The following is a 54,307-nucleotide window of genomic DNA, read 5'->3' as shown; positions in this document are numbered from 1 at the left end:
GCAGTCAAGGCCTGCGGGCGTTTCCACGACGCACGCCCCTTCTGGACCGGGCGTAAGTCACGTCAGAAACGGTCGTAGATCGCATTTTGTTCTCACGCCCCAAATGAGAACATCTTGTGAACCAGAACAAACCATGCACATAGTCCGTTTCACAGAGGGAGCGGGTCCTGGCGGGTCTCTCCCAAAGCCCAGAATGGAATCATGGCAAGGGAGAGAAAACCAATGGCACAGGCGGCATTGAAGCTCGTGGGTAAAGAAGACGGCGAAAAGCAACGCGCTCTGGAGGCGGCGATCGCGCAAATCGATCGCGCTTTCGGCAAGGGCTCGGTGATGAAGCTCGGCAAGGCCGGGCAGGTGAACGAAATCGAGAGCGTCTCGACCGGTTCGCTCGGACTGGACATGGCGCTCGGCATCGGCGGTCTGCCGGTCGGGCGGGTCATCGAGGTGTTCGGCCCTGAATCCTCGGGCAAGACCACCCTGGCCCTGCACACCGTGGCCGAGGTCCAGAAGAAGGGCGGCGTGGCCGCCTTCGTCGACGCCGAGCACGCGCTCGATCCGGTCTACGCCCAGAAGCTGGGCGTCAACCTCGACGACCTGCTGGTGTCGCAGCCCGACGCCGGCGAACAGGCGCTGGAGATCGTCGACACCCTGGTGCGCTCGGGCGCCGTGGACATCGTGGTGGTCGACTCCGTCGCCGCCCTGACGCCCCGCGCTGAAATCGAAGGCGAGATGGGCGACAGCCTGCCCGGCCTGCAGGCCCGTCTGATGTCGCAAGCCCTGCGCAAGCTGACGGCCTCGATCTCCAAGTCGAAGTGCATCGTCCTCTTCATCAACCAGATCCGCCACAAGATCGGCGTCATGTACGGCTCGCCGGAAACGACGACGGGCGGCAATGCGCTGAAATTCTACGCCTCGGTCCGCCTCGACATCCGCCGCACCGGCGCGATCAAGAACCGCGACGAGGTCGTCGGCAACACCACCCGCGTCAAGGTGGTCAAGAACAAGGTCGCCCCGCCGTTCCGCGAGGTCATCTTCGACATCATGTACGGCGAAGGCATCTCCAAGATCGGCGAGATCATCGATCTGGGGGTCAAGGCCAATGTGATCGAGAAGGCGGGGTCCTGGTTCTCCTACGACTCCACCCGCATCGGTCAGGGCCGCGAGAACGCCAAGGAGTTCCTCAAGAACAATCCCGACATGGCCCTCGCCATCGAGAAGGCCGTGCGCCAGTCCACGTCCAAGATCGCCGACGACATGCTGGGCGCGCCCGAGCCCGACGAAGGTCAGGATATGGAGGGCTGATCCCCCTCTTCTAGAGCTTCCGTCCGTCGACCCGCGACCCGCCTACCGACCCCGCGGGTCGGTCGGACGGAGACCGGCCCGCCCGAGCATCTCGGGCGGGCCTCTTTTTTGTCTGAAGCCAGGACTTCGGAGAAGCCCTACAGCGGTCCGCCGACCCGGCACTCATGGCTTATCTGGGCATCATAGTAGGGTGTCTGGTGCTGGAAGGTCTGCACCCACACGCGGCCTTCAAACTCCCAGCAAATATCACTGGAATAGCCTGCAACCGTCGTTTTCGACGCGTCGGTATAGTAGGTATAGGCATAGACATAGAGCGGCGCCTTGAGCGCCATCGCCGGCGACGCCGCCAGGGTGACCAGAAGGCTCGCAGCCGCAAGTTTGACTATTTTACGCATGCCAGATCTCCTCGAGATATCACGCCTGAAGGGCCCCCCAGGCCCACTTACATAACGACGATTCTTGAGTCTCCACCCGCTCTTTTACACCCCTGAGTTGCGTCAAACGGACCCACCCCCATGACCACCGCCACCGCCGATCTCTGCGACGCCCATCCCGAAAAGGTGAAGGTCTGCCAGATCCCATTCCGCAGCTTCGGTCGGGTCGCAGCCTTCCACGGCCCCATCCGCACCCTCAGCGTGCTGGACGACAACGCCCTGGTCCGTCAGGCGCTGGAGCGGCCGGGTCACGGCGCGGTGCTGGTGGTCAATGGCGGGGGCTCGCTCAAGCGCGCCCTGGTCGGCGACAATCTGGCGACGCTGGCGATCGACAACGGCTGGGCCGGGATCGTGGTCCACGGCGCGATCCGCGACAGCGGAGTCATCAACGCCATGCCGGTGGGCATAAAGGCCGTCGGGACCATCCCCCTGCGCGCCGACCGCGACGCCGTCGGCGAGATCGACATCCCCACCGCCTTCGGCGGCGTCATCTTCACCCCCGGCGACTGGCTCTACGCCGACGAGGACGGCGTCATCGTCGCGCCGCACCGCCTGCACGATTAGAGCCCGCCCGGCCGGAAAAGCACGCCCCGGCGCGCACGATCACGCGCGAGTGATGCGTTCGGCGCAAAATCCCTATATGACGCCCGTTCCGATATTCTCCCCGCGCGCCCGAATTCCTTAGAGCGATACGCCATGACCAGCCTGAAACAGATCCGCTCCACCTTCCTCGACTACTTCGCGGCCGACGGCCACGAGAAGGTGCAGTCGGCTCCGCTGGTGCCGCAGAACGACCCGACCCTGCTGTTCGTCAACGCGGGCATGGTGCCGTTCAAGGACTATTTCACGGGCGCCGCGACCCCGCCCTACAAGCGCGCCACCAGCTCGCAGAAGTGCGTCCGCGCCGGCGGCAAGCACAACGACCTGGACAACGTCGGCTACACCGCGCGTCACCACACCTTCTTTGAAATGCTGGGCAACTTCTCGTTCGGCGACTACTTCAAGGATCACGCCATCGAGAGCGCCTGGGGGCTGCTGACCAAGGAGTTCGGCCTTGATCCCGCCCGCCTGCTGGTCACCGTCTATCACACCGACGACGAAGCCTTCGACATCTGGAAGAAGGTCACCGGCTTCGCCGACGAGAAGATCATCCGCATCCCCACCGCCGACAACTTCTGGGCCATGGGCGACAGCGGTCCGTGCGGCCCCTGCACCGAGATCTTCTACGACCACGGCGACCACATCTTCGGCGGCCCTCCCGGCTCGCCGGACGAGGACGGCGACCGCTTCGTGGAGATCTGGAACAACGTCTTCATGCAGTACGAGAAGGAGAACGATCAGATCGTTCGCGACCTTCCCAAGCCCAGCGTCGACACCGGCATGGGTCTGGAGCGCATCGCCGCCGTCCTGCAGGGCGTCCATTCCAACTACGAAGTCGACCTGTTCAAGAGCCTGATCAACGCCTCCGAAGAACTGACCTCGACCAAGGCGGAGGGCGAACGCGCCCCGTCGCACCGCGTCATCGCCGACCACCTCCGCTCGACCGCCTTCCTGATCGCCGACGGCGTGACCCCCTCGAACGAAGGCCGCGGCTATGTCCTGCGCCGCATCATGCGCCGCGCCATGCGTCACGCCCACCTGCTGGGCGCCGCCGACCCGCTGATGCACCGCCTGGTGCCGACCCTGGTCCAGGAGATGGGCGAGGCCTATCCCGAGCTGGGCCGCGCCCAGGCCTTTATCGAGGACACGCTGAAGCAGGAAGAGATCCGCTTCCGCACCACGCTCGGCCGCGGCATGAACCTGTTCGATCAGGCCACGACCGGCTTCAAGGCCGGCGACATGCTGGACGGCCAGACGGCCTTCACCCTCTATGACACCTACGGCTTCCCGTTGGACCTGACGCAGGACGAGGCTCGCCGTCGCGGCTTTTCGGTCAACGTCGACGGCTTCGAAAGCGCCATGGAAGAGCAACGCGCCCGCTCGCGCGAGCACTGGACCGGCTCGGGCCAGACGGCCTCGGCCGGCGCCTGGCTGGCCCTTCGCGACCAGCACGGCGTGACCGAATTCACCGGCTATGACAGCGAGACCGGCGAAGGCCAGGTCGTCGCCATCCTCAAGGACGGCGCGGCTGTCGACGCCGCCGAGGCCGGCGACGTGGTCGAGGTGGTGCTGAACCAGACCCCCTTCTACGGCGAAGGCGGCGGTCAGGCCGGCGACAAGGGCGCCTTCGTCTGGGCCAATGGCGAAGGCCGCGTTCTGGACACCAAGAAGCACGCCGACCTCTTCGTTCACACGGTCCAGGTGGCCCAGGGCGCGGCCCTGACGGTCGGCGCGACGGTGACGGCCACGGTCGAGCCGGGCTCGCGTCCGACGACCCGCGCCAACCACTCGGCCGCCCACCTGCTGCACGCCGCGCTGAAGAACGTGCTCGGCCCGCACGTCGCCCAGAAGGGCCAGTTGGTCGACGCGGAGCGCATGCGCTTCGACTTCAGCCACAACGCCCCGCTGACCGACGAGGAGATCGCCCGCCTCGAGGACGAGGTGAACGCGGTCATCCGTCAGAACCTGCCGACCACCACCGAACTGATGCACCCCGAGGCCGCCATCGAGGCCGGCGCGGTCGCCCTGTTCGGCGAGAAGTACGGCGACGAGGTCCGCGTCCTGACCCTGGGCCACGCCCTGTCGGGCGACGGCGCCTATTCGGTCGAGCTGTGCGGCGGCACTCACGTCCACCGCACCGGCGACATCGCCCTGTTCAAGATCGTGTCGGAAGGCGGCGTCGCCGCCGGCGTCCGCCGCATCGAGGCCCTGACCGGCGACGCGGCCCGCCGCTTCCTGCTGGACCAGGCCAATGTCGCCCGCTCGCTGGCCCAGACCTTCAAGATCCAGACCGCCGACGTCCCGGCGCGGGTCGAGGCCCTGAGCGCGGAACGCAAGGCGCTGGAGAAGCAGGTCGCCGACCTGAAGAAGCAACTGGCCCTGGGCGGCGGCGCGGGCGCCAATGCAGCCCCGGAAGAGATCAACGGCGTCAAGCTGATCGCGCGCGTCCTGGACGGCGTGGACGGCAAGGGCCTGCGCGGCGTGGCCGAGGACTTCAAGAAGCAGATCGGCTCGGGCGTCGTCGCCCTGGTCGGCGTCACCGACGGCAAGGCGGCCATCACGGTCGCCGCCACCCCGGACATGGCCGGCAAGGTCAATGCGGCCGACCTGGCCCGCGACGCCGTCATCGCCATGGGCGGCAAGGGCGCGGGCGGCAAGCCCGACTTCGCCCAGGGCGGCGCCCCTGACGGGTCGAAGGCCGAGGCCGGTCTGGAGGCCATCCGAGCCGCGCTGAAGGGCTAAACCCCGGACCTGCCCCCATGCACTCAAAAGGCCCGCTTCCTCACGAAGCGGGCCTTTTTTTTATTCCACAATATGGAACAACGATACGTAACGCTCGACTGACAAGGGAGGGGCATCTCAGGAATGTACGATCTAGAAACCGGCCCGAGCCACGCCTGCGAGTTCTCGTTCGATCCGGCGCACCTCGCCGTCTTTGAGAGTTGCCTTGAGGCGATTGGCGGCCGAGCCGCCCCGTCTGACTGGACCGGGCCATCCTCGCCTCGCGCCTGGGCCACAAGCGTGATGGGATCGGTAAGGAACACGCTCCATCACACCCCCCAGACGCGGGATGCCGTCTTTTCCGTTTTGGCAGATCTGGACGACGAGGATGCCTGGCTCACGATCATGGCCTGGGGCGGCCAGCGTAGAAACTCCGGTCGCACATCCTGGAATGATCGCAGCCGCTGGCTCCCTATCGTCCGCGACCTGAGAATGGGCGACATCGACGCTTTGGAGGCCTACCGCCGGTTCTCCAAGGAGAACATAAAGGGGACCGGCCCTGCCTATTTCACGAAAGCAATCTTCTTCCTGCAACAACCGAACACAGGTCAAGTCGGTTACATCATGGATCAGTGGACCGCGAAGTCCATGGAGCTGCTTCAGGCACGCGCCGACTTTGTGCCAAGCGTCCATTGGGATGGATGCACCCGAAAAATCCGACGCGACGGCACCGTCAATTGGCAAGCTACTGTGTCAAGGCGCAATGGAGTAGATATCTACGAGCGATATTGCCTCTTCGTCGACGGCCTCGCCAAGTACACTCAGCGTTCATCTGAGGACACTGAAGAAGCCTTGTTCGCAGGGCAAAAGGCGGACTGGCGTAAACACATCATGCACCACTGGCGCCCCACCGCTTGAATAACATGCAGAACTCTATCCCGACTTGGACCGGGATAGTTCCCCAATGTCATTCTGGCCTGCTCAGATCGATCCCCGCCAGCTTCCAGCCGAACAGGTTGCGGCGCTTCATCAGCAGGGAGACCTGCTCGTCCGGCTGGTCGTCGCGGGTCAGGGTAACGGCGAAGGTGTCGAGATCGCTGTACCCCCAGGACTGGCGCACCTTCTTGCTCTCCGGCTTCGGGCCGACCTCCGGCTCGACCTTGGCCAGATCAGGCTTGGGCGCCTGGCCCTCCTGCACCATCATGGAAATGGCCTGCGGCGTGACGAAGGCATCCACGGCGCCGCCGACCAGGGTCGGGGCCAGCATCATGCCGAGGCCCGACAGGCCGCCCAGACGATCATCCTTGCGCATTTCGGCGACCATGCGGGCGCTCAGCTCGTCCTTCAGGCTGGCGCGGAAGGCGGGAAAGTCGACCTGGCGTTCCAGGGCCTTCTCATCGCCGCTCTTGGCCGCCTGCACCAGAGCGCGCGCCGCCAGCAAAGGCGATGCGGCATAGGCCAGGACGAAGGCCGCCACGGCGGCGCCCCCCAGTCGAATGATCAGTTTCTGGTTCATCGGCCCTCCCCTGCCTTACGAACGCGACGGGTAAGCGACATGTGCAACGACCTCGAAAACCCCCAACGACATTAAGGGCATGGTTCGAAGGGGGGCTCAAGGGCGTCATTAACCCTTGGCGGAATTCCCGGGTGCGCCCAGCAAAAAGCCCGCCGGATTTCTCCAGCGGGCCTTCATTCTTGGTGCGCTATCGCTCGCCGCGCGGCGGCTCACTGCTTGAGCGCGCTCAAGCAGCGCGAAGCGCGGTAGCGCCACTAACCAATGTGCGGCAGGGCGGCGCGCAGGTTGTCGGAGACCTTGTCGAGGAAGCCCTCGGTGGTCAGCCACGACTGCTGGTCGCCGACCAGCAGGGCCAGGTCCTTGGTCATGAAGCCCGACTCGACGGTTTCAACCACGACCCGCTCCAGGGTGGCGGCGAACTCGGCCAGCTCGGCGTTGTCGTCCAGCTTGGCGCGGTGGGCGAAACCACGCGTCCAGGCGTAGATCGAGGCGATCGAGTTGGTCGAGGTGGCCTCGCCCTTCTGATGCTGACGGTAGTGACGGGTCACGGTGCCGTGGGCGGCTTCCGATTCCAGCACCTTGCCGTCCGGCGTCATCAGCACCGAGGTCATCAGGCCCAGCGAGCCGAAGCCCTGAGCCACGATGTCCGACTGCACGTCGCCGTCGTAGTTCTTGCACGCCCAGACGAAGCCGCCCGACCACTTGATGGCCGCGGCCACCATGTCGTCGATCAGGCGGTGCTCATAGGTCAGGCCCTTGGCGTCGAACTGCGCCTTGAACTCTTCGTCGAACACCTTCTGGAAGATGTCCTTGAAGCGGCCGTCGTAGGCTTTCAGGATGGTGTTCTTGGTCGACAGATAGACCGGATAGTTGCGCTGCAGGCCGAACGAGAAGCTGGCGCGCGCGAACTCGGTGATCGAGTCGTCCAGGTTGTACATGCCCATGGCGACGCCCGACGACGGGAAGTCGAACACTTCGTGCTCGATGACCTGGCCGTCTTCGCCCTGGAACTTGATCGTCAGCTTGCCCGGACCGGGGACCAGGAAGTCCGTGGCCTTGTACTGGTCGCCGAAGGCGTGACGGCCGACGACGATCGGCTGGGTCCAGCCCGGCACCAGACGCGGCACGTTCGAGCAGATGATCGGCTCGCGGAAGACGACGCCGCCCAGGATGTTGCGGATGGTGCCGTTCGGCGACTTCCACATCTTCTTCAGGCCGAATTCCTGAACGCGGGCTTCATCCGGCGTGATGGTGGCGCACTTGACGCCGACGCCGTGCTTCTGGATGGCCTTGGCCGCGTCGATCGTCACCTGGTCGTCGGTGGCGTCGCGGTTTTCCATGCCGAGGTCGTAGTAGTCGAGGTCCAGGTCCAGATAGGGGAAGACCAGCTTGTCCTTGATCATCTGCCAGATGATCCGGGTCATTTCGTCGCCGTCGATGTCCACGATGGGGTTGGCGACCTTGATCTTGGCCATGCTCTGCCTCTGTCTCTAACTCAGGGAAGGAATATCGTGGGGGCGGTATAGCGAGACGCGCGCGCGGGTGCAAAGGCGCACGACGTCCCACGCGTCACTCCCGCGAACCCGGGGGTTGAACCGAAGCCGCATTCCGACGCTCATGGTCCTCGCCGCCTTGTCAGGACCGCTTCCAGGACCGCCCCATGACGCCTCGCCGCCTGCTGCTTCTGCCCGCCCTTCTCCTCGCCGCCTGTCAGCCCGACGAGCGGGCCGCGACGTCGCCCGCTGCGCCGGATGCGCCCGCCGGATCGGCCTCCGCAGCGGCCACGACATCGTCCAGGGCCACTATCAGGCCCGAGACCCGCAAGTTCCGCGACTGGCTGGCCGTCTGCGACAACGCCAACACCTGCGTCGCCTTCGGCCCGGCGGTCGACGGGAACGGCGGCTGGATCCGGGTGGCGCTGGACGCCGGGCCCGCCGCCCGAGCCCAGATCACCGCGGGCCTGGTCGACCGGGCGGCGGGTCCCGACGGGCTGGCCCTGAGCGTCGACGGACGCCGCTTTGCCCTCGCCGACCTGCCGATCGAAGGGTCAGAGGCCAGCCAGGGCGTCATTCGCGACGCTGGGCCCGAGGTCATCGACGCCCTCGCCAAGGGGCGTCGCCTGACGCTCGGCGACGATGTGGCCCTGTCGCCCTCGGGCGCGGCGGCCGCCTTGTTGTGGATCGACGAGCGTCAGGGCCGCCTGAACACGACCACGGCCCTGATGCGGCGTGGCGCGAAACCCGCCTCGACCGTCCCTGCGGCGCCTCCCCTGCCGGTCGTCGCGCCCGCCCCCGCCGTCGCCCAGACCAGCCTGCCCCGACCGGCCCTGCCCGCGGCCTTCGAGGCTCGTGCCGACGTCCGCCAATGCCGCGCCGACACGACCTTCAACCCTGACCTGCAGCGCGAAATCACGGTGGACCGCCTGTCCCCCGCTCAGGAACTGTGGGGCGTGCCCTGCTTCGTCGGGGCCTATAATTTCGGGCTGCGCTACTTCGTGACCGGACCGAACGGCGCCGATCCCCGTCCGGTGCGCTTCCCCACCTCGCGCGAGCCGACCGACGAAGTCGTCAACGGCGCCTATGAACCGGCCAGCCGCACCCTGAGCGCCTTCAACAAGGGGCGCGGTGTCGGCGACTGCGGCGTCGAAACCCTCTGGACCTGGACCGGACGAGACTTCGCCCTGACGTCCGAGACCGAGATGCGCGAGTGCTGGGGCGTGCCGTCGGCGCTGTGGTCGACCACCTGGCGCAGCCGCTGATATGGAAACGGCCCGGATGCGAACATCCGGGCCGAACTTCATTTGCGACAGGCGGGATCAGCCGCGCATCTGGGCTTCCAGCACCGCCAGCGGCAGCGAGCCGTTCATCAGCACCTTGTCGTGGAAGGCGCGCAGGTCGAATCCGGGGCGGCTTTCCGCCTCGGCTCGCAGCCGGGCAATGACGGTGTGGCCGACCTTGTAGGCGCAGGCCTGCCCCGGCCAGACGGTGTAGCGGTTGATCTCGCTGTTCGAGGCGTCCAGCGGCTTGGCGCCCGAAGCCGCCATATAGTCGACCGCCTGTTCACGGCTCCAGCGCTCGGAGTGCAGGCCGGTGTCGACCACCAGGCGCACGGCCCGGAACAGGTAGGACATCAGGAAGCCGACGCGGCCCAGCGGATTGTCGGCATAGACGTTCAGATCATTGGCCGCGACCGCCTCGGCGTAGAGGGCCCAGCCTTCGTTGTAGGCCGAGAAGCCGCCCGCCCGGCGCCACTGCGGCAGCTCGCCCGACTCGCGCTGCAGGGCGACCTGCAGATGGTGGCCCGGCGAGGCCTCGTGATAGGTCAGGGTCGGCAGGGCGAACTTCGGCCAGTTCCCGCTGTCGCGCAGGTTGATGTAGTAGGCGCCCGGACGCGAGCCATCCAGCGGCGGCCCCTGATAGTAACCGCCCGGCGCGCCCGACTGGATCGACACCGGCACGCGACGGATCTCGACGTGGGATTTCGGCAGACGACCGAAGACGGACGGCAGTTTCGGCTCCAGTTCGGCGACCAGCTGGTTCAGCCAGACCAGCAGTTCTTCCTTGCCCGCGTCGGTGTTGGGGAAGAGTTGCGCCGGGTCCTTGTTCAGAGCCTGAATGCGCTCGCCGACGGTGCCTTGCGTATAGCCCTGGGATTTCAGGATGAGATCGATCTCGGCGCTGATCTCGGCCACCTGTTCCTTGCCCATCCTGTGGATTTCGGCGGCGCTGAGGGTGGTGGTCGTGTTGGACTTCAGGCCATTGGCGTAGAAGGCCTCGCCGTCAGGCAGACGCCAGACGCCGGCGTCATGCGACGCCTGCGGACGGATGGCTTCCAGGGCCGCGATCTGGCGAGCCAGGGCAGGCTTGACCTTCTGGTCGACGATGGCGGCGGCGCGGGCGTCATAGCCTGACAGGTTCAGGGCGGTGGTCTTCCTCACCAACGACTTGACCATGGCCAGGTCGGCGGCGGGCGTGTCGCGCAGGGTGCGGACCTGGGGCAGCATGCGGTCGATGATGAAGTCCGGCGGGATGACGCCCAGGCCGGCGTCCTCGCGCACCTTGTCCGTCTCGCCGTCCAGCACCCCGGCGAAGGCCTCCAGCCGCGACAGGAAGGCCTCGGCCCCCGCCGCGTCCTCGACCCGGTGCTGGTTGTCCATGAAGTCCGGCGTCTCGAAATAGGCGCCCGACAGCTGGGTGACGATATAGGGCGACGGACGGCCCGGCCCCGAGCCATAGGCGAAGGCCGAGGTCTCGGCCGAAGTCTCGCGGCCGAAGGCGGCGATGGCGTAGTTCAGGGCGCCGGCTTCGCTGAGCCCCGTCTGGTCAAAGGCTCGCAGCACAGCCCAACGGCTGATGGCCTTGTCGCGGTCGTGGCGGATGGCGTCCGGGCTGATCGCCGTCAGCCTGGACGACAGGCCGGAGCGCGCGCCGCGATCCAGGCCGAGGTTGGTGGCGTATTCGGGATTGTCGTCCACGTCGGCCTCGAACCAGCCGTCCAGCAGGGCGTTCAGCCGCGCATCGGCGTCATTGCTTGCGGCGTGGGCCAGCGAGGGGGCGACCGCGGCCGTGGCGGCGGCGGTCAGCAGAAGGCGGCGGCGGTCAATCATGGTCTAAACTCCCCAGAGAGCCGGACGCGACGCCGCGCGCCCCCTCATCTACGCATACTGTCTTCGAGCCGGCGCGCCCGTGCTTCAAAAAAATCAGGCCGGCGTCCAGGCGTTCATGGTCCGCTCCAGCACGGTCAGGGGCACCCCGCCCAGGTTCAGGCCGGTGTCGTGGAAGCCCTTGATGTCGAAGCGGGCGCCCAGACGGCGCTTGGCGTCTTCGCGCAGGCGAACCCAGGTGGTGTGACCGACCTTGTAGCTGGAGGCCTGGCCTGGCCAGACGCAATAGCGCTCGACCTCGGTGGCGATGCTGGTTTCCTGATCGCCCAGGGTGTCGACCATGTAGCGGATGCCCTGCTCGCGGCTCCAACGCTTGTGGTGCAGACCCGAGTCGACGACCAGACGCGCGGCGCGGAACATCAGCGACTGCAGGTAGCCGATCTTGCCGAAGGGATCGTTCTCATAGGCCCCGATCTCGTCGGCCAGCTGTTCCGAATACAGGCCCCAGCCCTCGGAATAGGCCGAGAAGCCCATGACCTTCATCAGCAGCGGCGTGTCCGGCTGCTCCTGCTGCAGGGCGATCTGGAAGTGATGGCCCGGCACCGCCTCGTGATAGGTCAGGGTCGGCAGGGTCCACTTGGGCCATTCCGCCGTGTCGCGCAGGTTGATGTAGTAGGCGCCCGGACGGGAACCATCCAGGGCCGGCGACTGGTAATAGCCGCCCGGCGCCCCGGCCTCGATGGCCTTGGGCACGCGGCGGATGTCGCAGGGCGACTTGGGCAGGCGGCCGAAGTATTCCGGCATGCGCGCCTGCATGGCGACCATCTGGACGTTGAGTTCCTTGATCAGCTCTTCCTTGGCTTCGTCCGTGTTCGGATAGACGAAGCGCGGATCCTTGCCGAGCGCGGCGATGCGCTCGCCGACCGTGCCTTGCGTCAGGCCTTGCGCCTTCAGCAGGGCGTCGGCGCGACTTGAAATGTCGGCGACCTGCTCCAGCCCCATCTGATGCACCTCGTCCGGCGTCATCGAGGAGGTGGTGTAGTACTGCAGGCCGAAGCGGTAGTAGGCCTCGCCGTCCGGCAGACGCCAGACGCCGCCGTCGTGGGTGGCGCCGGGTCGTACGGCCTTCAGGGCGTCGGCCTGACGCTGGATGGCCGGATAGACCTCATTGGTCAGGATGGCCTCGGCCTTCGCGGCCCAGTCGCCGGGGAGGTTCTTCTCGGCCGCGCGGCGCGCCAGGGAGGTGGTCATGACCGAGTCGGCTGCGGCCGTGCCGGTGATGGCGCCCATCTGCGTCAGGGTGCGGTCGATGACGAAGTCCGGCGGCACGGCGCCAGCCGAGAACTCGGCCTGCATCCGCGTCCGCTCGTCGTCCAGCCCCTTGGCGAAGTCGGACAGGCGCGACAGATAGGCGTCGGCGTCGTCCGCCGCCTCGATGCGGTGCTGGCTGTCGAGGAAGTCGGGGATCTGCTGATAGGCGCCGCCCAGCTGGCTGACGGTGTAGGGCGAAGGCGAGAAGCCGCCGCCGTAGGGGAAGCGATCGCCCATCATCAGGGTATCGCCGAAGAACTCCAGCGAGTCGTAATAGGTCTGCTCGGTAGTCGTCAGTTGACGCTTGTCGATGGCCTTCACCGCCGACATGGCCTCCTTGAACTTGACCTTGTCGGCGTCGATCTTGGCCTGCGAGCGGTCGCTCAGCTTGAAGCGGGCCTGGGCCATCGGCCCCCGGTCCATGCCCAGCATGGTCAGGGTCTCGGGATCGGACAGGATCATCTCCTGGGCGATCTTGTCCAGCAGGGCCAGGAACTGGGCCGAGGCGGGCCCCACCGCCTGATTGGCGGCAGGGGCGTCGGCGGTCTGCGCAAGGGCGCGGGCGGCGCCCGAGGCCGCGAACGCGCCCCCCAGGGCGGCGGTCATCAACAGGCGGCGGCGATCCATCATCGAGGCTTCCTCCCAAAAGCAATGGGAGGGGACACTATCGAAGCGACGCCGCCCCGCAAGGCGTCACCGTTCCGATGCGGATGAAGTTTCGTCCATCCGCCGCCTGAGGATCAGATCAGCGCGGCTGGACGTGGGCCTTGAGACAGTCGCGGACGGCCTTCTTCAGGTCGCCCGGCGCATTGGGTTCGTCCACGCCCTCGGCGGCCAGCACCGCCTTCATCGCCGCGTCCAGACCCTTGGGCATGGCCGCGATGACCTTCTTCTGACCCTTGTCATGCAGGCAGAAGCCAACCTCGCTGCACAGGGCGGCGAACATCGCGTCGAAGTCCACGTGGGCGAAGTCGGGGGCGGCGTCAGTCATAGTCTCAGGCTTTCAGGCGGGTCGCATGGAAGGCCACGTGGTCGTCCACGAAGCTGGCCATGAAGAAGTAGGAGTGATCATAGCCCGGCTGCATCCGAAGGGTAAGCCGCTGTCCCGCCGCCTTCGCCGCTGCGACCAGCAGTTCCGGCTTCAGCTGATCGGTCAGGAAGGGGTCGGCTTCGCCCTGATCCACCAGAATGTCGTCGAACACGCCAGCCGCCGCGCCGCTTTCGATCAGGCGAGCGGCGTCGTGGCGATCCCACTGGCCGCGATCCTCGCCCAGATAGGCCGAGAACGCCTTCTCGCCCCAGGCGCAGCGGGTCGGCGACGAGATCGGCGCGAAAGCCGAGACCGACCTGAACAGCTCGGGATGGCGCAGGGCCAGGGTCATGGCCCCGTGGCCGCCCATGGAGTGACCGAAGATGGAGCGCGTCTTCGTCGTCGGAAACTCGGCGTCGATCAGGGCGATCAGTTCGTCCGTGACATAGCTCTCCATGCGGAAATGCGGCGCCCACGGCGCTTGTGTGGCGTCGACGTAGAATCCCGCCCCCTGGCCCAGATCATAGGCGGCGTCGTCCGCAACGCCCTGACCGCGCGGCGAGGTATCGGGCGCGACGATGATGACGCCGTGGTCGGCGGCGGCCTTGTAGGCCCCGGCCTTGGTGGTGAAGTTGTCCTCGGTGCAGGTCAGGCCCGACAGCCAGATCAGGACCGGGAACGGCCCCTCTCCTGCCGGGACAAAAACCGACAGGGTCATGGGCGTGCCCGTGGTCGCACTGTCGTGCTTCAGATAGCGCAGGGTCCCGCCGTGGACGGCGTGGGTCTTGGTGGTTTCCATCACTCGAACTCCAGAAATCAGTCGGGCCAGACGCGGGCCATGAAGGCGTCGTCCAGTCGGCCGCCGTCCTTCGAGAAATGTGCGTACCAGTCACGCGGGATCGGCGGGCTGGCCCCGGCGGGCGGCGCGCCGCCGCCCCAGGCCTCGAAACCGACCCCGACCAGGATCGGTCCCTCGCGCACCGCAGGCGCGGGCACGGCCTCAACCGCCTTGACCACCGCCGCGATAGTGTCGGCGTTGGGGGCCGGTTCGCCGGTGACGACCCAGGCCTTCGCCCGTCCGCCCGGCTTGACCATCAGCAGCAACATGCCCGAGGCGCCGGGCTGGACCGGGGCGGCGCGCACCGCGCCTTCGGCCGCGATCGTCGCCGCGTTGACGTAGGGCGACAGGGCCGACACCTCGACCCGCGCCTTCATGACCGGATCGGGCAGATAGAGGACCACGTCCTTGCCGACCCAGGCCTCGGCGGGCGCCTCGGCCGTCACGGGCGCGGGCTCGCGATTGCAGGCGGCGAGGCCCATGACGGCCAGAACGACCATGATCGACGCAGTCGCCGCCTTCTTCATCGCCTCAGTCCTCAGCCCGGCCGGTGAACGGCGCAGATCTTGTTGCCCGACGGATCGCGCAGATAGGCCAGGTGCATGACGCCGAAGGGCGTGCTGCGCGGACCTGCCGGGTCTTCAATCGCCGTGCCGCCCGCCGCCACGCCGGCCTCGGCGAAGGCGACGACCGCTTCGGGGCTGGCTGCCGCAAAGCCGATGGTGCCGCCGTTGGCGTGGCAGGCCGCCTCGCCGTCGCGCGGCGTGACCACGCCCAGCATGCCGCGCGGCGTCATGTACCAGACGCCGGGTCGGGGCTGATCGCTAAAGGTCCCCGGCTGATGGCCCAGAGCGCCAAGCACCGCGTCATAGAATTTGTGCGACGCCTGGACGTCGTTGGCGCCGACGGTGACGTGAGTGAACATGGTCTTCCTCCCGATGATGCGCCCGACCGGTTCGCCGGGCGCCGCAAGCTAGGCTAATATAGTTTCTTTTGGCAACGGACTATCGACGACCCGCTAGCCCGGCTTGGCGCCGTCGCGCGCATAGCCTTCCATAAGGCCCGCATAGTCCTCGACCGGCGGGAACGCGGGATAACCCACACGGGCGCCGGACTGGACCCCCGGCAGGTGATCGGCGACGCCCGTGTCCGCATAGGGCACGACCCAGGCCGCATCCTCCAGCAGGCTGGGCCGCAGGTTGACGAAGGCCCCGCCGGCGATGCCGCGCGTGAACAGCCAGTTCTTGCACGAGGGGCAGAAGTGATGCTCCGGCACAGGATTGTGCAGGCCGCCGATCTCGGTCTCGCCCTCCACCTCCAGTCCGGAGGCCGGCAGCATCAGACTGAGCGAATAGGCCCCGCCTGTAAGCTTCTGGCAGGCCCGGCAGTGACAGGCCGAGGCGAAGACCGGCGCCTCGGTGACTCGAACGCTTACCTGGCCGCACAGGCAGGCGCCCGTCCACGGCAGCTTCCAGTCACTCATGGGCCAGTCCCTTTTTGTTAGAAGACGATCACCGAGCGGATGCTCTTGCCTTCATGCATCAGGTCAAACGCCTCGTTGATGCGTTCCAGCGGCAGGGTGTGGGTGATCATCGGGTCGATCTCGATCTTGCCGTCCATGTACCAGTCGACGATCTTCGGCGTGTCAGTACGGCCGCGCGCGCCGCCAAAGGCCGAGCCCTTCCAGACGCGACCGGTTACCAGCTGGAACGGACGGGTGGCGATCTCCTTGCCCGCTTCGGCCACGCCGATGACGATGCTCTCGCCCCAGCCGCGGTGGCAGGCTTCCAGCGCCTGACGCATGACCACGGTGTTGCCGGTGCAGTCGAAGGTGTAGTCGGCGCCGCCGCCGGTCAGCTCGACCAGATGGCCCACCACGTCCGAAACGTCCTTCGGATTGACGAAGTGGGTCATGCCGAAGCGACGGCCCCACTCTTCCTTGTCGCCGTTGATGTCGACGCCGACGATCATGTCGGCCCCGACCAGCTTCAGCCCCTGGATCACGTTCAGGCCGATGCCGCCCAGGCCGAAGACCACGGCGTTGGCGCCCGGCTCGACCTTGGCCGTGTTGACCACGGCGCCCACGCCCGTCGTCACGCCGCAGCCGATGTAGCAGGCCTTGTCGAAGGGGGCGTCCTTGCGGATCTTGGCCACCGCAATCTCGGGCAGGACCGTGTAGTTCGAGAAGGTCGAACAGCCCATGTAGTGGGCGATGGCTTGACCCTTGTAGGAAAAGCGCGAGGTGCCGTCCGGCATCAGGCCCTTGCCCTGGGTGCCGCGGATCGAGGTGCACAGGTTGGTCTTGCGGCTCAGGCACGACTTACACTGGCGGCATTCCGGCGTGTAGAGCGGGATGACGTGGTCGCCGACGGCGAGGCTGGTCACGCCCGGCCCGACCTCGACCACCACGCCCGCGCCTTCATGGCCGAGAATGCTCGGGAAGATGCCCTCGCTGTCCAGTCCATCCAGCGTATAGGCGTCGGTGTGGCAGACGCCGGTCGCCTTGATCTCGATCAGCACCTCGCCGGCGCGCGGACCTTCCAGATCGACCTCGACGATCTCGAGCGGGCGTTTGGCTTCGAACGCGACGGCGGCGCGGGTTTTCATGATCTTAGATCCTCCGGAGGCCCCTATCGCTCGCCGCGCGGCGGCTCGCTGCTTGAGGGGATTTGCGCCCCTTGTACGCCGCGCCGCGCCTGGCCGAAACGGCGACAACCGCAAAACATTATTGTCCTGCTGCAACAATCATGATCGAACGTCCCGATGAGCCGCTGGGACGGGATCGACGAATTCACCGCTGTCGCCGAACAGGCCAGCTTCTCGGCTGCCGCCAAGCGGCTGGGCTTGTCCACATCCGCCGTCAGCCGCGAGATCGCGCGGCTGGAGGACCGTCTGCAGACCCGCCTGCTTCATCGCACCACCCGCCGGGTCGAGCTGACCGATGCGGGGCGCGACTTCCTGGCCCGCTGCCGCCGACTGATCGACGAACGCGACGAGGCCCTGGCCGCCGTCCAGCCCGACGATCAGGCCCCGCGCGGCCTGCTGCGCATGACCTGTTCGGTCTCCTATGGCGAACGCTTCATCGCTCCCGCCGTCAACGCCTTCGCGCGCCAGAATCCGGAACTGAGGATCGAGCTGGATCTGGATAACCGCCTGCGCGACCTGGTCGGCGACGGCTATGATCTGGCGGTGCGCTTCGGCCATCTGACCGACTCGCGGCTGATGGCGCGGCGTCTGGCCTCGCGGCGACTGATCCTGTGCGCCAGTCCCGACTATCTGGCCCGGCGCGGCGCCCCGCGCGACCTGTCCGAGATCGCCAGCCACGACGGCCTGATCGGCTCGGCCGAGCACTGGCGCTTCACCGAGGCCGGGCGTGAGGTGACGCTCCGTCCCTCCGGCCGCTGGCGCTGCAACTCCGGCGCGGCGGTGCTGGACGCGGCGCTTCAAGGGCTGGGCCTGTGCCAACTGCCCGACTTCTATGTGACCGAGGCCCTGGCCTCGGGCGCCCTCGTCTCCCTGCTGGACGAGGCCCGCCCGCCCGACGAAGGCGTCTGGGCCGTCCATCCCCATCCCCGCCACGTCCCGCCCAAGGTCCGCGCCATGATCGACTGGCTGCACGAGCGGCTGGCGGCGGCGCCCGGCCGGAAACAGAGATAGGATCAGACCGATGGCACGTTCCCACCCGGTCTATCTGAAGATCCGCCGCTGGGTGGACGTCAGGCTCTCGGACCCCGCCGTGCATGTTCAGCTCGGCCCGCTTCTCGTTCGACGCGCTCACCTGCCGGTCCTGATTGCGGTCGCCGCGTTCGCACCTCTGATCGCGCTCCATCTGCTCATTGGGCCCCTTCCCGCCCCTGCCTGGTTGATCGGCTGTGTATGGGCCGTAGCCTCCGCCGCCTTCATGGGGTGGCGCGGCTGGCGGTTGATACGGGCCAGCAGCATCAAGAGCGCGCGCGACTATGACCGGCGCGCCAAATTCGACCTGCCGCCTGAGTATGCAGCTTCAGAAAGCCTGCTGGCGCATCAGCGACGCGAACGGAGAGCCCAGCCATGAACCTCGTCGTCCTGACCGGCGCCGGCGTCTCGGCGGAATCCGGCCTGCCGACCTTCCGCGCCTCGGACGGCCTGTGGGAGGGGCATCGCATCGAAGAGGTGGCGACGCCCGAGGGGTTCGCGGCGAACCCGGCCCTGGTGCAAGACTTCTACAACCAGAGGCGGCGACACCTGGCGCGCGTTCAGCCCAACGCCGCGCACCGCGCCCTGGCCGATCTGGCGGCGCGGTGGCGGGGCGACTTCCTGCTGGTGACGCAGAACGTCGACGACCTGCACGACCGGGCGCACGTCGAGACGCCGCCCGCACCGGGGTTCGAGCTGATCCATATGCACGGCGAGTTGCTGAAGGCCCGCTGCACCGCGTCGGGCGTCGTCTGTGACTGGACCGGTGATCTGGAGGCCCAACACGCCTCGCCGCATCATCCGCAGGGGGTCTTGCGCCCGCACATCGTCTGGTTCGGAGAGATGCCGCTGGCCATGGAGCGGATCGAGGCGGCGCTGGACGCCTGCGACCTGTTCGTCTCCATCGGCACCTCGGGCGCGGTCTATCCGGCGGCAGGCTTCGTGCAGTCGGCGCGCATGGCCGGAGCGCGGACAGTGGAGATCAATCTGGAGCCGACGCAGGGCGCGCGCCTGTTCGACGAGGGCGTCTATGGCCCCGCCACCGAGGCCGTGCCGTTCTTCTTCTCTGCCCTCTAGCCGCGCGGCCCGAACAGAATGACCCCCGCTCCGACCAGGCAGACCGCCCCGCCGATCAGGTCCCAGCGGTCCGGCGTCGTCTTCTCGACCAGCGCCATCCACGCCAGCGAGGCGACGATATAGACCCCGCCATAGGCCGCGAACGCCCGCCCCGCCGTCTCGGTCGGAACCAGGGTCAGCAGCCAGGCGAAGGCGATCAGGCTGAGCACGCCCGGAACCAGCCAGACCGGCGAGCGATCCAGCTTCAGCCAGGCCCAGAAGGCGAAACAGCCGCCGATCTCGGCCAGGGCGGCGAGCGGGTAGATGAGGGCGAGCTTCACTCGCCCTTCTTCGCGTCTTCCGCCGCGCGCTTTTCGGCCAGCTTGGCCAGCACGCGGCCACGGCCCTTGGCCAGGGCGTGGATGGCGCCGCGCATGGTGGCGACCTCCTGCTCGGTGAAGGCGGCGCGGCCCAGCATGACGCGCAGGTTCTGGCTCATCGACGGCTTCTTCTCGGGCGGATGGAAGAAACCGCCGGCCTCCAGCTCGGCCTCGAAGTGTTCGTACATGCCGACCAGCAGCTCATTCGACGCGGGCGGCTCGCCCTCGCGGAAGCGCGGCGGCGGGGCGTCGAGGATCAGGGTGCGCCATTCATAGGCGTTGATGGCCACGGCCTGGGCCAGGTTCAGCGAGTGGTGGCGCGGATCGATGGGGATGGTGGTGATCCCGGCGCACAGGGCGATGTCGGTGGTCTCAAGACCGGCGCGCTCGCCGCCGAACAGCAGGCCGGTTTTCAGCCCCGACGCCGTGTCGTCATAGAGAATGCGGGCGCTTTCGCGCGGGGTGCGCACCGGCTGGCGCGTCTCGCGCGGGCGGGCGGTGGTGGCGAAGACGGTGTTCAGGTCGTGGACGGCCTCAGCCACGCTGTCGAAGACCTTGACCCCGTCCAGCACCCAGTCGGCGCCCGAGGCCGTGGCCCAGGCACGGTCCTGGGGCCAGCCGTCGCGCGGCGTGACCAACCGCAATTCCGACAGGCCGAAATTGGCCATGACGCGGGCGACCGCGCCGATGTTCTCGGCCATCTGGGACTTGTCGAGGATGACGACGGGGGGCGTGAGTTCAGTCATGGGCGTCCCCTACCCCTCCGCGCCGTCTCGCGAAAGTCAGTCCTCGCCGATCATCGAGGTCCAGGGGTCGACCGTGCCGGCCTCGACCTCGGCCACCTTGACGGCGGGCCAGCCGATGGAGGCCGTGCCGCTCTCGCGCCAGCTGAGGATGATCAGGTCGCGCAGTTCCGAGGCGCCGGCGGCCAGACGCTCGTTGACGAAGGCCGCGCCGCGCGGGTCGGCGTCACGGAAACCGCCCGCCTTTTCCAGACGGTAGAAGGGAATGACCGTGCCTAGCGTCGTCTTCAGATAGCCGGCGGTGCGGGCGCGCAGGTCCAGACCCGACACCTGAGGCTGGCTCATGGCCGCCTCGACCGTGTCCAGACGGGCGACGCGCGAGGTGAACTCGCCTTCGAAGATGGCGTGGGTGCGGCGCGAGTTGGTGAAGCCCTCGGGGTTGGGATAGTCGCCCCAGCCGTTGAAGTGGATCGACATATGGTGCGGCTGCGAGCCGTCGCCGACGTAGTGGGCCAGGACGCCGATGTCGCGCAGGATCAGGGCCTCGCGGCGCTCGCGGTCGGCGCGGTACCAGGCCTTCTTGCCGGGATCCATTTCGCGGCCCTCGGCGGCGGTCAGCACACGCCAGTAGGCGAAGTCGCGGCCCAGGTTCTGATAGGCGTCCATCAGGGCGTAGGGCAGATAGCCGACCTCGTCGATCTTGATCCCCGCCTGCACCAAAGCCGTGTCGAAGTCCGACTTCAGCCGCGGCAGGGCGTCGATCGACGGGCCGTTGGCGTTCATCGCAAAGCCGTCGTCGTCGAAATCGATGAAGTGGGCCGTGTCGCGCTCGCGGTCGTGCGGCTGACCCGCGCCCTTCCAGCGGTCGGGCTCGCGCGCCAGCTCGCCGACGTCGGCGACGGCGCCGGGCGTGCGCAGGAAGGCCGGCAGGTCGTCGCTGAGGCCGCGCATGGCTGCGACGCCGATCAGGCGGTGGCCGGTATTGCCCCAGGCGTCGACCTGAACGGCGGGGGCCGCGACCAGCATCAGGGCGGCGGCGGAGATCATCAGGCGCTTAACTTGACGCTTCATCGGGGGACACCGGCGGAAAAATTCGAAGGGAAACGACCGCTTATCCCATTCCCGGCCGCGCCTCCAGCCATGTGGCCGACGACGTGGCCGCGCGATCACGCCGCCGTTATCTTAGGCCGAAACGCAGTCTTTCTTCGCAATAAAGTGTTACATGTCCAGACTTAGGTGTTAACCGGACAGCTGATCCTAACAGTATAGAAGTCATATAGCACGAATACTGATTTCGTTGCTGCCACATATGCTGTGACATTTGGGCGATATGCTCATCGACCTGTGGACTAATCGAACGATGATCGTGATGCAGGGCCGCACCTGATCTCAACGGCCACGTTTTCGCCACAATTGGCAGCCAAAAACCCGCTGCCGGATCGTGTCGGGACCGGTGCTTCCTGAGTCTGTTCGATGCTGAACACAGCCGCTGCGCTTGCCATGTTCTGGACTATGGCCTTCTCCGGTTCCGGAGAGCCTCAACCCTATGAAGCCGTTGTCGCGATCGATACGGCTGCAATGGAAACCGCCGCGACGGCTGAAAGTTCCCTCGACACCTCCGCCCTCTCCGCCGAACAGGCCGAGCTGATGGCGGGCGATCCCGACTGGCGCGCCTCGGCCCGCCTCTATCATGCAGGCGGCGGCGGCGCGACGGGCAACGACTCGCTCGGTTGCCGTCCGATCGCCATGCGCACGGTCGCCGTCGACCCCCGCGTCATCCCGCGCCGCACCAAGCTGTTCATCCGCGAAACGGTCGGCATGCGCCTGGCCAACGGCGAGGTCCACGACGGCTACTGGTACGCCTCCGACACCGGCGGCGCGATCAAGGGCGCCAAGATCGACCTGTTCACCGGCCACGGCCGCGGTTCGATGCAGCAGGCTCAAAGCCTGAACATGAAGACCCTGACCATCGCCGACGCCGGCGACTTCGACGGCTGCCCCCCGGCCTGGGAAACGGCCTCCAAGTAAGGGCGGCGACGTCCACCGACAAAAAGGCGACCGGAGCGATCCGGTCGCCTTTTTGCTGGGCGTCACATGGTTAGAATTTCCGCCTGCCGCTCACCGTCTCGAAGAAGAGGCGGAAGTCGCCCATCAGGCTCCACAGCGGATATTGGAAGGTCGCCGGCCGGTTCTTCTCGAAGAAGAAATGCCCGACCCAGGCGAAGCCGTAGCCGACCACCGGCATGGCCAGCAGCCACCAGGCGTTCAGGGTGACGCAGAAGGCCAGGAAGGCGGCGATCACCAGCCCTGTCCCGACCACGTGAATGCGACGGCAGGTCCGGTTGGAATGTTCGTGGATGTAGTAGGGATAGAAGGCCGAAAAGGAGGCGTATCGCCCTCCGGGGTCGCGGCCAGTCTGCGGATCGCGTGCGGTCATGGCCGCAGCCTGCCCCCGGATCGAACCGGGGGCAAGTCAGCGATCAGGGGTCAGTCGAAACGCTTGCCGGGCTTGCCGGCTTTGTTGAACGGCTTGGTGCCCGGCTTGAAGCCCGGCTTGCCGCCGGCCTTGAAGTCCGCCTTGGGCTTGAACGGCTTCTTGGCGCCAGGCCCCTTGGCGAAGGCGCCTTCCGGACGCTCGGTACGCTCGCCCTCGGCGCGGGGAGCGTAGGGCTTCTTGTTGAAGGCCGGACGTTCGCCGCCGGCTTCACCCTCGCGCGGCTGCCACGGCTTCTTCTTGAACGGCGGGCGACCGCCCTCGCCGTCCTCGTCGCGACGGAAGGGCTTCTTGGCGTAGGGACGCTCGCCGCCTTCGTCACGGCGATTGCGCGTCCCGCCCTTGAACATGCCCGAATGAGGGGCCTCCGACGGCGTGATGTTCGCCTCGTTGGTGTTCATGGCCGCCAGCTTCTTGAAGGCCTCGGCATGAGTGTTGGCGATCTCGAAGCGGGTCTCTTCGGGGAAGGTCTTGATCGAGCCGATCTGCTGCTTGGTGATGCCGCCGATGCGGCAGATCATCGGGATCAGCCACTTGGGATCGGCGTTGCGGTTGCGGCCGATGTCCATGCGGAACCACGACACCTGGTCTGGCTGCAGACGCTCGAAGGGCGAGGCCCCGGCGGCGAACTTGTCGCCGGCCTCGGCCCGCGGCTTGCGCTGCGGGCCCTGGCCCGGATCGACCAGATCCTCGGGGGCCGGCAGGTCCTTGCGCAGCAGGACCAGCAGGGCGCGCGCCAGGTCGTCGGGCGTGCGCTCGGCGACCAGCTTGGCGATCAGGCCGGCGTCGTCCTCATTGCCTTCCTCGGCGAAGACCGGGGCGGCCAGCAGGCGCTGCTCGTCCTTGGCCAGGATTTCGTCGGCGGTCGGCGCGCCGGCCCAGGTCGCCTCGACGCCCGCCGAGCCCAGCAGCATCTCGGCCTTGCGGCGACGGCTGCTCGGCACCAGCAGGATGGAGGTGCCCTTCTTGCCCGCGCGGCCGGTGCGGCCCGAACGATGCAACATGGTCGCTTTGTTGATCGGCAGTTCAGCATGGATCACCAGACCCAGGTCGGGCAGGTCCAGACCGCGCGCGGCCACGTCGGTGGCGACGCAGACGCGGGCGCGGCCGTCGCGCAGGGCCTGAAGCGCGTCGGTGCGCTCGCGCTGGCCCATTTCACCCGACAGGGCCACGGTCGAGAAGCCACGCTCCAGCAGCGACGACTGCAGGTGACGCACGCTGTCGCGCGTCGAGCAGAAGACCAGGGCGCCGGGCGCCTCATAGAAGCGCAGCACGTTGACGACGGCGTGCTCGATCTCGTTCGGAGCGATGCGCAGGGCGCGGTATTCGATGTCGCTGTGCGGCTGGCTGCGGTCGACGGTGTCGATGCGCACGGCGTCGCGCTGATAGCGCTTGGCCATCATGGCGATGTCGCGGGCGATGGTGGCCGAGAACAGCAGGGTGCGGCGATCCTCGGGCGACTGCTCAAGGATGTATTCCAGGTCCTCGCGGAAGCCCATGTCGAGCATTTCGTCGGCCTCGTCGAGCACCAGCACCTTCAGCGCCGACAGGTCGAGGTTGCCGCGGTCGATGTGGTCCTTCAGGCGGCCGGGCGTGCCGACCACGATGTGGATGCCGAAGTTCAGGGCGCGGGCTTCCTTGCGGGCGTCCATGCCGCCGACGCAGGTGGTGATCTTGGCCTTGGACTCGCCGTACAGCCATTCCAGCTCGGCCGAGACCTGCAGCGCCAGTTCGCGCGTCGGCGCGATCGCCAGCATCAGCGGCGCGTCGGCGGGCCCGAAGGTTTCAGCGTCGCCCAGCAGGGTCGAAGCCGCCGCCAGACCGAAGGCCACCGTCTTGCCCGACCCGGTCTGGGCCGAGACCAGCATGTCGGCTTCGCCCTGCGCTTCCAGAACCGCCGCCTGGACGGGGGTGGGCTCGGCATAGCCCTTGTTGACGAGGGCGCGGTCTAGCGCGGGGTGGATCGCGGGAAAGGGCATATACGACCTGAAAAAGAGCAAGGCGGTCGCCGAAACGACCGCGCCCGGCCAAGGCGAACAGCCGGCCGGGCGATGAGGAGGCGGTCTCTATACACCAATAACGGCCCCGATGCGGCGGTTTTCCGCAAAAAGACCGTCGTTCACCACGCTTGTTCAGGCGTCATTGACCTCAAAGCCACGATCCTGACCGTCCGCAGAGTTCGATTTTCGTCCCGGAGACCGATCATGACGATCCCGCCCCTGAGCATCGCCGCCGCCGGAATGCAGAACGCCGCCAACCGTTTCGAGGCCAGCGCCCGGCGCACGGCCAGCGGTTCGCTGGACAACCTGGCGGTCGAGGCGGTCGAGCAGATCCGCGCCAAACAGGACTTCTCGGCCAACGCCGCCGTGGCGCGGACGGCCGACGAGATGACGGGGACGCTGCTGGACATTCTGGTCTGAGCCTGACCGGCTGAAGCAGGCGTCCGAGCCGAACCGAGAACAATCCCCGGCGCCGCACGTTTCCTCCCTGCGCCTCGCAGGGAGATCAAGCATGGCCCAGTCGCACCCCGGCCCTTCGGGACAAGCCCTCACCTTCGCCAGGGTCACCCCCTATCAGAGCCTGAGCCTGGCGATGACCTCGGACGCCGTGGACGTCGACGGCTGGATGAGCGCCGAGCACAGCCAGACGGGCGACGCGACCTCGCCGCCCCTGGCCTGGAGCGGGCTGCTGGAGGCCGAGAGCTACGCCCTGATCGTCGAGGACCCCGACGCCCCCGGCGAGAGCGCCAGCGTGCACTGGATGCTGTGGAACATCCCCGGCGACCTCACCGCCCTGCCCGCCGACATCCCGCAGGGACCGCATCCGGCCGCCGTGCCCGGCGCCGTCCAGGGCGCCAACAGTCGGGGCGAGCACGGCTGGTTGGGCATGGCCCCGCCGCCGGGGTCAGCCCCGCACCACTACCATTTCCAGCTGTTCGCCCTCGACAGAAAGCTGGAGCTGTCGCCCGAGACGTCCCTGGCCAAGCTGGTCAATGTGCTGAAGGGCTGCGCCATCGCCAAGGGCGAGCTGGTCGGCCGCTATCAGGCCGCCGGCGGCATCGGCGACGCCCCGGCCCCGGCGCGCACCGGCGCCTATGGCGTCGATCCGGCTACCGATCACGCCACCCGGGCCGAGCTCGCGGCCGGGCGCGGACCGCTGGACAGCGGCGACATCGACCGCCACGCCCCGCACGACGACGAAGGGGTGACCCGCCCCCGCGGGGGCGAAGCGCCCGACCCCAAGCGCCCGTTCAGGCTCTAGAGGTTCAGCCCGCCTTTTCCGGCAGGTGGAAGAAGTCGATGAAGCGGGCGAAGACGGTGCGGTCGCCCTCGATGCTCATGACCCCCTCGCCTTCCATCGACTCAAGCGGAACCTTGCCATAGACGGCGGCGGCCACGACCGGCGGGGCGGCGCGCACCACCACCTCGGCCTCCTCCGGCTCGCCGCGTCGGGCCTCGATCCGCCCCCCGGCCACGCTCACAACCATGCGGTCCTCGCCCAGGACAAAGCCCAGGATCATGGTCGCGTCCCCCGCGCGCGCCGGGTCGAACATGGTCTCGAATGACTGCATGATCGAGACCGCGCTGATCGGCAGGGTCGGGTCGTGCAGAGGCGAGCGCGCGGCCCAGCGGCCCAGCACCATGAAGACCGGCTTGATCTCATAGCCCCAGTCGGTCAGCTCATAGACCTGGACCGAGGCGGGCGGCGGCAGCTTGCGGCGCTGGACGATGCCCGAGGCCTCCAGACCTTCCAGCCGCTGCGTCAGGACGTTGGCGGATATGCCGCAGAGGTCTTTGCGCAGATCGCTGAAACGCCTCGGCCCCATCATGAGTTCTCGTATCACCAGCAAGGCCCAGCGCTCGCCGATCAGGTCGAGCCCGTGCGCCGCGCCGCAGGCGTCGTGGTAGCGGCGCGACCGGCCGACAGAGTCTTTAGTTATCTTTTCTAACTTCATGGTTGACTAACATAACACGGAGACGCAAGACTGCCACCATCAGAGAGGGAGAACGCCATGTCGAAGATGATCTTTATCAACCTGCCCGTGACCGACCTGCCCCGTTCGGTGGCCTTCTATGAGGCCGTGGGGGCGACGAAGAACCCGATGTTCTCGGACGACACCGCCGCCTGCCTGGTGTTCTCGGACACCATCCACGCCATGCTGCTGACCCACGAGAAGTTCTCCAGCTTCACCGACCGCGCCATCCCCGACGCCCACAAGACGGCCCAGGTGCTGATCTGCGTCTCGGAAGACAGCCGCGACGGCGTGGACGCCGTGATCGACCGCGCCGGCAGGGCTGGCGGCCAGGCCGACCCTAACGCCAAGCAGGACTACGGCTTCATGTACGGCCGCAGCTACGCCGATCCCGACGGCCACATCTGGGAGGTCATGTGGATGGACCCCGAAGCCGCCGCCGAGGGCCCCGAGGCCTTCGCCGCCCAGGTCGGAGGCGGCTGAGCCATGAGCGACCTGTTCGAACTGAGCGTCAGCCGCTTCATCAAGGCCTCGCCCGAGACGGTCTGGAAGGCCTTCACCCGGCACGGGACCGAATGGTTCACGCCCCGCCCCTGGACCACGCCCAAGGTCGAGTACGATCTGCGCCCCGGCGGGCGCGCCGACATCGTCATGCAGTCGCCCGAGGGCGAGCGGCACGAGTATCGCGGCGTGGTGCTGGAGGTGATCCCCGAGCGCCGCATCGTCACCACCGGCGCCATGACCGAGGGCTGGATCCCGCAGCCGGGCGAGATGAACTTCGTGCGCATCGACACGTTCGAACCCGAAGGTGATGGCACGCGTTACACCGCCCGCGCCCGCCACTGGGACGACAGGGCCATGCAGACCCACGCCCAGATGGGCTTCGAGCCCGGCTGGGGCGCCGCCGCCGATCAATTGGGCGAGGTCGCCGAGCGTCTGGCTTCACCGGAGACGGCGTCATGAGCGACAAGATCATCCCCTGCATCTGGTACGACCTGGGCCAGGCGAAGAAGGCGGCCGAGTTCTACGTCTCACTGGGTCTGCCCGACAGCCGCATCGATCGTGTGGCGGCCAGTCCCGCCGACAATCCGTCCAGCCCCGCAGGCTCCGAACTGGTGGTCGAGTTCACCCTGGCCGGGCGGCCCTATGTCGGCCTGAACGGCGGGCCGATGTTCCCGCAGACCGAGGCCGTCTCCTTCATGATCATGACCGATGATCAGGCCGAGACCGACCGCCTGTGGAACGCCATCGTCGGAAACGGCGGCGCCGAAAGCGACTGCGGCTGGTGCAAGGACCGCTGGGGCGTCAACTGGCAGATCACCCCGCGCCGCCTGATGGCCTTCTTCAGCGACCCCACCCCCGCCCGCGCCAAGGCGGCCTTCGAGGCCATGATGACGATGAAGAAGATCGACATCGCCGCCATCGAGGCCGCTGCTGACAAGATTGGGTGAACAGCCAAGCTAAGCCGCCCGCCCTGTCGTTTTCGACCAAGACACGATCACCGCCTGCTCCGACCATCCCCACCCGCCCCTCAAGCAGCGAGCCGCCGCGCGGCGAGCGATAGGGGCCAACAACAAAGAGGAGACCCCAAGATGGCCTATGTCACAGGCTTCCTGACCCCGGTGAAGGCCGAGAACAAGGACCGCTATATCGAGTCCGCCCGCAAGGCCTGGCCGCTGTTCCAGGGCTATGGCGCCACCGCCCAGGTGGAGAACTGGGGCGTCGACGTGCCCGACGGCAAGCTGACCAGCTTCCCCATGTCGGTGAAGTTGGAAGACGGCGAGGTCGTGGTCTTCTCCTGGCTGACCTGGCCCGACAAGAAGACCGCCGACGACGCCTGGGCCAAGATGCAGGAAGACCCCGCCATGGCGAACATGGACATGCCGTTCGACGGCAAGCGCATGATGTGGGGCGGCTTCGAGACCGTCTTCCAGAACTGACCGCCGCCCAATCCCAACCCAACCAAGGAGGCCCCATGCCCTTCCTAGACATCACCGTCATCCCGGTGCCTAACGCCAACAAGGCCGCCTATCTGGAGCATTCGGCCAAGGTCAGCCCCTTCTTCCGCGAGAAGGGCGCGACCGCCGTCACCGAAACCTGGGGCGAGGACGTGCCCGACGGCAAGCTGACCGACTTCAAGAAGGCCGTTCAGTTGCAGGCGAACGAAAGCGTGGCCGTCGGCTGGATCACCTGGCCGGACAAGGCCACACGCGACGCCGCCTGGGAGGCCCTGATGCAGGACGAACGCATGGCCGGCATGGACATGCCCTTCGACGGCAAGCGCATGATCTTCGCCGGCTTCGACCTGATCGCCGAAAACTGAGACCAAAGTAAAAAGGGCGGCTCTTGCGAGCCGCCCTATCTATTTCGTGGATCAGCTGTCCAGGAAGGACCGCAGCTTCCGCGACCGGCTCGGGTGCTTCAGCTTGCGCAGGGCCTTGGCCTCGATCTGACGGATGCGTTCGCGGGTCACGCTGAACTGCTGGCCGACTTCTTCCAGGGTGTGGTCGGTGTTCATGCCGATGCCGAAGCGCATCCGCAGGACGCGTTCCTCACGCGGGGTCAGCGAGGCCAGGACGCGGGTCGTGGTCTCGCGCAGGTTCGACTGGATGGCGGCGTCGATCGGCAGGACGGCGTTCTTGTCCTCGATGAAGTCGCCCAGGTGCGAGTCTTCCTCGTCGCCGATGGGGGTTTCCAGCGAGATCGGCTCCTTGGCGATCTTCAGGACCTTGCGCACCTTCTCCAGCGGCATGGCCAGCTTTTCGGCCAGTTCTTCCGGGGTCGGCTCGCGACCGATCTCGTGCAGCATCTGACGCGAGGTGCGGACGATCTTGTTGATCGTCTCGATCATGTGCACCGGGATGCGGATGGTCCGCGCCTGGTCGGCGATCGAACGCGTGATCGCCTGACGGATCCACCAGGTGGCGTAGGTCGAGAACTTGTAGCCGCGACGGTACTCGAACTTGTCGACCGCCTTCATCAGACCGATGTTGCCTTCCTGGATCAGGTCCAGGAACTGCAGACCGCGGTTGGTGTACTTCTTGGCGATCGAGATGACGAGGCGCAGGTTGGCCTCGACCATTTCCTTCTTGGCCTGACGGGCTTCGCGCTCGCCCTTCTGGACCGTCTGGACGATGCGGCGGTAGTCGTCGATCGGCAGGCCGGCCTCGGTCGCCACGGCGGCGATGTCAGCGCGGATCTTGGCGATCTGGGTCGCTTCATTGTCGCTGAACTTGGTCCAGCGCACGCCCATTTCCTTGATGCGTTCCGACCAGTTCGGATCCAGTTCCGAACCGAAGTAGGCCTTCAGGAACTCAGGGCGCGAAATGCCGTAGCTGTCGGCCAGACGCAGCAGGCGACCTTCCAGACCGATCAGACGCTTGTTGATCGCATAGAGCTGCTCGACCAGGGCCTCGATGCGGTTGTTGTTCAACTTCATCGTCTTCAGACGATCCGAGATCGTCTTCGTCAGGGTCTCGTAGGCCTTGTGGTCCTTGGCGTTCAGGACCTCGCCCTTCAGGCGGGCCTCGACCAGCTTGTCCTGCAGCTTGCGGAAGGCGCCGAAGTCGGCGGCGATCGCGTCCAGAACCTCCATGACGCCGTCGCGCAGCTCGGCTTCCAGGGCCGAGATCGACATGCCGCCGCCGTCATCGAAGTCGTCTTCGTCCTCGTCGTCGCTCTCAGGCTTTTCGGCCTCGCCCTCAGCCGGGGCCGCGCCCGGCAGGGCGGCGGGCGGCTGGTTGTGCGGCAGAGACGAAGGATTCAGGATGCCGTAGGTGGCGTCCAGGTCGATCACTTCGCGCAGCAGGATGCGGTTGTTGGCCAGTTCCTCGCGCCAGACCATGATGGCCTCAAAGGTCAGGGCGCTTTCGCACAGACCCGAGATCATGGCGTCGCGACCGGCTTCGATCCGCTTGGCGATGGCGATTTCGCCCTCGCGGCTCAGCAGTTCGACCGAACCCATTTCGCGCAGATACATGCGCACCGGGTCGTCCGTGCGGTCGTAGGCGGACTTGGCCGGGGCCTCGGCGACGGCCGTCTCGGCGGCGGCGGCCACATCGGTGCCGGTCGATTCCGCGGCGTCTTCCTCGGCCTCGACGACGTTGACGCCCATTTCCGACAGCATGGCCAGGGTGTCTTCGATGGCGTCCGGGGTCACTTCTTCGGACGGGAGGACCTTGTTCAGCTCCTCCATCGTGACATAGCCGCGCGCCTTGGCCTGCTTGATGAACTTCTTGACGCCGGCGTCCGTCAGATCGAGCAGGGGCCCGTCGGTATTGGCTTCGGTTTCCTGCGTCTCGGTCTGCGCGCTCATTCAGTCTGTCTCCACGACCGCTCGGGGGTGATCAGTCCCCTGCGGCGAAAATACAACGCCCGACAACTTCGTTGGTTACGAAGAAGCCGCGTCTTCCCAAATCGTTCCGGTCTTGATGGCCCGTCGCAATGCATCGCGCTCGGCTTTCACCAGGGTGAAGGCCGAGTTGTCGAACGCCTGATGGGCGCCCGACTTTGCTGACGCCAGCGCCTGCTCCAACGCCGCTACGCGGGTCAGAGCGTCGAACGCCTGCGACCACCGGATCCTCGCCTCGCCGAGGGGCTTGTCTGCAGCCAGGAATGGCGCGCCGGACTTTGCCGCCGCCTTCTCGACCTCGTGCATCAAGGCATCATGACCCGAGTGGGCCAGATGGCGTCGGATCGCGGCAGAGTCAAGGCTCTGGCCCGAAAACCGTAACCGGACCAGTTCCTGCGCCAGCCCGTCCAGCGCCGGGTCGCCGAATCCGTGCCGGGCGATGGCCTCCAGATGGTCGTCCATCCGCTCGGGATCATCGACCGCGCCATGGGCCAGGGCCGCCGCCACCGGCTCAATGGAGCGGAACAGGGCCTGCATGGCCTGGGCGCCCTCGGCCGTCTGGCCCAGCTTGGGCGGCGGACCGCGCCAGCGCCCGCCCGGACCGGGGCGTCCCCCGCCTTGCTGGAAGGCTTGGCCCTGCTGCTGTTGAGACTGACGCGGGAACAGGGCGTCGAAGCGCTCGAACAGGTCGCGCCGGTATTGCTCGGCCAGGTCCTTGTCCTGAATAGCCGAGGCCGCCTGACGCAGCCGCCCCTTCAGTCCCGCCTTGCGCTCGGGCGTGTCCAGCGGCTCGGCCTCGGCCTCCCGGCGGAACAGGACCTCGATGAAGGGGCGGGTCTCGCTGAGGGCATGACGCAGGGCCGGCGCCCCCTTGTCGCGCAGGATGTCGTCCGGGTCCTGACCCGCCTCCAGCAGGGCGAAACGGAAGGACCGGCCCGATTTCAGCAACGGCAGCGACCGCTCGATCGAGCGATAGGCGGCCCGCAGCCCCGCCGCGTCGCCGTCAAAGCAGAGCACCGGCTCGGCTGAAACCCGCCACAGCCGCTCCATCTGCTCCTCGGTCAGGGCCGTGCCCATCGGCGCGACGGCTGGCAGGCCCGCGCGCTGACAGGCGATGACGTCCATATAGCCTTCGACGACGATGATGCCCTGCTCGCCCCGGCTCTCGGCCCCCAGGATGCGGCGCGCCTCGGGCAGGCCGTAGAGGGTGGCGCCCTTGTGAAACAGCGGGCTTTCCGGCCCGTTCAGATACTTGGCCCGGTCGTCGGGGTTCATGGCCCGCCCGCCGAAGCTGACGATCCGACCGCGCGCGTCCAGGATGGGGAACATCAGCCGGTCGCGGAACCGGTCATAGGGCGCACCGCCGCTGTCGGGCGAAATCAGCATCCCCGCCTCGACCAGATCGCCGGGCCGCGCCCCGCGCTGGATCAGGGCGTTCTTCAGGCCTTCGCGGTCGTTGGGGGCATAGCCCAGGCCGAAACGCTCCCACTGGTCCTCGGGCAGGCCGCGCTTTTCCAGATATTCGCGCGCCGCCTTGCCGACCGAGCGGCGCAGATTGGCGGCGAACCATTTCTGGGCCAGGTCCATCCAGTCGGTCAGGCCCTGCTTCCTGGCCTCGCGCTCGGCCGATTGCGGGTCCTCGGCGGGAAGTTGCATCCCCGCCTCGCCCGCCAGCCGCTGCACCGCCTCGACGAAGCTGAGCCGCTCAGTCTCCTGCAGAAAGCTGATGATGTCGCCGTGCTTGCCGGAACTGAAGTCGTGGAAGAAGCCCTTGTCGTCATTGACGAAGAAGCTGGGCGACCGCTCCTTGGAGAAGGGGCTGAGGCCCACATACTCGCGTCCCTGACGCTTGAGCTTCACCGTCCGCCCGATCACGTCGGACGGCCGAAGGCGGGCCTTCAGTTCTTCAAGGAAACGATCGTCGAAACGCACGTCTTCAGACACTCCGGCGCGACGACGAGGGGAAGGGCCGCCGCGTCGTCAGACATGGCCATCCCCGGTTGTGTTTTCCACAGCCTGTGAAGATCGAGGAGAACCGCGCCACTTGCGGACGCAAGCCTACTTCCACGCCTCGCCGGTGCGCCCCAGCGCGTAGCCCAGGTCATAGACGGCCTGCATCGAGGCCTGATTGAAATCCAGGCTGTTGGCGCCGTCGAAATCCTCGGGGATGGCGGCGACGTGGAACTCAAGACCATTGCGGCTGGCGAAGGCGCGGTTGGCGGCGATGGTGGCGCGCAGCTGGCCGCCCAGAACCGCGTCCAGACTGCGGGTCAGCACCGGGATGGCGGCGTCGCGGGTGACGGCAAAGCGTGGCGCATCCTTGCCGTTGACTACGACATGGATGCGCGCGCCTTGAAACACCCCGGCCACATCGTCCCAATTCCACATGATCTGCGGCAGGGCCACGAAAGGGTTCATCACCCCGCCGTCTACGTGCATTTCCTCGAACACCGCGCCCTGCCCCTGCGAGCGGATCATGACCGGCGGAAAGGCGCCGGGAATGCTGGCCGAGGCGATCAGGACGTCGCGGAACAGCGACAGGGCTTCCGGTCCGCCGCGCTCGGCGATGGCGCCCATGTTCCAGATTACGCCGCGCTGGGCGTCCAGATCCGTGGTGGCGACCAGCAGCAACCGCCCCTTGGCGTGTTCGGCGGCGACCTCGGCCAGCAGGGCCTCATCGACATTGCTTTCGACCAGTTGGCGCAGCGGCTCGCCACTGAACACGCCCGATCCGACCAGAGCCCGCACGCCCCGGCTTTTCAGCAAGCCGGTCGCCTGACCTCCGGTATAGGCCTCCTTGAGACGCTCATCCCAACGCGGGCCGAGGAAGACGAAGGGCGCCGCCAAAGCCCCGGTCGACACCCCCGTCACCACTTCGAAATCAGGCCTCGCGCCGCTGGCGGTCCAGCCATTGATCAGACCGGCGGTGAAGGCGCCATTGGCCCCGCCGCCCGACAGGGCGATCAGGTCGAAGTGGCCGTCCGGCCCCTTGGGCACACCCTCGCCGAGTTGCTGTTCGATCTTCTGCGCCGCCGCTTCGTCCTCGATGGAGAAGCGGACATTGGGAAAGCCCACGGGCGAGGCCGCCTCGCGCTCGTTCAGGCCGAAGTCGCTGCGCGCCCCGCTGGCGCAGGCCGACAACAACAGACCGGCGCCGAGGACGGCCGCGACCGTCCGCATCAGGCTGAAACCCATGTGGATCCTCCAAGATCCAGCACCATAGGCTCAATCCATGACAGGTGAGAAAGCTCCTCGCGCGAAAAACCGCGTTAGGATTACATTAACCAAGAAGGCCGCCACCGCCCCGTCATCGTCCGAATGCGGACCCAATCCGGCGCGACAACAGAACTGTCCACACCCTGTGGATTGATTTGATTTCGGATGCTTCTGATGTTCATCGCCCGTTCGGCGGTGGAGCCCCAAGGCCTCGACGCCGTCGCCGTCCCCGGCTCTCCCGCTATCCCGCGCCTTTCGCCCCGGGCCCTGCACGCCCGCCTGCTGGAGAACGCCGCCGCGCGCCGCCGCCGCGGGTTGGAGCGCAGGCTGGCTCGCCGCGCCGACGACGCCGCCTACTGGATCTCGGCTGCGCCCATGGCGGTGCAAAAGGCCTGCGCCCTGCGCCTGGCGGACTTCGCCGCCCTGCCCTGAGACCGGGACGCGACAAAGCTCGACCTTGGTCTAGGGGCCCCGGACCCTTTCGCACCTGACGAGTTTACAGAAATATTCAGAGATCGGGCGCAGACCGACAGAACATTCCTATCCGAGTTCTAGATGCCTGACGCCGATCATCCCCACGCCGCCTTCCTTCGCCCTATTCTGGAAGTGATGGCGGAGCGATTGGGCGGCGCGGTCATCCTGCACGCCGCCCCGAGCGGCGAAGTGCTGATGGTCACGGGCGGCGTGCCCGGGCTGGCGATTTGCGACCCGATCGGCGCCCGGCCCGCCGACTACGCCGACCGCTTCCAGGTTTTCGCCCAGGACGGCTCGATCGCCCGAATCGAGGATCTGCCGGTGGTTCGGACGATGGCCTCGGGGAATGCGATCACAGATGAGGTCTGGCTGCTGGGCGGCGCCGCGGGTCCTGTGCCGGTCTTCGTCGATTCCTACCCGCTCAAGAGCGACGACGGCGCGGTCATCGGCGTGATCGCCACCGCGACCGATCCCAAGCGATGGGCCACGCGCGCCGAGCGGCTGAAGCAATCGATCTCGCTGCGCGACCGGTTCGTCGGAGGCTGAGCTTCAGCGCAGCTCCGGCAGGCGCCGCATCAGCGAATCGCGCAGCTTGCGCCGGCGTTCCGCCGAGGATTTCGGACGAACCCGTTCGCGCCGCTCCATGCCCCCGCCCCAGCGCTCGTGCATGGCGGCGGCCAGCGCCGGATGCCGATCATGCTGGTGGACGATGGGACTGACGCCGCCATCAGGGTTGACGATGCGGCCGTCGACGGCGCGCAGGTCCTCGCTCGGCGTCAGGCCCAGGGTCGCCACGCGGCCATAGTTGGAGATGATCTCGCCTTCGATCAGGCCCAGATGGACAGCCATGTTGCAGGCCGCCTGATCCGCGCCGAAGGCCCCGCCGATCTCGGAGCGTGGCACGGCGGCCAACATCAGCAAGGTCCGGCAGAAGCGCATCATGGCGTCGCGCGGTCCCATCACCGTGCCGACGCAGAGGCAGGGCTTGTCGGCCAGGGCGCGCGCCACCGCGTCGCCGCCGACGCCGCGCAGATACTTCATGTTGAAGGCATGGTCGGCCAGAACGCCGTCGGCGTATTCGTTGAAGAACTCCAGACCTTGCGGCTGGGGCTCGAACGGCGGGGCCTGGAAGACCACGTCGCGCACGTCGGTCAGCAGGACATTGCGCGCCTGGGGGCGTTCGCTCATCAGGCGGTCAAAGGCGGCGAAACGCGCCACCACCGGATGCGGGACCCAGGTCTCGACCGTCATCGGCGCCACGGCCTCGATGCGGTTGTCCGCCAGGAAGGCCAGCAGGTCAGGGTCCTGATCCACGACCAAGACCACCGCACCGTCGAACACCGCCCGCAACGAGCGCACGAACGGGGCCACGTCAGCGGCGTCATAGCCGGTGGCGTAGCCCAGGATCAGATCGCCCGCCGCCCCGGAAACCCCGGCCCCACGCTCGCCCAGTATCGCCCCGGCGAGCCAGTCCAGATAGGCCGACTTCGCCGCAGGCGCCGTCATCCTCAGGCCTTCATCGCGTCGGCGAAGCGGTTGAACAGGTACAGGCTGTCGATCGGACCCGACGAGGCTTCAGGGTGGTGCTGGACGCTGAACACCGGCTTGTCCTTCAGGGCGATGCCGCAGTTGGTGCCGTCGAACAGCGAGACGTGGGTCTCGACCACCGTGTCCGGCAGGCTGTCGCGGTCGACGGTGAACTCGTGGTTCATCGACACGATCTCGACCTTGCCCGTGGTCAGGTCCTTGACCGGGTGGTTGGCGCCGTGGTGGCCCTGCTCCATCTTCATGGTCTTGGCGCCCAGGGCGATGGCCAGCATCTGGTGGCCCAGGCAGATGCCCATAACGGGCTTGCCGCTGGCGACCAGCTTCTGGATTTCCGGCACGGCGTAGACGCCGGTCGCGGCCGGGTCGCCCGGACCGTTCGACAGGACCACGCCGTCCGGGTTGCGCGCCAGGATGGCCTCGGCCGTCGTGTCGGCCGGCACCACGGTGATCTTCAGGCCCGTCGACGCCAGGGCGCGCAGAATATTGCGCTTCACGCCATAGTCGATGACCACCACCGACTTGTCGCCAGCGACAGGCTGGGCGTAGCCGGTCGGCCAGTCCCAGGCGCCCTCGGTCCATTCGAAGGCCTGGGTCGTCGAGGCGTCCTTGGCCAGGTCGAGGCCGACCAGACCCTTCCAGTCACGCGCTTGGGCGACCAGGGCGTCAAGGTCGAACTGACCTTCGGGGTTGTGGGCGATGACGGCGTGCGGCGCGCCCTTGTCGCGGATGATCTTGGTCAGGGCGCGCGTATCAATGCCGGCCAGACCGACCACGCCCCGCGTCTTCATCCAGGCGTCAAGGCTGCCGTTGGCGCGCCAGTTGGCGGGTTCCGTCGGCACATCGCGGAAGATGGCGCCGCGGGCCGCGCGCTCGGGCGCGCCGCCGATCTGCTCCACGTCTTCCAGGTTCACGCCGACATTGCCGACGTGAGGGAAGGTGAAGGCCAGGATCTGGCTCATGTAGGAGGGGTCGGTCAGAATTTCCTGATAGCCCGTCATCGAGGTGTTGAAGACCACCTCGCCGAGAGCCGAACCAACCGCGCCGACGCCGATCCCCTGCAGGATGGTGCCGTCAGCGAGCGCGAGGACGCCAGTGGCGCCGGACAGAATCTGGGTCGTCATGGCGCAGGCTCCTAACAATGAATACGGGCAGACAAACGGCGGCGTCACTAAAGAGATGCCGGGGCGGGGTCAACCGCCCATGGACCTTTAGATCTTCTGGGATTTGCGCACCCAGACCCAGGCCAGGCTGGTCAGGGCGAAGAATCCGACGCTGGGCAGGATATAGCCGCCCGCCGCCGCCGCGACCGCGAAGGCCGAGAAGACCACGCCGACCACGGCGAGAGCCCGCCACCCGGTCTTGGTCGTCAGTTTCCACAGCGTCATCGAGCACAGAGCGTAGAGGCAGAGCGTCAGCACCGAGGTGACGCCGATCAGGACGCCGAACTGCTGACCCAGGGTCGGCTGGGCGCTGGCGATGACCATGGCGCTCATGACGACGCAGTTGAGGATGGGGTTGCTCAGCGGGGTCTTGCCCTTCTGCGCCCCGCCGAACCAGCGCGGCATCCAGCCGGCCTCGGCCGCGCCGCGCGAGGTCTCGCCCGCCAGCATGGTCCAGCCGGCGATGGTGCCCAGCACCTTGATCACGGCGCAGGCCGCGACAAGCCCGGCCACGGACGAGCCCATGACCCGCGCCACCAGATCGGCATAGGGGCTGGTCGAATGGACCAGGACATCAGCCGGAATGACGCCGAAGACGGCGATGCTGGCCGCGACATAGACGATAAAGGCGAGGGCGACGCCGCCCAGCGAGGCGCGACCCACGTCCACCGACGGGTTCTTCACCAGACTGGACAGGGCCGCGGCGCTCTCGACGCCCAGGAAGGCCCAGAAGATGATGGCCAGCGAGGCCGGAACCGTCTTCAGCAGGGGCTGATCGCCCGGGCTCCACGACGCCGCGAAGGTGTCGCCGCTGAAGGCCATGGCCCCGGCGATAATGGCCAGGACGATCGGGATGAGGCCGAGGCCCAGCGTAATGGCCCCGAACCGCGCGGCGGTCTTGGCGCCCGAGGCGTAGGCCGCCGTCGTCAGCCAGATCAGGGCCAGGTTGCTGACCGCCGCCCACAAAGGCTCCTTCAGCGCCGGAATGAAGAAGGCCAGATAACCGGTGCCCGCCACGGCGAGCGCCACATTGCCCGCCAGACAGGCGGCCCAGTAGGCCAGCCCCGTCTGATAGCCGATGAAGCGGCCCATGCCGCGCCGGGTGAAGTCCGACAGACCATCGGCGTCCGGCTGCATCCGGCCCAGACCGCCGAACACCAGGGCAAGCGTGACGGCCCCCAGACCGCAGATCAGCCAGCCGATGATGCTGCTGCTGCCCGTCGGCGCCAGGGTCGCGGGCAGCAGATAGACGCCCGAACCGATCATGTTGCCGGCCACAACGAGGGCGGCGAGCGCCCATCCGATGCGGTGCGGCGGGTCAGGCAGGATTTCCGTCTGGGTCATCTGCGCCGCATAGACCGAAATGTCGCACCCGTCGCGTGATATCGCGTCGGGCTTCCGCTAGAAGCCGCCGAAGATTCTGGAGCCTCCCCCATGACCATCACCACGGTCGGCCTCGATGCCGACGACACCCTCTGGCACAACGAGACCATCTTCCGCCTGAGCCAGAAGCGGTTCGTGGACTTGCTGGCCGACCACGCCGACGAGCCGGTGATGATGGGGCGTCTGGCCGAGGTCGAGCGGCGCAACCTGCGGCTCTACGGCTACGGCGTGAAGGGCTTCACCCTGTCGATGCTGGAGACGGCCATGGAGCTGTGCGACGGCGCCGCCCCGCCCCACATCATCCGCGAGATCCTGGCCGCCGGTCGCGAGATGCTGGCCCACCCGGTCGAGACCCTGCCCGGCGTCGACGAGGTTCTGGCCGAACTGTCCGAGAAGTACCGCCTGGTCCTGATCACCAAGGGCGACCTGATGGATCAGGAGCGCAAGCTGGCGGCGTCGGGCCTGGGCGACCTGTTCGCCGCCGTCGAGATCGTGTCCGAGAAGGACCGCTCCACCTATGACCGCGTCTTCGCCCGCCACGGCACCGGCGCGGCCGAGGCCGTCATGGCCGGCAACTCGATGAAGTCCGACGTCCTGCCCGCCATCGAGGCCGGCGCCTTCGCCGCCCACATCCCCTATGAGATCACCTGGGCCCACGAACTGGCCGACGCGCCCGAAGGCCACCCCCGCTACGTCAGCCTCAGCCGCATCGGCGAACTGCCCGACTGGATCGCTGCGATCGACCGCGCCGATTGAATCCACAAGCGCCTTATTCCGGCCCTTGCCCCCCCGGCCCCTCGTCTCTAAACGGACCGCTTAACCGACAACCTGAACGGATCGGTCGCGGGGGCTCGCCCTGCGTCCGGTTTCTTCGCGCGCGTGGAGCCCGCCGCTGACCAGCCATGAGGAAAAGGATGCTATGGTGCGCGCTGCTCTGGCCGAGCAGGGCGACAGCGGGATCACCCCGCGCCATACGCTGTTCTATTTCTATGGTGACGGCGACCACGGCGACCTCAACGAGGTGGCTCGCCGCGCCGGGTTTCTGACACGGGGCCAGGACGACATGACCGTTCTGGAGACGACCATAGCGGTCGACGAGGCGTCGTTTTCGCCTGTGTCGGCCATGATGCAATCCTGGGCCGCGGCCTTCCAGCTCGATTACGACGGCTGGGAGTGCACGGTCGTGACGAACTGAGTAGACGCCGATGCCCAAGCGCACAGACATCCAGTCCATCCTGATCATCGGCGCCGGCCCGATCGTCATCGGCCAGGCGTGTGAGTTCGATTATTCCGGCGTTCAGGCCTGCAAGGCGCTGAAGGCCGAGGGTTACCGGGTCATCCTGGTCAACTCGAACCCCGCCACCATCATGACCGACCCGGAGGTGGCCGACGCCACCTATATCGAGCCGATCACCCCGGACATCGTCGAGAAGATCATCGCCAAGGAGCGCCCCGACGCGCTGCTGCCGACCATGGGCGGCCAGACCGCGCTGAACACGGCCCTGGCCCTGAACGCCTCGGGCGCCCTGGCCAAGTACGGCGTCGAGATGATCGGCGCCAAGGCCGAGGTCATCGACAAGGCCGAGGACCGTCAGAAGTTCCGCGACGCCATGGACAAGCTAGGCCTGGAATCGCCCCGCTCGCGCGCCATCCACCACATTGAAGAAGCCGACGAGGCCCTGGCCTTCGTCGGTCTGCCCGCCATCATCCGCCCCAGCTTCACCCTGGCCGGCACCGGCGGCGGCATCGCCTACAACATCGAGGAATTCCACGAGATCGTGGAGCGCGGCCTGGACCTGTCGCCGACCACCGAAGTGCTGATCGAAGAGTCGGTGCTGGGCTGGAAGGAATACGAGATGGAGGTCGTCCGCGACACGGCGGACAACTGCATCATCATCTGCTCCATCGAGAACGTGGACCCGATGGGCGTCCACACCGGCGACAGCATCACCGTCGCCCCGGCCCTGACGCTGACCGACAAAGAATATCAGCTGATGCGCACGGGCTCGATCAACGTCCTGCGCGAGATCGGCGTCGAGACCGGCGGCTCGAACGTCCAGTGGGCGATCAACCCGGCCGACGGCCGCATGGTCGTCATCGAGATGAACCCGCGCGTGTCGCGCTCCTCGGCCCTGGCCTCCAAGGCCACCGGCTTCCCCATCGCCAAGGTCGCCGCCCGTCTGGCCGTCGGCTACACCCTGGACGAACTGCAGAACGACATCACGCAAGTCACCCCGGCCTCGTTCGAGCCGAGCATCGACTACGTCGTCACCAAGATCCCGCGCTTCGCCTTCGAGAAGTATCCGGGTTCGGAACCACACCTGACCACGGCCATGAAGTCGGTCGGCGAGGTCATGGCCATCGGCCGCACCTTCCAGGAGTCGATGCAGAAGGCCCTGCGCGGTCTGGAAACCGGCCTGAACGGATTTGACGACATCGAGATCGAAGGCGTGACCGGCGCAGAAGACGACGCCGCCATCAAGGCCGCCGTCATCCGCGCCCTGGGCAACCCGACGCCGGACCGCATCCGCGTCATCGCCCAGGCCTTCCGCCACGGCCTGACGGTCGAGGAAGTCCACGCCGCCTGCTCCTATGAGCCCTGGTTCCTGCGTCAGATCGCCGACCTGATCCGCACCGAGGGCCATGTCCGCGTTCAGGGCCTGCCCACGACCGAGATCGACTTCCGCAAGCTGAAGGCCAAGGGCTTCTCCGACGCCCGTCTGGCCGAGCTGACCGGCACGACCGAAGCCGCCGTCCGCGCCGCCCGTCGTGCCCTGAGCGTCCGTCCGGTGTTCAAGCGCATCGACACCTGCGCCGCCGAGTTCGCCTCGGCCACGGCCTATATGTATTCGACCTATGAAACCGGTGCCCTGGGCCAAGTCCCCGAGTGCGAGGCGGCGCCGTCGGACAGGAAGAAGGCCATCATTCTCGGCGGCGGCCCCAACCGCATCGGTCAGGGCATCGAGTTCGACTACTGCTGCTGTCACGCGGCCTTCGCCTTTGCGGACATCGGCGTCGAGTCGATCATGGTCAACTGCAACCCGGAAACCGTCTCGACCGACTACGACACTTCCGACCGCCTCTATTTCGAGCCCCTGACGGGCGAGGACGTTCTGGAGCTGATCGATGTCGAACGCTCCAAGGGCGACCTGATCGGCGTGGTCGTGCAGTTCGGCGGCCAGACCCCGCTGAAGCTGGCCCATGCCCTGCAAGAAGACGGCGTGCCGATCCTGGGCACCAGCGTCGACAGCATCGACCTGGCCGAGGACCGCGAGCGCTTCCAGCAGATGCTGCAAGCCATCGGCCTGCAGCAGCCGCCGAACGGCCTGGCCCGCAGCGCCGAGGAAGCCGCGCAGAAGGCTGAGGAAGTCGGCTATCCCGTCGTCCTGCGCCCCTCCTATGTGCTGGGCGGCCGCGGCATGATGATCGTCCACGACCGCGAGCAGCTGGACCGCTACGTCCATGAGGCCATGCGCGTCTCGGGCGACGATCCGGTCCTGATCGACCACTATCTGAACCGCGCCACCGAAGTCGACGTCGACGCCCTGTGCGACGACGAAGACGTCTTCGTCGCCGGCGTGCTGGAACACATCGAGGAAGCCGGCGTCCACTCGGGCGACAGCGCCTGCTCCATGCCGCCCTTCTCGCTGCGCCCGGAGATCGTCACCGAGCTGAAGCGTCAGACCACCGCCATGGCCAAGGCCCTGAAGGTGCGCGGCCTGATGAACGTGCAGTTCGCCATCGAGGAGCCGCACAGCGACAACCCGCGCATCTTCGTGCTGGAAGTGAACCCGCGCGCCAGCCGCACGGCGCCCTTCGTGGCCAAGACCATCGGCCAGCCGATCGCCGCCATCGCCGCCAAGGTCATGGCCGGCGAGAAGCTGTCCTCCTTCGGCCTGGTCGACCACGACCTGGACCACATCGCGGTCAAGGAAGCCGTCTTCCCGTTCGCCCGCTTCGCCGGGGTCGACACCATCCTGGGCCCGGAAATGCGCTCGACCGGCGAGGTCATGGGCCTGGACTGGAAGCGTGACGGCGAGGCCGATCTGGCCCCCGCCTTCGCCCGCGCTTTCGCCAAGTCGCAGATCGGCGGCGGCACCGTCCTGCCGACCGAAGGCTGCGCCTTCGTTTCGGTCAAGGACGCCGACAAGCCCTTCATCCTGGAGGCGGTGAAGTCACTGCTGGCCCAGGGCTTCTCGGTCGTCGCCACCTCGGGCACTCACGACTATCTGGCGTCGCAGGGCGTCGAGGTCGGTCTGGTCAAGAAGGTGCTGGAGGGCCGCCCCAACATCGTCGACGCCATGAAGAACGGCGAGATCCAGTTGGTCTTCAACACCACGGACGGCAAGCAGGCCCTGGCCGACAGCTTCTCCATCCGCCGCACCGCCCTGATGATGAAGATCCCCTACTACACCACCGCCGCCGGTTCGCTGGCCGCGGCCCAGGGCATCGCCGCCATCCGCGCCGGTGAACTGGATGTCCGCCCGGTGCAGTCCTACAATTGAGTCACGGCCCAGTCGTGAAAATCAGCCCCCGGCGTTCCGACGCCGGGGGCTTCTTTCATTCTGACCCGGCGGTCTCGATGACCAGAACCCGCGCCACGCCGAGCGGATGGGCCACATGCGCCTCTCCCTCCGCGATATGCAGGATGTCGCCGGGCTGCATGTGCACGCTGGTCTGGACGCCGTCCTTGCGAATCCGCATCTCGACCTCGCCGTCGAGGACGACAAAGACCTCCGGGCCGTCATTGACGTGCCAGCGATAGGGATGGTCCGTCCAATGCAACTCGACCGTGGTCGAGCCTGCGAACCTTTCGATGGGCAGCGCCCCCCAGGCCCGATCGGCCACGAACTCTTTTGCTTTCACCAACTGCATGGGTCTCTCCTTCTCCTCGAGAAATCTCATGATCGAGGGGGCGGACGCACCTTGCGGAACGACGGATTGTGCATGCACATCGCGGTATGAGTCCGGACATCGACCCCACCAACGCCAAGATCCTCGCCCTGCTGCGCGCCGATGCCCGCATGAGCGTGAGCGCCATCGGCAAGAGCGTCCACCTGTCGCGTCAGGCCGTGCAGGACAGGATCAACCGCATGGAGCAGAGCGGCGTCATCCGGGGCTACCGCGCCGAGGTGTCGGAGGCCGCGGGCTCGGTTCAGGCTGTGCTGACCGTCAAGATCGCCGACCGCCCCTGCGCGCCCGCCCTGGAATGGCTGGCGGCGCTGAGCGGCGTCACCTCGGTCATGTCGGTGAGCGGGGACAGCGACGCCGTCGCCCTGGTCAGCCTGCCGTCGCTGGACGCCCTCTCGCAGTTGAACGACGCCGTGGCGACCAGCCCCCTGATCAGCGCGAAGCAAAGCCAGATCGTCCTGCGTCGATACTAGGCCATGATCGACCTGATCCTGCTGCTCCTGCTGGCCGGCAATCTGATCGCCTTCTGCCTGTTCTGGTTCGACAAGGCGCAGGCGTGGGCCGGCGGCTGGCGCATCTCCGAACGCGCCTTGCTGCTGGCGGTCGCCTATGGCGGCCTGGGCGCCTGGATGGGTCAGCACATCCTGCGTCACAAGACCCGCAAGCAGCCCTTCGCAACCTGGCTGGGTCTGATCTTCAGCCTCTATGTCCTCGTCCTGCTGACCGCCGTCGCCCTCGTGATCCGGAACCCGTTAAGCGTCTGACCCTTGCCGCCCCCCGCGAAAGGCATAAGGTCGCCGCAGGGATCAGGGGGACATCATGAAAAAACTGACGATCACGGCCGTGCTGGCGACGGTTCTGGCGGCGGGCGCCGCGCCGGCTCTGGCGCACGACGCGGGACTGAGGGCGGCGGTCAAGGCGGACTACGACGCCAACCTCGGCGCCCTGTTCGACCACTTCCACCGCAACCCGGAACTGTCCGGCATGGAGGTCCAAACCGCCGCCCGCATGGCCCAGGAGCTGCGCGCCCTCGGCTATGAGGTCACCACCGGCGTCGGCGGCACGGGCGTGGTCGCGGTGCTGAAGAACGGCGCCGGGCCGACCGTCATGATCCGCGCCGACATGGACGGCCTGCCGCTGGCCGAGACCTCGGGTCTCGCCAACGCCTCGACCGCCCGTCAGGTCGACAGCGACGGTGTCGAGAAGCCCGTCATGCACGCCTGCGGCCACGACGTGCACATCACCGCCCTGGTCGGCACCGCCCGCCAAATGGCGGCGCGCAAGGGCAACTGGTCCGGCACCCTCGTCCTGATCGCCCAGCCGGCCGAGGAGCGCATCTTCGGCGCCCGGGCCATGGTCAACGACGGCCTCTACACCCGCTTCCCCAAGCCGGACTACGCCCTGGCCTTCCACGTCTCGGCCGACACCCCGACGGGCAAGATCGAGGCGCCGCTGGGCATCACCTCGTCCAGTTCTGACAGCGTGGACATCACCGTGCACGGCGTCGGCACCCATGGGGCATCGCCGCATCTGGGCGTCGATCCGGTGCTGGTCGCGTCGCAGATCGTGGTGTCGCTGCAGTCGCTGCGCAGCCGTGAAACCAATCCGCTGGACGGGGCCGTGGTCACCGTCGGCGCCATCCGCGGCGGCATCAAGCACAACATCATCTCCGACCGCGTGGACATGCAGCTGACGGTGCGCGCCGACAGCCCCGAGGTGCGGACCCAGCTTCTGGACGGCATCGACCGCATCAGCCGGAACACCGCCCTGGCCCTCGGCGTGCCCGAGGACAAGCTGCCGACCGTGACCCGTTCGGCGCTGGAAAACACCCCGCCCACCATCAACGACGCCGCCACCGCCGCCCGCGTCCGCGCCGCCTTCGCCGCCGGACTGGGCGAGGAGGTGCTGATCGACAAGCCGCGCGGCGGCATGGGGGCCGAGGACTTCGCCTATTTCGTCACCCCCGAAAGCGGGGTGAAGGGCGTCTATTTCAGCGTCGGCGGCACCCCCGCCGATCAGGTGGACGCCGCCCCCGGCCACCATTCGCCCCTGTTCCGCATCACGCCGGAACCGGCCGTCACCCTCGGCGTCGAGGGCTCGGTCCTGGCCGCCGAAGCCCTGATGCCCAAAGGCTGAGGGGGTCGCCATGATCGTCGTCCACCACCTGAACAACTCCCGTTCGCAGCGTGTGCTGTGGTTGCTGGAAGAGTTGGGCCTGCCCTATGAGATCAAGCGCTATCAGCGCGACCCGGCCACCATGTTGGCGCCGCGTGAACTGAAGGCGGTCCATCCCCTGGGCAAGTCGCCGGTGCTGGACGACGGCGACGTCCGCGTGGCCGAGACCGGCGCCATCATCGAATACCTGCTGGACACCTATGACCTCGAGAGCCGCCTGCGTCCGGCGCGCGGCACGGCGGACGGACGGCGCTTCACCTACTGGCTGCACTATGCCGAGGGCTCAGCCATGCCGCCGCTGCTGCTGAAGCTGGTGTTCAGCCAGTTGCCGAAACGCGCGCCCGGTCTGGTCCGTCCCCTGATCAACGGCATCGCGGCCAAGGCGCAGGCCAGCTTCATCGATCCCCAGTTGAAGGCCCATGCCGACTGGCAGGAGAAGGAACTGGCCGCCACCGGCTGGTTCGCCGGAGCGCATTTCAGCGCCGCCGACATCATGATGAGTTTCCCGCTGGAGGCCGCCGCCAGTCGAGCCGTCGATCTGGCCGCCTATCCCAACATCGCGCGCTTCCTGCAGACGACCCACGCCCGTTCGGCCTGGAAACGCGCCCTGGAGCGCGGCGGAGACTACGCCTACGCCTGAGGTCGGCGTTCGTCGATCACGGCTGCGCGAGGCTGAAACCCCGCCGGGGCGATGGCGTTTACGCCCCCATGCGCCTGTGCGTCATTTCCCTTGTCGCGGCCCTCGCCGCCTCGGTCTGTCTGGTCATCGCCTTCATCGCGGCGGGCGTGGGGGTGATCTCGGACCTGTTCGTCCTGGTCGCAGGCGGAGCCTTGGGGCTGATAGCCTGGACCACCCTGCGACGCTGGCGGGGTCGGGAACGGGGGCGTCGCCCGATGCGGCTTGAGCCGTAACGCCGCAGCTTGGCGGTGCGCCCGTCGTCCTACTTGAGTTTGGCGAACAGGCGCCCTACCCTCTTTGGCCGATCACGCGCGCCCCGTGATCGTGACTGTGCTGATTACCGTCTCTCCTTAGTCTCCGGGCGAAACAAGAAACTCACGACACAATGGAAAAAGTGCCGATGACGGCCGAGGGCTACCGTGTCCTCGACGAACAACTGAAGCAATTGAAGCAGGTCGAAAGGCCGAGCGTCATCGCGGCCATCTCCGAGGCGCGCGAGCACGGCGACCTGTCTGAAAACGCCGAGTATCACGCCGCCAAGGAACGTCAGGGCTGGATCGAGGGCTCGATCGCCGAGATCGAGGACAAGCTGTCGCGCGCCCAGGTCATCGACGTGACCAAGCTGTCGGGCAGCCAGGTCAAGTTCGGCGCCACCGTCACCTTCGTGGACGAGGACACCGAGGAAGAAGGCGTCTACCAGATCGTCGGCGAACACGAGGCCGACGTGAAGCTGGGCAAGATCTCCATCGCCTCGCCGATCGCCCGCGCCCTGATTTCGAAAGAGGTCGGCGACGTGGTCGAGGTCAACACGCCTGGCGGCGTGAAGGCCTATGAGATCCTCAAGGTCGAGTGGAAGTAAGCTCTCCTCTCCACGAGGACGCCACAGGGGCGCGCGGTTCCGCCGCGCGCCCTCTGTCCATCTGGGCGGTGTCCGACGGCCGGACCGGCATCCAGAACCAGGCTTTGGGCCTGGCCGAGGCGGTCGCCCGCCTGACCCCCGCCGATATCGACATGCAGCACATTCGCTGGCGCCCGGCCTTCGACCGCTGGCCGTCGGGGCTGAAGATTCCCGCCATGCTAGCGCCGGGGTCGTTCGATCCGCGCACGGTCGCGCGATGGCCGGATCTGTGGATCGCCACCGGCCGCGCCAGCCTGCCCCTGTCCGCCCGCGTGCGCGACTGGAGCGGCGGCAGGACCTTCACGGTCCAGACCCAGGACCCGCGCTGGAAGAACAGCGCCTACGATCTGATCGTCGCCCCAGCCCATGACGACCTGTCCGGCGACAACGTCTTCGAGATCATCGGCTCGCCCCACCGCATCACGCCTCAAAGGCTGGCCGAGGCCGCCCCGGCCTTCGCCGACCGCATCGACGCCCTGCCGCACCCGCGCGTCACGGTCATGATCGGCGGCAAGTCGAAAGCCTTTGACCTGTCCGAGGCCCACGCGGCCGTTCTGGCCGACCGCATCAAGACGGCGGTCGAGGCCGCAGGCGGTTCTCTGCTGCTGACCTTCTCGCGCCGCACGCCGCAGACCGCTCAAGCGATCATGACCGAGCGCCTGTCGGCTCTGCCCGGCTGGATCTGGGACGGGAGCGGCGACAACCCCCTGTTCGCCATGCTGGACGCCGCCGACCACGTCCTGGTCACCGAGGACAGCGCCAATATGGCCACCGAGGCCGCCTCCACCGGCAAGCCGGTCCACATCCTGCCCATGATCCCGCTGAAGCCCGCCGGCAAGTTCGCCCGGCTGCACGCCGACCTCGCCGCCCACGGCGCGGCGCGGCCCTTCGACGGCACGCTGGACAGTTGGTCCTACACCCCGCTCAACGAGACCGAACGCGCGGCCAAGGCAGTGCTGGAGGCCATGGCGGCTCGGGGCTGATCCTCAGCCCAGCGAAAGCCTCGCCAAATTCTGGTCGCCCCGACGGCACTCCGGCCCCGGCTCGGCGCGGATCGTGACGCCCGCCGCCGTCAGTTGAGCGCGGAAGGCCTCGCCCGCATTCGGCTGTGCCTCCTGACTTTCAGCCCCCGCGACGCCCGGCGCGGGGCGGCAGTCGCGCACCGCCGGGCTGGCCCGCCAGCGCGTCAGGGCCCAGACCGCCCGCGTCCTTGCGCCCGCATCACCCAGATCGACCACGGACAGTTCCTGAACCGGCGGCGTGACCCAGACATCCACGCCTTCGAAGCGCCCCCGCAGCCCCGCCTCCAGGGCATAGGCGCTGGCCAGATCCAGCCCGGCGTCGGGCCGTAGCAGGACGATGGCGCGCCGTCCCTCGGCGTCCACCATGACCGCGTCGGTAGCGAATGGCACGGCGTCGGACAGGCGGGTGCGCAGGGTCGCCGTAGGGTCCGCCGCCGAGCCGGTGCTGGCCTGAACCGCGCGCGCGGCGGCTTGGGGATCGGCGACCACGATCTGATCCAGGGTTGCCGTCACCGGCGTATGCAGGGCCGCCGACAGCCGGTCCTGCAGCTGTTTTTGCGCATCCGGCACCAGCCTTCGCGTGCTGACCAGGGTCGAGACAGTGACCCCCTTGCCCTCGCTGCGGGCGTCCAGAAGGGTGACGCGCGAATCCGCCCCGGCGAAGATGTCGGTCACCGCCGTCCGCGTCTCCGCCGTGGCCTGGCTCTCCAGCCCGATGGCCCGCAGAGAGATCACCAGCGGGATCGACAGCAGGACGAAGACCGCCAGCACGGCGATCCCCCGCCACGGCGAAGGCCGCTCCATCAGCCGGGGCCGAAAGCCATAGAAGCCCGCCGTCAGCGTCGCCGCCAGAGCGATAGCCAGCAGGTTGGTCATGAACAGATAGAAGGCCCCCACCGAGATCGACAGGTCCCCGGTGCCGATGCCGAAGCCGACGGTGGCCACTGGCGGCATCAGGGCGGTGGCGATGGCCACGCCGATGATGGTCTCGCCGCGCTGGCGGATCACCGCATAGGCCCCCGCCACCCCTGAAAAGATCGCGATCAGCAGATCGAAGAAGTTGGGCCGCGTTCGCGCCAGAATCTCGCTGGTCGGCTCCTTCAACGGCGACAACAGGGTCAGCAGGACAGCCACGGTCAGGGCCACCGCCATGCCGACCACCAGGGCGGTCAGCGACTGCTTCAACCGGTTCCAGTCCAGCAGGGCCAGCGAGAAGCCCAGGGCCACGATCGGCCCCATCATCGGCGACACCAGCATGGCCCCGATGACCACGGCGGGCGACGACAGCATCAAGCCCAGGGCCGCGATGGCCGCCGAGATCACCGTCATCATCAGATAGCGGCCGCTCAAGCCGCCGTTGTCGTAGACCGAGGCCTCGACCGCGTCCCGATCCACGCCCCGCCGCGCGGCGGCCAGAAGACGGCGGACATAGCTGCGCGTTTCACGTACCGGATCGGCGGCTGAAGTCATGGCATCACCCTGTTCCTTGAAGGAGCATGGGCCTCCATGACGACGTGCGTCAATCGCCCCCGCCGCCCCCGTCAGACCCGCCGCAGTCCATGCTCGGCGCGCAGTGGCTGCTACTGGATGTCGAAGCCCCGCTGTCCACTGCCATCGGGGAACCGTCAGCCGCCTTCCTGTTGTTCTGCACCTTCATATTGCCGAACCCCATGAGGGCCACGCCCAGCCCTGCCCCCACCGCGACGCCCAGTGAAAGCCCCAGCGCCAGATTGTCGATGGCTGTGCCGAACGCCACGCCGACAGCCAGCCCGACGCCGATGCCGATGCCGATCGGCAGAAAGGCCGCGCTCTTGTTGCTCATGATCAAATCCCCTCCATGGAAATGACAAGCTAGCATCGCGCATCGCACGACTCGCGCCTAAATAGGCGTCATGAGCACGCCCCGCACTGTCCGCCTCGCCGTCATCGGTTCCGGTCCCGCCGGCTGGACCGCCGCCATCTACGCCGCCCGCGCCTCGCTGAACCCGGTGGTCATCGCCGGTCTGCAACCCGGCGGTCAGCTGACCATCACCACGGATGTCGAGAACTATCCCGGCTTCGCCGAGACCATCCAGGGTCCCTGGCTGATGGAGCAGATGCAGGCCCAGGCCGTGCACGTCGGCACCGAGGTCATCCACGACATCGTCGTCAAGGCCGACCTGTCGCAGCGCCCCTTCCGCCTGACGCTGGATTCGGGCGCGGAACTGTTGGCTGAAACCGTGGTCATCTCGACCGGCGCCCAGGCCAAGTGGCTGGGGCTGGAATCCGAGGCCGACTATCAGGGCTTCGGCGTCTCGGCCTGCGCCACCTGCGACGGCTTCTTCTATCGCGGCAAGCAGGTCGTGGTCGTCGGCGGCGGCAACACCGCGGTCGAGGAAGCCCTGTTCCTGACCAACTTCGCCGAGAAGGTCACGGTCATCCACCGCAAGGCCGAGTTCCGCGCCGAGAAGATCCTGCAGGACCGCCTGTTCGCCCATCCCAAGATCGAAGTGATCTGGGACGTGACGGTCGATGAAATCCTCGGCGTCGTCGACGGCGTGGCCCGCAACGTCACGGGCGTGCGCCTCAAGAACGTCAAGACCGGCGACCTGTCGGAAATCCCCGCCGACGGCGTCTTCATCGCCATCGGCCACGCCCCGTCGTCGGAACTGTTCAAGGGTCAGCTGGAGATCAACTCGGGCGGCTATCTGCGGGTCAAGCCGGGTACGGCCTCGACCGCCATCGAGGGCGTCTACGCCGCCGGCGACGTCACCGACGACGTCTATCGCCAGGCCGTCACCGCCGCCGGCATGGGCTGCATGGCCGCCCTGGAGGCCGCCCGCTTCCTCGCCGAGGAAGATCACAAGGCCGCCCACAACCCCATCAGCCACGCCGAAGCTGAGAAGATCGGCGCCTGGTGATTTCTAGGACCCGCCCTGTTCCGACAGGGCGGGCGCCAACCGGGGCAGGCGCACCGTCGCCCTCAGCCCGCCTTCCGCGCGGTTGCTCAAGGACACTGTCCCGCCGCTGCGCTCGACCACCGACCGACTGATCGACAGCCCCAACCCGGCCCCGCCGGTGGCGCGGCTGCGCGAGGCCTCCAGACGGCGGAAGGGTGAAAAGACCGCCTCCAGCTGATCCGGCGGCAGCCCCGGTCCCGCGTCGTCGATGGTGCAGACGACCTCGCCTCCCTCGGACGTCACGACGACCTCGGCCCGATCGCCATAGAGCACGGCGTTGTCGATCAGATTGCCCAGCGCCCGATCCAGCTGATCCCGGTCACCCTGGATCAAATGCTCGCCCTCGGCGGTCAGCCTCACGTCCCGCCCCATCTCGACCTGTCGCGCCAAGCCCTCGCGGGCCAGATCGGCCAGGTCCAGCGGCTCCAGCGTCCAGGGCGCGTCCTCGCCGCGCACATAGGTCAGCAGTTGCGCGATCAACCGCTCCATCCGCGCGATGTCGGCCACGGCGGCTTCGCGCGGAGCCTCCGTCAGCCCTTCGACCCGCAGGCGCAAGCCCGTCAGCGGCGTCCTCAGATCATGAGCCACGGCGGCCATGATGGCGGTGCGCTCCTTCAGCGCCTCGCCCAGACGGTCGCGCATGGCGTCCAGGGCCTGGGCCGCCTCAGCCGCCTCGCGCGGGCCGCTGACGAAGGCGGCGGCGCGACGGTCGCCGCGCGCCGCCTCGGCCAGCCGCTGAAAGGGCGCGGTCAGCCGTCCCGCCCACCACAGGGCCAGCGGCAGCAGGACGCCCGCCGCGATCAGGAAGGCCAACCCCATCCGCAGCCGCTGCGGTGTCAGCCACGGCGACGGCGGCGTCACGACCGCCCAGCGCCCGTCCGGCTGACGCACCGACGCCTCGAAAGGGGCGAAGCTCATCCCCGGCGACAGGGCCATGCCCGCCAGCAGGGTCTTCACCCCCTCGGACGGCGCTGACGAAGAGGCAGGCGGTCTCCCTACCGGAACCCGCTCGGGCGTCAGCGGCCGCACCCGCACCTCGGCCATCGGCGCGTCCAGCAGGACCGCCAGACCGGCCTGGGCCACCAGGGCCTGTCCCTCGCGTGCGGCCTCGAAGGGCGGCACCGCGACCAGACGCCGCCGCCAGCCCCCCTCGCCCGTTAGCGCCGTCTGCACTTCGGCCAGCGTCACCCGTGCGGGCGGCGGCGCGGGAAAGGCCAGGGCGATGACGAAGCTGACGGTCAGGCACAGCAGGATGGCCGCGACGGTGAAGCCCGCCGCCAAGGTTCGAATGGACAGACGGCTCACCGCTGCATCAGCGCGCGGAAACGATACCCCGCCCCGCGCACCGTCTCGATCAGCGCCGCCTGCCCCGGTCGTTCCAGCTTGCGCCGCAGACGACTGACCGCCAGATCGACGGCCCGGTCGAAGTTCTCGGCCAGCGGCCCGTGGGTGTTCTCCAGAATCTGGTCGCGGCTGAGGATGCGGCCCGCCGACCGCACGAAGGTCAGCAGCAGGGCGAACTCGCCCGAGGTCAGCTCGACCACCATCCCCGTCGGGTCATTCAACCGCCGCGCCTCCGCCTCCAGCCTCCAGCCCTCGAAAGCCAGCGCGCGGTCCGTCGCCTCGTCCGCCTGCACGGGACGGCGCAGGACGGCGCGGATGCGGGCCAGCAGCTCGCGCGGCTCGAAGGGCTTGGGCAGATAATCAGCGGCCCCGACCTCCAGGCCGACGATGCGGTCGGTCGTCTCGCCCATGGCGCTGAGCATCAGCACCGGCGCCCGCCCCTGCAGCCGCCGACAGATGGACAAGCCGTCCTCGCCCGGCATCATGACGTCCAGCACGACCAGATCGGGCAGAGCCTCAGCCAGCCGGGCGTCCATGGCCGCCCCGCCGTCGGCCGTCCGCACGGCGTAACCGGCGCCCGACAGATAGTCGCCCAGCGCCGCCCTCAGGCTGGCGTCGTCATCGACGATCAGGATGTCGGCCGTCGCGCTCATGATCCCCCGGTCTTCCGCCCCTTCTGTATCTCTCTTGTGTCGGCGCGCGCCTCGCAAGCCTCCTGTTCGACATGAAGGCGATACGGACGCCGGCGAGCGTCAGCCTCCCACCTTCGGAGACGCCCATGCTCGCCCTCGCCCTGCTGCTCACCTCCACCGCGCTCGATCCGCTGTGCGCCCGCGCCCTGCAAGCGGCGCCCGAGCTCAGCTGCGCCGTCGCCGGCCGCGGCGTGGCCCTGGCGGGAACGCCGGAAGAGGCGGAACGGCTGGCGGGCTACGCCAAGGCGGGCGAGGCCCGCTTCACCGCCCGCTTCGGCCGCGACATCGCCCCCTACGCCGTCCTCTCGACCCCGCCCGCGCCGGACCGCGCCGCCCTGCGCGCCGCCGGCTTCGCCCATGTCCTGCCCTGGCCCGCGCCCCGCGCCTTCGACGAGGCGGCCCGCCGCAGCGTCGAGCAAGGCACCCGCCGCTTCGCCGCCTCGCAGAACATGAGCCCGGCCCAGACCGAGGAAGTCGTCGCCCGCGCCCTGTCCCAGATCCCCGACGCCAAGGCCCAGGCCGCGCTGGACGCGGGCATGGTGCCGCATGAGCTGGGCCACCTGTGGTTCACCGCCGCCTTCTGGCCCAAACGCCTGGAAACCGACGCGAACGCCGCCCCCCACTACGGCGGCCCCGGCCCCGACTGGCTGGACGAAGCCGCCGCCGTGGTTCTGGAGGACGACCCCACCGCCGCCCAGCGCCGCGACCAGTTCCGCGCCCTGATGAAGGGCGAAGTCGTCCCCGCCGTCGGTCCGGTCGAGGGCCGCGCTCTGCTGCTGGACCTGCCCGGCCTGCTGTCGCGCGAACACCCCGGCCTGGCGCGCGCCGTCGCCGCCGCG

General features: G+C 67.7%; 59 protein-coding genes (2 of these 59 only partly in view). 31 read left to right on the top strand and 28 right to left on the bottom strand.

The annotated features are described in order from the left end of the window. A protein-coding gene (locus ACIQTU_RS03720; RefSeq protein ID WP_400542512.1) for a CHAD domain-containing protein crosses the window boundary here: on the top strand, window positions 1-78 show its 3' portion. The gene continues 1,434 nt to the left of window position 1, outside the view; 78 of the gene's 1,512 nt are visible here — the last part of the coding sequence; its start codon lies off the left edge, out of view; its stop codon occupies window positions 76-78. A 144-nt stretch (window positions 79-222) separates the two neighbouring features. Beyond that, entirely contained in the window at window positions 223-1,302 is a 1,080-nt protein-coding gene (gene recA, locus ACIQTU_RS03715) for a recombinase RecA (protein ID WP_400542509.1), read from the top strand. Window positions 1,303-1,439: 137 nt separating this feature from the next. Here the strand turns inward: recA and ACIQTU_RS03710 are convergent, their stop codons facing one another. Next, on the bottom strand, window positions 1,440-1,697 hold the full coding sequence (locus ACIQTU_RS03710; RefSeq protein ID WP_400542506.1) for a hypothetical protein: 258 nt from the start codon (window positions 1,695-1,697) through the stop codon (window positions 1,440-1,442). A 120-nt stretch (window positions 1,698-1,817) separates the two neighbouring features. Here ACIQTU_RS03710 and rraA point away from each other — a divergent pair, with 120 nt between their 5' ends. The 3 genes from rraA (at window position 1,818) to ACIQTU_RS03695 (ending at window position 5,975) form a co-directional block, all read left to right on the top strand. Further along, entirely contained in the window at window positions 1,818-2,300 is a 483-nt protein-coding gene (rraA, locus tag ACIQTU_RS03705; RefSeq protein ID WP_400542503.1) for a ribonuclease E activity regulator RraA, read from the top strand. A 132-nt stretch (window positions 2,301-2,432) separates the two neighbouring features. Further along, on the top strand, window positions 2,433-5,078 hold the full coding sequence (gene alaS / locus ACIQTU_RS03700; protein ID WP_400542500.1) for an alanine--tRNA ligase: 2,646 nt from the start codon (window positions 2,433-2,435) through the stop codon (window positions 5,076-5,078). Window positions 5,079-5,201: 123 nt separating this feature from the next. Beyond that, complete coding sequence (locus tag ACIQTU_RS03695; RefSeq protein WP_400542497.1) at window positions 5,202-5,975, top strand: hypothetical protein; 774 nt, start codon at window positions 5,202-5,204, stop codon at window positions 5,973-5,975. A gap of 49 nt (window positions 5,976-6,024) precedes the next feature. Here ACIQTU_RS03695 and ACIQTU_RS03690 read toward each other — a convergent pair whose 3' ends face one another. Next, window positions 6,025-6,573: a DUF2939 domain-containing protein gene (locus ACIQTU_RS03690; protein ID WP_400542494.1), complete on the bottom strand. Its 549-nt coding sequence runs from the start codon at window positions 6,571-6,573 to the stop codon at window positions 6,025-6,027. 254 nt (window positions 6,574-6,827) lie between these two features. Next, window positions 6,828-8,048 carry an NADP-dependent isocitrate dehydrogenase gene (locus ACIQTU_RS03685; RefSeq protein ID WP_400542491.1) on the bottom strand — a complete coding sequence of 407 codons (1,221 nt, stop codon included), beginning with the start codon at window positions 8,046-8,048 and terminating at the stop codon, window positions 6,828-6,830. Window positions 8,049-8,233: 185 nt separating this feature from the next. On the opposite strand from ACIQTU_RS03685, the gene ACIQTU_RS03680 reads away from it, so the two are divergent. Next, window positions 8,234-9,331 (top strand): DUF1176 domain-containing protein, encoded by a 1,098-nt coding sequence (locus ACIQTU_RS03680; RefSeq protein WP_400542488.1) that lies wholly within the window; start codon window positions 8,234-8,236, stop codon window positions 9,329-9,331. Window positions 9,332-9,388: 57 nt separating this feature from the next. Here the strand turns inward: ACIQTU_RS03680 and ACIQTU_RS03675 are convergent, their stop codons facing one another. The 8 genes from ACIQTU_RS03675 to ACIQTU_RS03640 form a co-directional block, all read right to left on the bottom strand. Beyond that, window positions 9,389-11,179: a DUF885 domain-containing protein gene (locus ACIQTU_RS03675; protein WP_400542485.1), complete on the bottom strand. Its 1,791-nt coding sequence runs from the start codon at window positions 11,177-11,179 to the stop codon at window positions 9,389-9,391. A gap of 93 nt (window positions 11,180-11,272) precedes the next feature. After that, window positions 11,273-13,117 carry a DUF885 domain-containing protein gene (locus tag ACIQTU_RS03670; protein WP_400542482.1) on the bottom strand — a complete coding sequence of 615 codons (1,845 nt, stop codon included), beginning with the start codon at window positions 13,115-13,117 and terminating at the stop codon, window positions 11,273-11,275. Window positions 13,118-13,232: 115 nt separating this feature from the next. Further along, complete coding sequence (locus ACIQTU_RS03665) at window positions 13,233-13,478, bottom strand: hypothetical protein (RefSeq protein WP_400542479.1); 246 nt, start codon at window positions 13,476-13,478, stop codon at window positions 13,233-13,235. Between the two features lie 4 nt (window positions 13,479-13,482). Then, entirely contained in the window at window positions 13,483-14,316 is an 834-nt protein-coding gene (gene fghA / locus ACIQTU_RS03660; protein ID WP_400542476.1) for an S-formylglutathione hydrolase, read from the bottom strand. A gap of 17 nt (window positions 14,317-14,333) precedes the next feature. Continuing rightward, on the bottom strand, window positions 14,334-14,882 hold the full coding sequence (locus ACIQTU_RS03655; protein WP_400542472.1) for a hypothetical protein: 549 nt from the start codon (window positions 14,880-14,882) through the stop codon (window positions 14,334-14,336). Between the two features lie 11 nt (window positions 14,883-14,893). Further along, window positions 14,894-15,280: a VOC family protein gene (locus tag ACIQTU_RS03650; protein ID WP_400542469.1), complete on the bottom strand. Its 387-nt coding sequence runs from the start codon at window positions 15,278-15,280 to the stop codon at window positions 14,894-14,896. 93 nt (window positions 15,281-15,373) lie between these two features. Next, complete coding sequence (locus ACIQTU_RS03645; protein ID WP_400542466.1) at window positions 15,374-15,838, bottom strand: GFA family protein; 465 nt, start codon at window positions 15,836-15,838, stop codon at window positions 15,374-15,376. A 17-nt stretch (window positions 15,839-15,855) separates the two neighbouring features. After that, the gene (locus tag ACIQTU_RS03640) at window positions 15,856-16,962 is read right to left on the bottom strand and encodes an S-(hydroxymethyl)glutathione dehydrogenase/class III alcohol dehydrogenase (protein WP_400542463.1); all 1,107 of its coding nucleotides are present in this window, start codon (window positions 16,960-16,962) and stop codon (window positions 15,856-15,858) included. Between the two features lie 156 nt (window positions 16,963-17,118). Between ACIQTU_RS03640 and ACIQTU_RS03635 the strand changes: the two genes are divergently transcribed. Genes ACIQTU_RS03635 through ACIQTU_RS03625 form a run of 3 tightly spaced genes read left to right on the top strand, consistent with a single transcriptional unit; the run spans window position 17,119 to window position 19,107 of the window. After that, entirely contained in the window at window positions 17,119-18,012 is an 894-nt protein-coding gene (locus ACIQTU_RS03635) for a LysR family transcriptional regulator (RefSeq protein ID WP_400542460.1), read from the top strand. 10 nt (window positions 18,013-18,022) lie between these two features. Further along, entirely contained in the window at window positions 18,023-18,409 is a 387-nt protein-coding gene (locus tag ACIQTU_RS03630; RefSeq protein WP_400542457.1) for a hypothetical protein, read from the top strand. Further along, complete coding sequence (locus ACIQTU_RS03625; RefSeq protein ID WP_400542454.1) at window positions 18,406-19,107, top strand: NAD-dependent deacylase; 702 nt, start codon at window positions 18,406-18,408, stop codon at window positions 19,105-19,107. Before ACIQTU_RS03630 ends, ACIQTU_RS03625 begins: the two co-directional genes overlap by 4 nt. On the opposite strand, the gene ACIQTU_RS03620 is transcribed toward ACIQTU_RS03625, so the two are convergent. Genes ACIQTU_RS03620 through ACIQTU_RS03610 form a run of 3 tightly spaced genes read right to left on the bottom strand, consistent with a single transcriptional unit; the run spans window position 19,104 to window position 21,280 of the window. Beyond that, entirely contained in the window at window positions 19,104-19,427 is a 324-nt protein-coding gene (locus ACIQTU_RS03620; RefSeq protein WP_400542451.1) for a YnfA family protein, read from the bottom strand. The two genes, ACIQTU_RS03625 and ACIQTU_RS03620, sit on opposite strands and share 4 nt — an antisense overlap. Further along, window positions 19,424-20,212 (bottom strand): RNA methyltransferase, encoded by a 789-nt coding sequence (locus tag ACIQTU_RS03615; protein WP_400542448.1) that lies wholly within the window; start codon window positions 20,210-20,212, stop codon window positions 19,424-19,426. The genes ACIQTU_RS03620 and ACIQTU_RS03615 overlap by 4 nt, the downstream gene beginning before the upstream one ends. 36 nt (window positions 20,213-20,248) lie before the next feature. After that, entirely contained in the window at window positions 20,249-21,280 is a 1,032-nt protein-coding gene (locus tag ACIQTU_RS03610; protein ID WP_400542445.1) for a S1/P1 Nuclease, read from the bottom strand. Window positions 21,281-21,682: 402 nt separating this feature from the next. Between ACIQTU_RS03610 and ACIQTU_RS03605 the strand changes: the two genes are divergently transcribed. Then, window positions 21,683-22,237, top strand: a complete 555-nt coding sequence (locus ACIQTU_RS03605) for a 3D domain-containing protein (RefSeq protein WP_400542443.1) — start codon at window positions 21,683-21,685, stop codon at window positions 22,235-22,237. 70 nt (window positions 22,238-22,307) lie between these two features. On the opposite strand, the gene ACIQTU_RS03600 is transcribed toward ACIQTU_RS03605, so the two are convergent. Both ACIQTU_RS03600 and ACIQTU_RS03595 read right to left on the bottom strand, forming a co-directional pair. Then, window positions 22,308-22,646: an Mpo1-like protein gene (locus ACIQTU_RS03600; protein WP_400542440.1), complete on the bottom strand. Its 339-nt coding sequence runs from the start codon at window positions 22,644-22,646 to the stop codon at window positions 22,308-22,310. 50 nt (window positions 22,647-22,696) lie between these two features. After that, window positions 22,697-24,682, bottom strand: coding sequence for a DEAD/DEAH box helicase (locus ACIQTU_RS03595; protein ID WP_400542437.1), 1,986 nt, complete (start codon window positions 24,680-24,682; stop codon window positions 22,697-22,699). 225 nt (window positions 24,683-24,907) lie between these two features. Between ACIQTU_RS03595 and ACIQTU_RS03590 the strand changes: the two genes are divergently transcribed. Together ACIQTU_RS03590 and ACIQTU_RS03585 are read left to right on the top strand one after the other, a co-directional pair. Next, window positions 24,908-25,123 carry a flagellar basal body rod C-terminal domain-containing protein gene (locus ACIQTU_RS03590; RefSeq protein WP_400542434.1) on the top strand — a complete coding sequence of 72 codons (216 nt, stop codon included), beginning with the start codon at window positions 24,908-24,910 and terminating at the stop codon, window positions 25,121-25,123. Between the two features lie 91 nt (window positions 25,124-25,214). Further along, a complete protein-coding gene (locus ACIQTU_RS03585) occupies window positions 25,215-25,964 on the top strand; it encodes a YbhB/YbcL family Raf kinase inhibitor-like protein (protein WP_400542431.1) in 750 nt (249 codons plus the stop codon). 4 nt (window positions 25,965-25,968) lie between these two features. Here the strand turns inward: ACIQTU_RS03585 and ACIQTU_RS03580 are convergent, their stop codons facing one another. Beyond that, entirely contained in the window at window positions 25,969-26,658 is a 690-nt protein-coding gene (locus ACIQTU_RS03580; RefSeq protein ID WP_400542428.1) for a winged helix-turn-helix transcriptional regulator, read from the bottom strand. A 57-nt stretch (window positions 26,659-26,715) separates the two neighbouring features. Here ACIQTU_RS03580 and ACIQTU_RS03575 point away from each other — a divergent pair, with 57 nt between their 5' ends. The 5 genes from ACIQTU_RS03575 to ACIQTU_RS03555 all read left to right on the top strand — a co-directional run bounded on the left by ACIQTU_RS03575 (window position 26,716) and on the right by ACIQTU_RS03555 (window position 28,999). Beyond that, a complete protein-coding gene (locus ACIQTU_RS03575) occupies window positions 26,716-27,159 on the top strand; it encodes a VOC family protein (protein WP_400542425.1) in 444 nt (147 codons plus the stop codon). Between the two features lie 3 nt (window positions 27,160-27,162). Beyond that, complete coding sequence (locus ACIQTU_RS03570; RefSeq protein ID WP_400542422.1) at window positions 27,163-27,639, top strand: SRPBCC family protein; 477 nt, start codon at window positions 27,163-27,165, stop codon at window positions 27,637-27,639. After that, window positions 27,636-28,127: a VOC family protein gene (locus tag ACIQTU_RS03565; protein WP_400542419.1), complete on the top strand. Its 492-nt coding sequence runs from the start codon at window positions 27,636-27,638 to the stop codon at window positions 28,125-28,127. Before ACIQTU_RS03570 ends, ACIQTU_RS03565 begins: the two co-directional genes overlap by 4 nt. 141 nt (window positions 28,128-28,268) lie before the next feature. Further along, window positions 28,269-28,616: a DUF1428 domain-containing protein gene (locus tag ACIQTU_RS03560; protein WP_400542416.1), complete on the top strand. Its 348-nt coding sequence runs from the start codon at window positions 28,269-28,271 to the stop codon at window positions 28,614-28,616. 35 nt (window positions 28,617-28,651) lie between these two features. After that, entirely contained in the window at window positions 28,652-28,999 is a 348-nt protein-coding gene (locus ACIQTU_RS03555) for a DUF1428 domain-containing protein (protein ID WP_400542413.1), read from the top strand. A 51-nt stretch (window positions 29,000-29,050) separates the two neighbouring features. On the opposite strand, the gene rpoD is transcribed toward ACIQTU_RS03555, so the two are convergent. From rpoD to ACIQTU_RS03540, 3 genes are all read right to left on the bottom strand, one after another. Further along, window positions 29,051-30,991 (bottom strand): RNA polymerase sigma factor RpoD, encoded by a 1,941-nt coding sequence (gene rpoD / locus ACIQTU_RS03550; RefSeq protein WP_400542410.1) that lies wholly within the window; start codon window positions 30,989-30,991, stop codon window positions 29,051-29,053. A 75-nt stretch (window positions 30,992-31,066) separates the two neighbouring features. Then, entirely contained in the window at window positions 31,067-32,959 is a 1,893-nt protein-coding gene (dnaG, locus tag ACIQTU_RS03545; protein WP_400542407.1) for a DNA primase, read from the bottom strand. A gap of 126 nt (window positions 32,960-33,085) precedes the next feature. After that, entirely contained in the window at window positions 33,086-34,222 is a 1,137-nt protein-coding gene (locus tag ACIQTU_RS03540; protein WP_400542404.1) for a patatin-like phospholipase family protein, read from the bottom strand. 195 nt (window positions 34,223-34,417) lie between these two features. On the opposite strand from ACIQTU_RS03540, the gene ACIQTU_RS03535 reads away from it, so the two are divergent. Together ACIQTU_RS03535 and ACIQTU_RS03530 are read left to right on the top strand one after the other, a co-directional pair. Further along, complete coding sequence (locus tag ACIQTU_RS03535; RefSeq protein WP_400542401.1) at window positions 34,418-34,675, top strand: hypothetical protein; 258 nt, start codon at window positions 34,418-34,420, stop codon at window positions 34,673-34,675. A gap of 123 nt (window positions 34,676-34,798) precedes the next feature. Then, complete coding sequence (locus ACIQTU_RS03530; protein WP_400542398.1) at window positions 34,799-35,263, top strand: hypothetical protein; 465 nt, start codon at window positions 34,799-34,801, stop codon at window positions 35,261-35,263. 3 nt (window positions 35,264-35,266) lie between these two features. On the opposite strand, the gene ACIQTU_RS03525 is transcribed toward ACIQTU_RS03530, so the two are convergent. The 3 genes from ACIQTU_RS03525 to ACIQTU_RS03515 form a co-directional block, all read right to left on the bottom strand. Next, window positions 35,267-36,223, bottom strand: coding sequence for a hypothetical protein (locus ACIQTU_RS03525; RefSeq protein WP_400542395.1), 957 nt, complete (start codon window positions 36,221-36,223; stop codon window positions 35,267-35,269). A 2-nt stretch (window positions 36,224-36,225) separates the two neighbouring features. After that, the gene (carA, locus tag ACIQTU_RS03520; RefSeq protein WP_400542392.1) at window positions 36,226-37,386 is read right to left on the bottom strand and encodes a glutamine-hydrolyzing carbamoyl-phosphate synthase small subunit; all 1,161 of its coding nucleotides are present in this window, start codon (window positions 37,384-37,386) and stop codon (window positions 36,226-36,228) included. 87 nt (window positions 37,387-37,473) lie between these two features. Continuing rightward, window positions 37,474-38,769 (bottom strand): amino acid permease, encoded by a 1,296-nt coding sequence (locus tag ACIQTU_RS03515; RefSeq protein WP_400542389.1) that lies wholly within the window; start codon window positions 38,767-38,769, stop codon window positions 37,474-37,476. Between the two features lie 90 nt (window positions 38,770-38,859). On the opposite strand from ACIQTU_RS03515, the gene ACIQTU_RS03510 reads away from it, so the two are divergent. From ACIQTU_RS03510 to carB, 3 genes are all read left to right on the top strand, one after another. Further along, window positions 38,860-39,564 (top strand): HAD family hydrolase, encoded by a 705-nt coding sequence (locus tag ACIQTU_RS03510; RefSeq protein ID WP_400542386.1) that lies wholly within the window; start codon window positions 38,860-38,862, stop codon window positions 39,562-39,564. Between the two features lie 163 nt (window positions 39,565-39,727). Then, window positions 39,728-40,003: a hypothetical protein gene (locus ACIQTU_RS03505; RefSeq protein WP_400542383.1), complete on the top strand. Its 276-nt coding sequence runs from the start codon at window positions 39,728-39,730 to the stop codon at window positions 40,001-40,003. Between the two features lie 10 nt (window positions 40,004-40,013). Further along, window positions 40,014-43,313 carry a carbamoyl-phosphate synthase large subunit gene (gene carB / locus ACIQTU_RS03500; protein ID WP_400542380.1) on the top strand — a complete coding sequence of 1,100 codons (3,300 nt, stop codon included), beginning with the start codon at window positions 40,014-40,016 and terminating at the stop codon, window positions 43,311-43,313. 55 nt (window positions 43,314-43,368) lie between these two features. On the opposite strand, the gene ACIQTU_RS03495 is transcribed toward carB, so the two are convergent. After that, on the bottom strand, window positions 43,369-43,683 hold the full coding sequence (locus ACIQTU_RS03495) for a cupin (RefSeq protein ID WP_400542377.1): 315 nt from the start codon (window positions 43,681-43,683) through the stop codon (window positions 43,369-43,371). Between the two features lie 86 nt (window positions 43,684-43,769). Between ACIQTU_RS03495 and ACIQTU_RS03490 the strand changes: the two genes are divergently transcribed. The 7 genes from ACIQTU_RS03490 (at window position 43,770) to ACIQTU_RS03460 (ending at window position 48,454) form a co-directional block, all read left to right on the top strand. Further along, window positions 43,770-44,192: an Lrp/AsnC family transcriptional regulator gene (locus ACIQTU_RS03490; RefSeq protein WP_400542374.1), complete on the top strand. Its 423-nt coding sequence runs from the start codon at window positions 43,770-43,772 to the stop codon at window positions 44,190-44,192. Window positions 44,193-44,195: 3 nt separating this feature from the next. After that, window positions 44,196-44,483, top strand: a complete 288-nt coding sequence (locus tag ACIQTU_RS03485; RefSeq protein WP_400542371.1) for a DUF1294 domain-containing protein — start codon at window positions 44,196-44,198, stop codon at window positions 44,481-44,483. A gap of 55 nt (window positions 44,484-44,538) precedes the next feature. Beyond that, complete coding sequence (locus ACIQTU_RS03480) at window positions 44,539-45,855, top strand: amidohydrolase (RefSeq protein WP_400542368.1); 1,317 nt, start codon at window positions 44,539-44,541, stop codon at window positions 45,853-45,855. Window positions 45,856-45,865: 10 nt separating this feature from the next. Then, a complete protein-coding gene (locus tag ACIQTU_RS03475; RefSeq protein WP_400542365.1) occupies window positions 45,866-46,534 on the top strand; it encodes a glutathione S-transferase in 669 nt (222 codons plus the stop codon). Window positions 46,535-46,602: 68 nt separating this feature from the next. Continuing rightward, window positions 46,603-46,806: a hypothetical protein gene (locus tag ACIQTU_RS03470; protein ID WP_400542362.1), complete on the top strand. Its 204-nt coding sequence runs from the start codon at window positions 46,603-46,605 to the stop codon at window positions 46,804-46,806. A gap of 152 nt (window positions 46,807-46,958) precedes the next feature. Beyond that, a complete protein-coding gene (gene greA, locus ACIQTU_RS03465) occupies window positions 46,959-47,432 on the top strand; it encodes a transcription elongation factor GreA (RefSeq protein WP_400542359.1) in 474 nt (157 codons plus the stop codon). Then, window positions 47,423-48,454, top strand: a complete 1,032-nt coding sequence (locus ACIQTU_RS03460) for a mitochondrial fission ELM1 family protein (protein ID WP_400542356.1) — start codon at window positions 47,423-47,425, stop codon at window positions 48,452-48,454. Before greA ends, ACIQTU_RS03460 begins: the two co-directional genes overlap by 10 nt. 3 nt (window positions 48,455-48,457) lie before the next feature. On the opposite strand, the gene ACIQTU_RS03455 is transcribed toward ACIQTU_RS03460, so the two are convergent. Further along, the gene (locus tag ACIQTU_RS03455; RefSeq protein WP_400542353.1) at window positions 48,458-49,963 is read right to left on the bottom strand and encodes a DUF389 domain-containing protein; all 1,506 of its coding nucleotides are present in this window, start codon (window positions 49,961-49,963) and stop codon (window positions 48,458-48,460) included. Window positions 49,964-50,012: 49 nt separating this feature from the next. Further along, window positions 50,013-50,315: a hypothetical protein gene (locus ACIQTU_RS03450; RefSeq protein WP_400542350.1), complete on the bottom strand. Its 303-nt coding sequence runs from the start codon at window positions 50,313-50,315 to the stop codon at window positions 50,013-50,015. 70 nt (window positions 50,316-50,385) lie between these two features. On the opposite strand from ACIQTU_RS03450, the gene trxB reads away from it, so the two are divergent. Next, entirely contained in the window at window positions 50,386-51,393 is a 1,008-nt protein-coding gene (gene trxB / locus ACIQTU_RS03445) for a thioredoxin-disulfide reductase (RefSeq protein ID WP_400542347.1), read from the top strand. 3 nt (window positions 51,394-51,396) lie between these two features. Here the strand turns inward: trxB and ACIQTU_RS03440 are convergent, their stop codons facing one another. Then, window positions 51,397-52,737, bottom strand: a complete 1,341-nt coding sequence (locus ACIQTU_RS03440) for a sensor histidine kinase (RefSeq protein WP_400542344.1) — start codon at window positions 52,735-52,737, stop codon at window positions 51,397-51,399. After that, entirely contained in the window at window positions 52,734-53,429 is a 696-nt protein-coding gene (locus tag ACIQTU_RS03435) for a response regulator (RefSeq protein WP_400542341.1), read from the bottom strand. Before ACIQTU_RS03435 ends, ACIQTU_RS03440 begins: the two co-directional genes overlap by 4 nt. Window positions 53,430-53,554: 125 nt before the next feature. On the opposite strand from ACIQTU_RS03435, the gene ACIQTU_RS03430 reads away from it, so the two are divergent. Further along, window positions 53,555-54,307: the 5' portion of a hypothetical protein gene (locus tag ACIQTU_RS03430; RefSeq protein ID WP_400542338.1), read on the top strand. The gene runs 294 nt beyond the window's last position; the window shows 753 of its 1,047 coding nt (coding positions 1-753); its start codon is at window positions 53,555-53,557; the stop codon falls past the right edge of the window.

It is taken from the genome of Brevundimonas sp. NPDC090276, assembly GCF_044772165.1.
Lineage (GTDB): Bacteria > Pseudomonadota > Alphaproteobacteria > Caulobacterales > Caulobacteraceae > Brevundimonas.
The sequence above is the reverse complement of the archived record's forward strand: the minus strand, read 5'-3'. Positions and strand labels throughout refer to the sequence as shown.

Coding starts and splice junctions, on each gene's coding strand:
- recA (WP_400542509.1), top strand. CDS start 223: ATGGCACAGGCGGCATTGAAGCTCGTGGGTAAAGAAGACGGCGAAAAG.
- ACIQTU_RS03710 (WP_400542506.1), bottom strand. CDS start 1,697: ATGCGTAAAATAGTCAAACTTGCGGCTGCGAGCCTTCTGGTCACCCTG.
- rraA (WP_400542503.1), top strand. CDS start 1,818: ATGACCACCGCCACCGCCGATCTCTGCGACGCCCATCCCGAAAAGGTG.
- alaS (WP_400542500.1), top strand. CDS start 2,433: ATGACCAGCCTGAAACAGATCCGCTCCACCTTCCTCGACTACTTCGCG.
- ACIQTU_RS03695 (WP_400542497.1), top strand. CDS start 5,202: ATGTACGATCTAGAAACCGGCCCGAGCCACGCCTGCGAGTTCTCGTTC.
- ACIQTU_RS03690 (WP_400542494.1), bottom strand. CDS start 6,573: ATGAACCAGAAACTGATCATTCGACTGGGGGGCGCCGCCGTGGCGGCC.
- ACIQTU_RS03685 (WP_400542491.1), bottom strand. CDS start 8,048: ATGGCCAAGATCAAGGTCGCCAACCCCATCGTGGACATCGACGGCGAC.
- ACIQTU_RS03680 (WP_400542488.1), top strand. CDS start 8,234: ATGACGCCTCGCCGCCTGCTGCTTCTGCCCGCCCTTCTCCTCGCCGCC.
- ACIQTU_RS03675 (WP_400542485.1), bottom strand. CDS start 11,179: ATGATTGACCGCCGCCGCCTTCTGCTGACCGCCGCCGCCACGGCCGCG.
- ACIQTU_RS03670 (WP_400542482.1), bottom strand. CDS start 13,117: ATGATGGATCGCCGCCGCCTGTTGATGACCGCCGCCCTGGGGGGCGCG.
- ACIQTU_RS03665 (WP_400542479.1), bottom strand. CDS start 13,478: ATGACTGACGCCGCCCCCGACTTCGCCCACGTGGACTTCGACGCGATG.
- fghA (WP_400542476.1), bottom strand. CDS start 14,316: ATGGAAACCACCAAGACCCACGCCGTCCACGGCGGGACCCTGCGCTAT.
- ACIQTU_RS03655 (WP_400542472.1), bottom strand. CDS start 14,882: ATGAAGAAGGCGGCGACTGCGTCGATCATGGTCGTTCTGGCCGTCATG.
- ACIQTU_RS03650 (WP_400542469.1), bottom strand. CDS start 15,280: ATGTTCACTCACGTCACCGTCGGCGCCAACGACGTCCAGGCGTCGCAC.
- ACIQTU_RS03645 (WP_400542466.1), bottom strand. CDS start 15,838: ATGAGTGACTGGAAGCTGCCGTGGACGGGCGCCTGCCTGTGCGGCCAG.
- ACIQTU_RS03640 (WP_400542463.1), bottom strand. CDS start 16,962: ATGAAAACCCGCGCCGCCGTCGCGTTCGAAGCCAAACGCCCGCTCGAG.
- ACIQTU_RS03635 (WP_400542460.1), top strand. CDS start 17,119: ATGAGCCGCTGGGACGGGATCGACGAATTCACCGCTGTCGCCGAACAG.
- ACIQTU_RS03630 (WP_400542457.1), top strand. CDS start 18,023: ATGGCACGTTCCCACCCGGTCTATCTGAAGATCCGCCGCTGGGTGGAC.
- ACIQTU_RS03625 (WP_400542454.1), top strand. CDS start 18,406: ATGAACCTCGTCGTCCTGACCGGCGCCGGCGTCTCGGCGGAATCCGGC.
- ACIQTU_RS03615 (WP_400542448.1), bottom strand. CDS start 20,212: ATGACTGAACTCACGCCCCCCGTCGTCATCCTCGACAAGTCCCAGATG.
- ACIQTU_RS03610 (WP_400542445.1), bottom strand. CDS start 21,280: ATGAAGCGTCAAGTTAAGCGCCTGATGATCTCCGCCGCCGCCCTGATG.
- ACIQTU_RS03605 (WP_400542443.1), top strand. CDS start 21,683: ATGCTGAACACAGCCGCTGCGCTTGCCATGTTCTGGACTATGGCCTTC.
- ACIQTU_RS03600 (WP_400542440.1), bottom strand. CDS start 22,646: ATGACCGCACGCGATCCGCAGACTGGCCGCGACCCCGGAGGGCGATAC.
- ACIQTU_RS03595 (WP_400542437.1), bottom strand. CDS start 24,682: ATGCCCTTTCCCGCGATCCACCCCGCGCTAGACCGCGCCCTCGTCAAC.
- ACIQTU_RS03590 (WP_400542434.1), top strand. CDS start 24,908: ATGACGATCCCGCCCCTGAGCATCGCCGCCGCCGGAATGCAGAACGCC.
- ACIQTU_RS03585 (WP_400542431.1), top strand. CDS start 25,215: ATGGCCCAGTCGCACCCCGGCCCTTCGGGACAAGCCCTCACCTTCGCC.
- ACIQTU_RS03580 (WP_400542428.1), bottom strand. CDS start 26,658: ATGAAGTTAGAAAAGATAACTAAAGACTCTGTCGGCCGGTCGCGCCGC.
- ACIQTU_RS03575 (WP_400542425.1), top strand. CDS start 26,716: ATGTCGAAGATGATCTTTATCAACCTGCCCGTGACCGACCTGCCCCGT.
- ACIQTU_RS03570 (WP_400542422.1), top strand. CDS start 27,163: ATGAGCGACCTGTTCGAACTGAGCGTCAGCCGCTTCATCAAGGCCTCG.
- ACIQTU_RS03565 (WP_400542419.1), top strand. CDS start 27,636: ATGAGCGACAAGATCATCCCCTGCATCTGGTACGACCTGGGCCAGGCG.
- ACIQTU_RS03560 (WP_400542416.1), top strand. CDS start 28,269: ATGGCCTATGTCACAGGCTTCCTGACCCCGGTGAAGGCCGAGAACAAG.
- ACIQTU_RS03555 (WP_400542413.1), top strand. CDS start 28,652: ATGCCCTTCCTAGACATCACCGTCATCCCGGTGCCTAACGCCAACAAG.
- rpoD (WP_400542410.1), bottom strand. CDS start 30,991: ATGAGCGCGCAGACCGAGACGCAGGAAACCGAAGCCAATACCGACGGG.
- ACIQTU_RS03540 (WP_400542404.1), bottom strand. CDS start 34,222: ATGGGTTTCAGCCTGATGCGGACGGTCGCGGCCGTCCTCGGCGCCGGT.
- ACIQTU_RS03535 (WP_400542401.1), top strand. CDS start 34,418: ATGTTCATCGCCCGTTCGGCGGTGGAGCCCCAAGGCCTCGACGCCGTC.
- ACIQTU_RS03530 (WP_400542398.1), top strand. CDS start 34,799: ATGCCTGACGCCGATCATCCCCACGCCGCCTTCCTTCGCCCTATTCTG.
- ACIQTU_RS03525 (WP_400542395.1), bottom strand. CDS start 36,223: ATGACGGCGCCTGCGGCGAAGTCGGCCTATCTGGACTGGCTCGCCGGG.
- carA (WP_400542392.1), bottom strand. CDS start 37,386: ATGACGACCCAGATTCTGTCCGGCGCCACTGGCGTCCTCGCGCTCGCT.
- ACIQTU_RS03515 (WP_400542389.1), bottom strand. CDS start 38,769: ATGACCCAGACGGAAATCCTGCCTGACCCGCCGCACCGCATCGGATGG.
- ACIQTU_RS03510 (WP_400542386.1), top strand. CDS start 38,860: ATGACCATCACCACGGTCGGCCTCGATGCCGACGACACCCTCTGGCAC.
- ACIQTU_RS03505 (WP_400542383.1), top strand. CDS start 39,728: ATGGTGCGCGCTGCTCTGGCCGAGCAGGGCGACAGCGGGATCACCCCG.
- carB (WP_400542380.1), top strand. CDS start 40,014: ATGCCCAAGCGCACAGACATCCAGTCCATCCTGATCATCGGCGCCGGC.
- ACIQTU_RS03495 (WP_400542377.1), bottom strand. CDS start 43,683: ATGCAGTTGGTGAAAGCAAAAGAGTTCGTGGCCGATCGGGCCTGGGGG.
- ACIQTU_RS03490 (WP_400542374.1), top strand. CDS start 43,770: ATGAGTCCGGACATCGACCCCACCAACGCCAAGATCCTCGCCCTGCTG.
- ACIQTU_RS03485 (WP_400542371.1), top strand. CDS start 44,196: ATGATCGACCTGATCCTGCTGCTCCTGCTGGCCGGCAATCTGATCGCC.
- ACIQTU_RS03480 (WP_400542368.1), top strand. CDS start 44,539: ATGAAAAAACTGACGATCACGGCCGTGCTGGCGACGGTTCTGGCGGCG.
- ACIQTU_RS03475 (WP_400542365.1), top strand. CDS start 45,866: ATGATCGTCGTCCACCACCTGAACAACTCCCGTTCGCAGCGTGTGCTG.
- ACIQTU_RS03470 (WP_400542362.1), top strand. CDS start 46,603: ATGCGCCTGTGCGTCATTTCCCTTGTCGCGGCCCTCGCCGCCTCGGTC.
- greA (WP_400542359.1), top strand. CDS start 46,959: ATGGAAAAAGTGCCGATGACGGCCGAGGGCTACCGTGTCCTCGACGAA.
- ACIQTU_RS03455 (WP_400542353.1), bottom strand. CDS start 49,963: ATGACTTCAGCCGCCGATCCGGTACGTGAAACGCGCAGCTATGTCCGC.
- ACIQTU_RS03450 (WP_400542350.1), bottom strand. CDS start 50,315: ATGAGCAACAAGAGCGCGGCCTTTCTGCCGATCGGCATCGGCATCGGC.
- trxB (WP_400542347.1), top strand. CDS start 50,386: ATGAGCACGCCCCGCACTGTCCGCCTCGCCGTCATCGGTTCCGGTCCC.
- ACIQTU_RS03435 (WP_400542341.1), bottom strand. CDS start 53,429: ATGAGCGCGACGGCCGACATCCTGATCGTCGATGACGACGCCAGCCTG.